Origin of the sequence: Petrimonas mucosa (genome assembly GCF_900095795.1) — a bacterium.
Lineage (GTDB): Bacteria > Bacteroidota > Bacteroidia > Bacteroidales > Dysgonomonadaceae > Petrimonas > Petrimonas mucosa.
The window spans coordinates 3,384,753-3,442,423 of the sequence record NZ_LT608328.1 but is presented as its reverse complement, the minus strand read 5'-3'; the positions used below and the strand labels follow the sequence as shown (position 1 = coordinate 3,442,423).

Here is a 57,671-nt window from a genome sequence, read left to right as displayed (position 1 = left end):
CGAAAGGATATAATCCGCTTTATTTTCTATGATTTTTTCAGCAATCTTCGTTTGGGTACCAATGGCATCTATGGTAATAATGCTTCCTTCTATGTCAAGCAGGTCCAGCAATAACGGGATGGCCGTGATCTCATTGCTTTTCTCATCCACCTTGAGTTGGCCCAGGACCAATTGGTTTTCTGATGCCCAGGCGCTGACCATGTAGATGGGGTTCTTTTCATGAAAGCTGTCTTTGGACCCTTTTATACACTTGCCGTCCAAGCTGATAACCTCTTTTGTGATATGCTCATCCTTTAAAGAATCAACCCATTTGATGAAAGCTTCTTCAAAAAGACGTGGACGTAAACTGGAAAACACCCTGTTAATCGTATCGTGTGAGGGGATACCGTTGGGCAGTTTGAGGAACGTTTTCAGGAATGAAAGTTTTGTCTTGCCGAAAAGTTCAATTGAATCCCACGATTCCGCCCCACAAATAACGGCGAGTATCGACAGGATTATGATGTCGGATAGCAGGTGTTTCTTGTTCCTGTTGATTCGGTGGTCGGGAATGCACTCAAAATACCGGTGCAAAGAAGTGGCTGGACTTGTCATGTCTTTTTTGAGGCAAAGATACGCATTTACATTGCCTCAAAACAACACAAGTTATTAACAACCAGACGGATAAATTGTTGATAACACTGTCTTTTCTGATTTTTTTATGCGTTGACCCTGAATACAAATCAGTCATTATAGAATAATAAATAGTAAATTAAATAAAGAATGAGTTTTTCTATTTTCTCAGGATATTAACCAGCAGTCCCGCCAGCGATATCAATATTGATGTACCTGAAATCCAAAGGCTTGTAGCACTTCCAATCTCCGAACTCTTCGCTTTTGTCTTGTTAGGCTCCACATACACCACATCGTTCTGCTGCAGAAAATAGTAGGGAGAGTGAATAATAGAAGGATCATTCAGGTTCAGCACAATCACACTCTGGTTGCCATCAGCATCCTCCCTGATAACCTTAACGTTATCACGCTTACCATAGATAGTCATATCACCCGCCATGGCCAATGCTTCGAAGATGTTAACCTTCTCATTCACAATAGTAAAAGTGTTCGGACGAGCCACCTCACCCAGTACCGAGATCTTGTAATTCACAAAACTCACAGTCACCACCGGAGGCTCCTTCAGATACTTTTGAAGCAGTCCCGTAATCTTCGTCTCCGCTTCCCTTTTAGTCAATCCGCTAAGAGTAACCATACCCAATACCGGGAAATTTATCTGTCCGTTATTATCCACCAGATATTTCTGCAGCGCAGGTTGAGAGTAGGTACTTGAACCGGTAGTCAAACTAGGCACAGTAAGGTTAAAAGGTTTCACGGCCTCCGGATCGGTTGCCGACACTGTAATCGTCAGCAGATCCTTAGGCAAAATGCGTGCATCATACATAGGGCCGGTCTGCACATAGCCCGCCATATCATTTTCACCGGCACCCTGTATATATGCCACATTCTTGGCACTATTACAGGAAATTACACCTAAAATTATTATTATAGATGAAATTAAATAAAACAATTTGTTCATGAAACTGAGTTCTTTGATAGTCAACTACAAAATTAATACATTTTATGCAAACAACAAGATTATATAATTCCCCCCAAATCTTAGACAACAAGTATCATTAAAAAAAGTATTAAATTTGTTGTTGAGATGAAGAAAAGAAAAAGTTACAGTGCCGGCTTTAAAACGAAGATCGTTTTAGAAGTCTTACAGGAAAGGGAGACTGTCCAGCAGATCGGTCGCAAGTATGGTTTGCACCCGAGCCAGATCTCCACGTGGAAGAGCCAGTTTTTATCGAATGCGGATGCCGTTTTCGAACGTGGCACCACCAAAACGGAGGATGACAAGGAGAAAGATGCCCTTTTCAAGAAAGTGGGGCAACTTCAACTGGAGGTTGACTTCTTAAAAAAAGTATTGGGGAAATAGGTAAAAAAGAGCGGATGGCAAAAATCGACAAGACGCATTCTATAAGTGTTTCACTGCAGTGCGATTTGTTGGATGTTCCCCGCAGCAGCTTCTACTATTCTCCCCTGAAAGATGGTTCCTACAATGAAGAACTGATGAAGCAGATCGACAAGCAATATACGTCCACCCCGTTTTACGGTGTTCCCCGGATGACGCAGCACTTGCGTGGCCTGGGTTACAAGGTGAACCCCAAGCGTGTGCAGCGTTTGTACCTTTGTGGAAGTCGTGCCTAATGATGTATATTATTTGAATGAAAGATATATCGCGTGGGAGAGTAAGATGTTTGATGAGTTTGTAAATCAATTTCCGCACGAAAATATTGGTTTTAAAACGGATGATGCCCTTGTCGGTTAGTGAATATTGACTTTGAGCTAAAGGGACTTCATTTTGATTTGATTTGTAGCTCATCCATAAATAGCATAATCATTGAAGAGACAAATTTAGAAATATCAAGTTCTGTAAGTTCAGATACTATCCAAGACATCGCCATTTCAACCAATAACAATCATCACTTTCGTAACAATCCCATAGATGGACCATTAAAATGATTGGTATATTCGAAAAAACAGGAGAATCGGTAATCGATCTTGAAAATTTTGGAAACGTAAACGGTGCTGCTGTTATATAGGCGGGCGCATACTATCCAGCATATCCTGACGACGCATGATTCTTTTATTTTTGCATGTGCCGGCAGATAAACTTCAATCGGCAGAAACATGCAAGCTGAGGTTTAACAAGGAAGATTTCCACTCATCCGGGTCATAAGGACCACCCAGCCAATAGAGATACTCCTCCCGTTCCGGATCATCCGGGTCGTTCAGTATCTGCAGCATCTGCTGATATCCGTGTACACCGCCACAATCCTCCGGGGGACATCTTCGCGCTCCCTCCGTGCAGACCCTATATTCACGCCCCACCTGCGGGATCGTCATTTCTTCCAGTTCGATGTCATGCTGCCAGTTATCACCGAAGTCGTACCGGTAGATCATCTTGTCGCCGATCTCTTTCAGCAGGTCCGCAATCCTTATGCCACCATATTGCACCGAAGGCAGCTCCTCGTTCACCTCATCGGTGTAGCAAACCTCCTCTTTTTCAAACTCATGCAGGTGCGCGTCCTCCCATCCCATGATGTACTGGATCAGGTAATGCAGATCGCTCAGCAGCATGGATGAAGGCACCTGTATGCGTCTCCACACCGGGGGATTGGTACCTCTCAAGGTGATCTTCAACCTGCAGATCTTCAGCTCGGGGCTCATCCTCACACCAATCCGGTCATAGTCGTCCCTGATGGAAATCATCCTGTCGAAGAGCGGGGTCGGTTGGATTGTCATGACCATCCGATTCTCCTCCCTGTTCCATTTCTGGTCGGTGGTTACCAGGCCAAACAGCTCCATGAAGTTCCGGTACGTCCTGAACAGGTAACAGTCGATGCTCCGCATGCCCTCATAGGCATCGGGGCGCATGTCGAAATACCCCTTCGCGTAATCCATGTCCGAGGGCGATTCCCCGGGCATCTGCCTGCGCACCCTGTCGAACACCAGGAGCGAAAGGCCGGCATCCCGAAATCCCAATCCCGGTGTAAACTCATAGCCATCATATCGGCTCAGGTCGAACAGGTGCACGAAGTCGCGGATCAGCGTCTCCAGCAGCAACTGCCGGTCTGCGAGCAGCTTCTCCCCCTTCCTTGTCAATAAAAGCGCATTATTCCGTTTTCGGATGATCCCCGACACCGTTGCCAGGTCGCGTGCAATCATCACAAACCGCGCGTCGGTCTCCTTGATTCTCTTTTCGGGATACTTCGTGTAGTACCAGTCGCGGACACCCGTCAGATACATCTCCCTGACCACTTTCAGCGGCAGGTTACCCGTGTTTGTCAGCTTCAAGGTACCGTTCTCCTCCCTGATAAAATGGCAGAGGCAGACAACCTGCCTGAGGATGGGGATCTGTTCGAGGTCATCCTCATCCAGCCTGTTTAACCCGATCACCCCTTTCGTATAAAAGGCGGTAACCATGATCTGTTCAATAATGTGTGGTAAAATCATCGTGGTAAGTCTCTAATCGGTGAATAATTACAAAGATAGGAAATCTATTCCACATATTATTTGGACAAATCAGCGTTATTTCATAGTTTTGTGAACTGGACATTGAAATTAATCCAATGAATAGTTCTCGAAATAAGGACTTGATTTTGTCTGTTTTCAGCGATACACGAACTGTGTTCTCGCTGAACGATGTTGCCATGCTCATCGGAGAGAGCGAATTCAAGAAGCTGAATGAGCGATTGAATTATTATGTCCGCAAAGGGAAGCTGCTTCGTCCGCGAAAGGGCATTTACGCCAAACCCGGATATAAACCCGAAGAGTTGGCCTGTACACTTTATACTCCATCTTATATCTCGCTTGAATATGTATTGCAAAAGGCCGGCGTTATCTTTCAATACGATGAACGGATAACCGTCGTCAGCTATTTGAGCCGGAGTGTAGATATCGAAGGCCGCATCTATGCCTATCGAAAAATCAAGGGTGAAATCCTGATTGTCACACAGGGTATCATCCAAACCGGTAATGTAAACATTGCCACACCTGAACGTGCTTTTCTGGACATTTTGTATTTGAATAAGGAATACTATTTCGACAACCTGAATCCCCTTGACAAAAATTTAATAACTAAACTTTTGCCGGAATATAATTCCAACACTCTTACGGCAAAAGTAAAAAAACTGTTTGCAAATGGTTAGTATCAACAAACACAAATTTTTTCTGATGCAGATACTCAAAGATATCTACTCCGATTATCGTATTGGATTATGGCACCGGCGAACGGAAATTGAAAGTGGAAATATCCAGCCGGCAGTGGAATAACCGGTACGAAATAAAAAACCTGCTGGGTATCAATATGCAGGTAATGGTCGCTTCGGACATGTTTGCCCATAAACTCTGCGCTATGCTTGACCGTGGAGAAGTGACGAATCGCGATATCTTTGACAGTTGGTTTTTCATGCAGAAACGAACGCCGATAAACAAAGATATTGTTGAAACTCGTATGGAAATGCCACTGGTTGACTACATACAGAAATGTATCGAGCATCTCGAAAGCATGAGTGACCGGGGTATGTTGAATGGCTTAGGGGAATTAATGGATGAGGATATAAAGAAATTCGTTCGTTCCAAACTACGGACAGAAACTATATCCCTGCTTCGATTCTATAAAGAATTTCCGATTCTCGCCTAGTGTGAATGAACATTCCTATAACAGGATGATATCTTCCGGCCCTAGCGGCATATATGGCCCATCCTTCACCTCGAAGATCACGGTGCCACTCTCCAGCACCTCCAGCGTGTGCCACTGCCCTGCCGGGATGTGAACACCATAACTCCCTTCCTGAGGGCTTACCATAAACTCATCGGTGAGCATCTTGTTTTCATCATAGAACAACACCTTGATGGCCCCCCGCAGCACGATATAGGTCTCCGCCGTATGGCGGTGTCGGTGTATCGGCAGCAGCGTGCCCGGCTCCAGCGCGTTCAGTAGCCGCTGCGCTTTCGCATCCAGCGAATCGTGCAGGTTGTAATTCATGCGGAGTCGGGGACTGGCTTTTGCCTGTTCCGTAACTTTATCGAGTAAATCATCGTCAATCAGCATACATCACACTTTTTTGCGTTCATCATCGGGAACTTGATCATGTAAAGTCCCATCAAAAGCAACAACAGGATTACAAAGATACCCCATCCCAGCACAGGATAAAAAAGGATGATAAGTGCCGAGCAGAGCAACTGAACCGTGAAATAGATCAGCGATACCAATCGATGAGGTATTTTCTTTTCATTCGCCAGTATCTGGTAGAAATGGAGCCGGTGCGCCTCCATGATATTTTGTTTCAAGTAGATACGATGCAGAATAGTTATTACTGTATCTATTCCGTAAACCATCAGAAAGCCAATCCATATCAGGTTCTCCGTTTTTATGATCAATATTAGCAGTAGAGTCACAATCCAGAAAGCGATGCCCACGCTTCCCACATCTCCGGCAAAGCACCGGGCTCTCTTCCGGAAATTGAAGAAAAGGAATACTAGAGAAGCAATCATCGGGTACCAGATCAGGTCCGGTGGCACAAAATTTCCGTACGACAGGTTAACATACTGCAGCGAAGCCAGTACTGCGATACTATAGAGTCCTGTGATCCCGTTGATGCCATCCATAAAGTTGTACGCGTTGACGATGCCAATAAACACTACGTAGCCGATAACTATAGCCCACCAAGGATAGCTCCCGAAGACACCTGCCAGGTAGAATGCACAGCTCATTGCCAGAAGGTGAAAGAGCAAGCGCATTTTCTGTCCCAGCCCTTTTACGTCATCCACAAAGCTTACACCTGCAATTAACGTAATTCCAGCCAAAAACCACCCGGCCGTTACGGATAGATTAAACAACAGGTAGAGTAGGGCGGCTACCCACCAGATGACCCCTCCACCTCGGATGGTGATATAGTTGTGCGAACTCCGCTCGTTCGGTTTGTCGATGATGTTAAATCGATCTGCTATCCGGAAATAAAAAAGTTCTGCCGCAAGCAGCAAAACTAAGACGATCAAATATATTATTATTGCACTCATTCTCCCTTGTTATCTGAAACTATCAAGCGTTTTTCGAATATCCTCCTTTGCCGATATCGACATTTTGTCGATGCCCAGTGCTTGCTTTATTTTCCCGTTGTTCACCACATGGTTCTCTGTCATATATATCTATTTTCAGCGAAAACACCAATTATTCAGTAGACCCGAATTAAAGAAGGGCATGTAGGTAGTCGGCAGTATCTTTCAGCCCGTTTTTTCTTAAACAGTCCAACACTTCATATTCATCTAATTCAGGATTTTTTTTGTTAAGCACCATCTCTTTGAAAGCCTCAACCGCAATTTCAGTATTCAAGTCAATGATATCCGTCAGAAAATCATCGGGTGTTTTAATTTTCAGGCCATATCTATCCAGAACATCTTCCGGAAAATCCTTTATGTTGTTTGAAACAATTACATGTGCATTCGTTTTGATAGCTGCGGCCAATACATGCCTATCTTTTTCATCCGGCAATTCAAGATGATCAATAAGGGTTTCGTAATGTGTCACCAAAGCATCGGGAAAGGCATTGTTCAGGTTGAGTGTACGTTTTTCTGATTCATCTGGTGAAACTCCTTTTCTATGCATCACGTCCTTCCATTCATCAAAAATATGATTACTCCATTTTGGAGTATACATATCATAATAGGCAAACCAGAGAAGAAGGTCTCTGATAATTACCGGATAAATCACATTGGTATCCAGGACTGCCGTAAATCGAACGCTATGAATCATAAAGCCCTAGATCTTCATCTGCATGCATCATCTCGATGAGCCGTTTCTTTTGCTCCTCTTTCATTTTCTTTTTGTAGTCGATCACATCCTCATATTTAATGCGACGATGTTTTCCTACTTTTGTATATTCAATTTTTCCCTCCTCTAGTAATTTCACGAGATAGGGTCTTGAACATCCCAAAATCTCTGAAGCTTTTTGGGTTGTCACTTCCGTTGCAATAGGTACTATTGAAATAGGTTTACCCTGACTCATTGCCTTTAATATTTCTCCTAATAAATTCAATGCTTTTACAGGAAGAATAATTCTCTCCCTGGTCTCTTCAATTTCAATTTCGGCCTGGTCCGATTTTAACTGTTCAATCGAGGAAATGAGAGAAGTGTAAGACTCCTGAGCTAATTTTCGCTCACGTTTATTAGGCCTTTTTATATCATTTGTCGTTACCATAACTGTATTTTTTTATGTTGTAACTGCAAATATAAACGAAATATTCGAATTATGTGTAATATTCGAAATATTTAACTCGCCTAATTTACTAACATATTCTGCAAACCTCATAAAAAGTCACAATGAGACTCGCTTTTTTACCTAAAACTCTCCAACGTTTTTCGCATCCCTTCTTTGGCAGATACCGGCATTTTTTCGATGCCCAGCGCCTGTTTAATTTTGACGTTGCTCACCACGTAGTTTTCTGTCAGCTTGCGCAGCCGTTCCTTATTCAGCGGCAACTTCAGTGTTCCACCTACCGAAGCAGCGGCATCCATCAGTCCCTTAGGGAGCTTCCAGATACGCGACTTTTTCCCGACCGATTTACTGATCAACCCAATCAGCTCATTTGTAGAGAGCGGTTCATCATCCCCCACGTGGTAAATGTCACTCGCAATGTTTTCTTTCACAATCAGCTGCTCCACCACGTAAGAGATGTTCTCGATGGAACAGAACGAGCGACGGTTCTCATAGGCTCCCAGCGGCCACGGGATTCCCTTCTTCACCACGCTATAGAGCAGGTTCAGGTTCCCCTTGTTCCCCGGCCCATGTATCATACAGGGCCTCAAAATATATACTCTTTTATCTAATAGCTGATCGCTAACAGCTGAAAGCTTGTTTAAGATATACTCCTCCGCCCTGATCTTCGATTCACCGTAGGGACCCACCGGCGCCGGTACAACCTCCTCCGTCAGCACATCACCCGGCACACTGTCCGCAGCCGCTTTCACCGAGCTGAAGAAGATAAACGTCCGAGTATCCGATTGCAGGAAGTAGTCGAATATCTTTTGCGTAAGGCCGGTGTTCACATCAAAGTAAACCTGCGCTTCGCTCCTGTTTTTCGTGTCATGAGCTTTACCTGCCAGATGCACAATCGCATCCACCGGAGGCACCTTACCCAGCTCATCCCAGCCGAATATGCGTTCCACACCCTCCTTTTCAGGCTGATGAATATCCAGTCCAACTATCTTATGGTTCCTGAACCAGCTATTTGTGAAGTTGGTACCCACAAAGCCGTTGATACCGGTGATAAGTATTTTCATTCTATTTTATTTTACGACCTCGACACCTGGAATCCTTTGTGGGAGAGTTGCATCTCCACGAAACGAGCTTTGTCGTTAGGACGGTTCTCCTCTAAAATCTTACGGATCCGCAATGCAGCGTCCGGATCTTTGGCAACCATGTAGAGATAGCCCCCACCTCCCGCACCGGGTAGCTTGTACCCAAGGGTATAATCTTTGACCAGATCAATGATCTGAGCCACTCCCGGGGGATTGGTCCCTCTGTCCAGCGCATTGTTCTGCTGCCAGCTCTTCAGCACCAGTTTTCCGTAACGGTTAAAATTGCCCCGCTGAATGCACTCAGCCATATCCTTGGCATGTGATTTCATTTCATGTAGGATGGAGAGATGCTGTCCTTCGTTCAGAAACATAGACCGGACAATCTCACCCAGGATATTCTTTGCCACACGGGTGATGCCTGTATAGTACAACAGGTGGCAGGGAGTCTGCAATGAATCCCTGAAGACGGATTCCGGCAACCAGCTTACCTGAGGTTTCTGCAGGAAGCCCTGTTCCGACTCGAGCAGCTTCACGCCATGCAAGATGCCGCCATACTGATCCTGCCAGCCACCACCACTGGTGAGCAACTGTTCCAACACCAACGTGATCGTTGCAATCTCCTGTTTGTTCCATTGCAGGCCACAGAAGTCGTTCAGTGCTCCCAATACCGTTGCTGCCAGAATTGAACTGGTGCCCAGTCCCGATCCGGCAGGGATGGCTGAAAGCAGGGTAACCTCTATCCCTGCACCAAAAGCTTTCAGTTGTTGCTCCAGTGAATCATACCGTTCACCCGCGAACTCAGGAAGAAAGCCACAAAGGGCCAATGCTGCTCTGGGAATGGAGAAGGGTGATCCCAGCCTGCGGTAATCACGCAACTCCTCAAATGTCTTCACCACCTCTGTAGCACCCATATCAATGGAGCGCAACACGATGTGATGCTCGGCACAAGGCTTCACATAAACCTGCAGTGGCGGCTGTCCATTCAGTTCAATGGCCATGTTCACCACACTCCCACCCGCGTAGAGCGAAAAAGGAGGCGTATCGGTCCACCCTCCCGCAAGATCAATTCTCACCGGACTCCTGCCCCAGACAATCTGATCGGGAAGCGCTGCCAACTTCGGCACACGTTTCTCACCCGTCACTGCTTTGATCAACCCGTTTCGCAGCAGCGAAAAAGCTTTCGACTCCTCCTTCTCCGCATTCAGGCTGTCGCCCTGCGACGAGAAAATGCGGGAGCGAAGCATCCTGTTGTGAATCTTTTGCATGCTATCCGCTTCTTCAGGAAGCGCCCCCGGCGCAGGCAACTGCAGCCGCGCATAATCTTCTGCTACATCAGAAAGATCGAGCTGATAAAACACACTCTTCTCGTAGTTCTGATCCAACATCGGATAGTTCTTCCGTCGGTATTCCGACCGTTGGGCATATAAGCGGGACAGTGATGCCCGATCCATCAACGCATCGGCTGAGTAGCGTATGGAGCGAAGCCAAATATCTTTGCCTTCAGCGGATAAGGATTCTGTTCCAATCATCCATTGAAGCACTTTCTCCATTTCTTCTTTTGATTCCAGACAGGGGAACAGCGGACATTGCTGGAGATCTATAACGTCCCCCCCAAGCACTTCGGATGTTAGTTCTTTTTCTGCCAGCCACTGACGGATCGGGCGACCCATCCAAATCGTCTCCCTGCTGCCAACGGTTCCTTTGAACGCATCATTGATTCCATAGGGACGAACCACATAACCTGTCTCATCCACCGGCACCATGTCAATGCAGATCCCCTCCGGCAGGTTCACCTGCCAGTCGTTCTCCGGCACCCCGGTAATCACATGATCGGCCGAAAGGTTCCAATGCTTACCCACGCAAGCATTCTCAATCCATATGTTGCGGTTGCTCTCCGTGAAGGAGACTTCCACCACCGCGTTCTGGGTGAAGATGGCAGGGTTGGGCTTAATCTTACGGTGCATGATCAGTCGCTGGTCATACACCTTGTTCTGCAACGCCAGTGTAGATGAGATCATCTCACGACTGGTCCCGTAATGGTAAAACTCACCTCCGTTCAGGGGTAGAATCTTTACCGAAAGGTTGTTAATCGCTTCGTCTTTGATGGCAGGACGATTTCCCAATGCCAGTCCAAACTCGCTGTAAAGGTCATAGAACTGCATCTTCTCCCCATCCCCATAGGATCGTTCCCGCAATAGCTGTACCGCCCGGTCGCTCAGCAACCAGAGGCCGATATCCATCAGGAAGAAGTGCGAATGCGAAAGATTCTCCAAATCCCGCAAGGAAGGCTTCTGAAGCATGCAATCCAGTTCTTCGGGTGTCTCCCTTCTTGCAGCGAACACCCCATGGCGTGTTGCCAGGGAAGCATCCACCCACAACCCATAACAGACCACATCCGCTTCCGGGATCTCCTGCAAGGGCTTCTCTGCATGGATGTATACGTCACCGCTCACCACCAGGGTACGCAGTGAAGCGGGCGACTGTTCCATGATCTTCTCATAAAGCGGGAGCTGCAGACTCAGCAGGTCCTGCGACAACCGTTGCCCCCTTGCCCAACGAAATACGGGCACAGGGAGACTAATCTTCCCCGTCACCGCATAGGCAGGAAGGCGACGACTCTGACCGCCGGCATGAATCACGATACGCTTCTCTGCAGAGAGCCAGTCGTTAAAATCTATTCCCGGATGCTCCTCCCGGTAACACTCTTCCAGCAACCAGGTAGTACCACTCCCCGATCCCAACCGTTTGTCCCGAGGGTCCGAGGTACAAAACCACTCCTTCTCGCTACGGTGGTGAAGTTGGGTATAATCCTTTACGGCATTGGGGGGAAGAGAAAGCAGTCGTCGCATTGCCAGTTCAGCCAAAATTATTGTAAATCCTCGTCAATCTCCGCTTTCAATTTCAACTTACGCACGAAACGCATGTCGTGTGCCACCATCTTCTGTACCAGATCGGGGAAGGATGTCTTTGTAGGGTTCCACCCCAACAACGTTCTTGCCTTGGTAGGATCACCCAGCAGCTGTTCCACCTCGGCCGGACGGAAGTACTTCTTGTCCACCTCTACCAGCACTTTGCCGGTGGCTACGTCAATTCCTTTTTCATTCACCCCTTCACCTTCCCATCGCAGGGTGATGCCCGCTTCAGCGAAGGCCAGGGTACAAAACTCCCTGACGGAATGCATCTCACCGGTCGCAATCACAAAGTCCTCCGGTTCCGGGTGCTGCAGGATCATCCACATGCACTCCACGTAATCCTTCGCATAACCCCAGTCACGCATGGCATCCAGGTTACCCAGGTAAAGCTTGTCCTGCATCCCCTGTGCAATTCTTGCAGCCGCGATGGAGATTTTACGGGTAACGAAAGTCTCCCCCCGTCGCTCGCTCTCGTGATTGAACAAGATACCATTCACAGCATACATGCCGTACGATTCTCGGTAGTTCTTCGTGATCCAGAACCCGTATAATTTGGCCACACCATAAGGACTGCGCGGGTAAAAAGGAGTGGTCTCCTTCTGCGGCACCTCCTGCACCAGTCCGAACAGTTCTGAAGTAGAAGCCTGGTAGATGCGGGTACTCTTCTCAAGACCCAGGATACGCACCGCCTCCAACAGACGCAATGTCCCCACCGCATCTGTCTCGGCCGTATATTCAGGCACATCAAAGCTCACCTTCACATGACTCTGAGCAGCCAGGTTGTAAATCTCGTCCGGTTGAATATTCTGAATCACCCTTATCAGCGAACTGGAATCCGTCATATCAGCATAATGCAAGTTCACCAACCTCTTCTGCTGCATATCACGCACCCACTCATCAAGATAAAGATGCTCAATACGCCCCGTATTAAACGAAGAAGACCGCCTAAGCAGTCCATGCACCTCGTAACCCTTCTCAATTAAAAACTCCGCTAAGTAAGAGCCATCCTGTCCGGTGATACCTGAGATCAATGCTTTTTTTGTCATTTATATTTGATTTATACTTTGCGATTGCTTTATTAAAAAGAATAAAATTATATTTCAATTATTCTTACACTTTTCCAGTCCACTTTAGTATCAGCCATCTCAATATTCACAAAATCAAAATCAGTAAGATATTTGTCGAATTTAGAAAATGAATTTTTAAGGCCCACATATGATTTGAATCTCCTTATACCTTTCTGACTCTCAAAAATGGGCTGATTCGCATCAAAATCTCTTGGGTGGAAATAAGTCATAAGATATGATGATTTCTTACTCCATTTTTTTATGAGCCAGTAAGGAAATAATCTAAAGAAACCACCACCAGAAAATACAATATTCTTACCAGACAGTTTATGAAAATTAATAGGAAATTCTTTTATTTCACCATTTTGCGTTTTAATGATCGTTGGACCAGTATCTCCATAGTCAGGATAACCACCATAATCGTGATTAGCCGGAAAAATCGAACAATCGTATTTAAACCCTAACTCAACTAATATATCAAGAGCCCATAGATTATTTTTGGTGATTGAAAAACCGGGTGCGCGAAAAGCGTTAATCTCCTTTCCAATCACATCCTCTATTCGTTTCTTGGCTTTTTCCGTATCCATCTTGAATTCTTCTTGGGTAAATCTGAAAGCCAGTTGATGCTGGTACGAGTGACAGCCGATGTGATGCCCCATATAATTTATACGCCTGATTACATCGGGATGCTTCTCAGCCAGCCAACCCAAGCAGAAAAAAGTCGCTTTAATATTGTCCTTCTCCAGTCGTTCAAGAATTCTATCTACCCCCTCGTGAATCCTTACCTCATACTTGTCCCAGTTGAAATCCTGTGTAATGAAATCAACATTATACCAGTCTTCAATGTCGAATGTTAGAATATTCACTTATTTGAAATATTTATCAAAACTCTTTTTTGCTCCTTTATAGAACTGTGCGTCTATAGTGTCCCAATTATCATTACCTTCTATTAATGTTATACCATCATCGGTCACAACCACGTCCCAACCTATTGAGTGTATTCCATAAAATAGAGAGTGAGCTTTTTTTACATATTGAACCATCTCCTCCCAATCAGGTAATTTGTATCCTTCGAATACTATTTCACTATTTGGGTGATATAAACTTTTAGTCCCATATCCTGGTTTAAAAAGCCCCCATTTCTCTAATTTTCCATCATTGATATCGATTCCACACAAGATGCCACCAGAAGACCAGTTGTCTGTATGTCTACCATTCACTCCCATTCTGAAAAAAGCACATAATACTTTAACTTCTCCTTTATGTTGAACTGTTACAATTCTTGTAGTATTTATAGAATGAGGATGAAACCGGGCATATGCTTCAGTTTGATTTTTAATACTATGCTGAATTATCCAGTGATCGTTACCAAAAATAGCAATTAAGTTTTTCAAATCAGATAACTCATTGTTTATGTAAATGCTGCCATCGTTAATCATCAGCTTAAATATGTTTCTATTCATTCCTCCTCCATAACTTATGTTTTTTTTGCAAAAAGCACTTATATTTAATTCTGTTATAGATTCAATGGTTTTATAGGATTTCTCAGATATAGAATAGAATTTCCCTTTGTTTACTAACCCTATATTCAGTGGGGTGTTAATACCAATACTTCTACAGTAGGCTTCAAAAACAAATTTATCTCTTACTAAGCACACATCATTATTAAAATCATAGACAGGTTTCTTTGGCAACTGATTGTTTTTGTTACGTGCATGAGTGAAGGTCAACCAAGGGACATATTCTTTAAAGTCATTTTTGGATTTTCTATCAAATCCAAAAATAAAATAGTTCTTATTTAGGGTCTGCTTATTAATTCCCAATCAGGCACACAATTTCATTTGTGGCCCGAGTGGATAAATGTTTATATTTCTCACTATCATTAACTTCTGTAGTAACGAGACAAAATAAGGTAAGGGAATATCCCTCATATGCCGGATCAGATTCATCACAAAAATGATAGCCCCTATCCAACTCCTTGACGTCGAGGAGAGTCTGGCCCGGATATCATTTAAACCATATCCACGCTTGCCCTGTCCAAACTTCCCTTCAACCTGGTTGCGTTCCGCCGTCTCTCGTCGCTCTTTACGTTTTTGGTATCTGCTCTTGATCTCTTTTGCCGGCTTTCGTCCCAGTGGCTCCCCGGTGAAGCGGATTCCTTTCTCTTTCAAAAACCGCCTGTTCTCCCGGGTAAGATATATCTTATCCACCTGAACCAGCTCCGGATATTTCCCAGTCAACTTCCTGAAGCGTTCAACCTGTGACTGAAGATCCTGCCCCTCGTTGAAGGCATCCCAGTCAAAATGATCCACCCTGGCATATCCATCCAGCAGGCTGATGTTGATCTTGGCGCCAAACTCCGTCTTGGCCTTGGCTTTACCACGGACGATGGGGCGAACATGTGGCTGATGAATGTTCACTATGCGATCTTCTACTTGATGGCTCTTCTTCTTATACATCGTCTCCTGTTGTTCCAGCAGATGCTGGATGACAAAAAAATACTTTAGTTGCCGCCGGTCGAGGGGAATCGGTTTATCCTTTATGGTGTCCAGTATCCCGTTGATAGTCCGCACATCCCGTTTCAGGTAGTTGATCTGCTTGCGTATCGCTTTTCGTAACACGTTGGCTGGTTTTCTCTTCATTTTCGACACATTCAAAAAATCCTTGCGTGCAACCCTTCTGTATGTACGGGGTTTATCTTTAATACCCAGTTTCAAACACAACTCATCGATCAGCTCTTCTGCCTTCTGGCGGCTCTCGTTCAGCAGATCCAGATCGGTGGGATACTTGATATCCGCATCACAGACCGTTGCATCCATTTGGAGCTTCCCCTTGTTCCCGGGATGCGGATCGGGATCGTCATCATTATCATCTTCTTCATCCTTCGCATCCTTGTCAACCACTTCTTGATTTGCCCCGGCTTTTAGCTTCAACCCTTTTCTTATCAAGTCGTCCGTCAATGATTCAAAGACATCAAGGTCGATTCGCTTTCTGATGGAGACCAGCAGTGACGGTGTCATCACCTGTTCATAGGTGAAAGCTTCGAGACCAAGAAAATACTGCATGTAGGGGTTCTCCTGTATCATCTCTATTACTCCACGGTCGTCACTCTTCATGATGTGCTTGATGATGATTACTCCCAGCACAAGCCTGGCATCTTTGGTGGGGGCACCCCGGTTGCTTTTGAAGTTCTTGTAATAAAGCCGGGCGAACTCTTCCCAGGGAACTATTTTTGAAAGAATAACCCACCGGTTATTCTCATCCAGTTTTGCCTCAAAGGGCATCTTGAACTCTGAAATTGAAAGCTGCCTGGAGCTCTTGTATCGTATCATAAAATGCAAGGTTTATGAAGTAAAAATACTCAATTTCTTGCAGTTATGCAAATTTTTTACCAACTAATTTACTGATATACAACACAAATGCCAATTATTCAGCAAACCCTATTTATTTCACCTTTTTGTAATATATATATAAACTGTTCCCAGAAAATTCTTAGTGGACTTTTGAGCTCACACTCTGAATAATATGAGATATGTTTAATATGTTGTTTAAAGTTCAGAATGATTACAAATGGAAAAATAAACCGTCCAATAATCTTGCCACCGTAAAACAATAAACTATCTTGAAAGATAGTGCAATAGTATCCTAAACTAGCAATAGTTCTTTTCAAATATCCTATATTCATAATTTTATAGATTAATTTCTTTTTTTTATCACCTTAGCCGGAATGCCTCCCACTATACAATTCGAAGGAACATCTTTTGTAACCACAGAACCGGCTGCGACAATAGCACCATCTCCTATGTTTACTCCCGATGTTATTACACTATTTGCACCTATCCACACATCATTACCTATTGTAATATCTTTTTCGGTTCGTTCCTGATATACCATGGGCACACCATTTAACTTTGCGCCATGGTTGCCGCAAAACATTTTAGCTCCTGGTCCAACCAAGACATTATCTCCGAAAATAATTTTAGAGTTTTGCTCTGCCCAGATACAACAATCCATTGTGATACGCACGTTGTTACCTAAATATATGTTTTGAGCATTTCTGATAGAGGCACGAGAGTGTATTCTGTAGTCACCCTGATATTTTATTTTCTTTCTCCATATTACATGTTCATGAATGTAGTATGCAATACTTGCCATAATAGCTTTTAAAAAAGATAATGAAAAAAAACCAGATAAAACCTCATTTATCATTTCCTTAGTTTTACCTTCACGCCATGATTGTTCTTTTATATTCATATCTATTTATGATGTCGTTTAATATATTGGATTGTTTTTATTGAAAAATGATTGGAAGAGATTGACACTTATCCACATGAATGGTTTTATAAATCGAATCATTTTTACTGGTTGTTGTAATAATCTATGTAACCACTCTAAACCCAATTTTTGGATTATGACTGGAGCTCTGCTAACAGTACCAGCAAAATATTCAAAAACTAAACCAACACCAACACAAATTGTAGACTCAAGTTTTGGTTGTAGTAATGCCATTAATTGCTCTTGCTTTGGAGCTCCCAATCCACACCAAAAAAATGTAGGCTTTAATCGATTAATTTCTACAGCTAATGCGTCAATATCAAAATCAGCTATAGGTTGAAATGGTGGTGATACTGCTCCCTTGACCTCTAGCGAAGGATAGTTCCTTTTCATTTTTTCTTCAATCTTAGCTATAGTATTGGGGGTACTTCCATAGAAATAATGTGAATATTTTTTTGATTTAGATAACTCAAGAACTGCTGGAAACAAATCAGGTCCCGAAACTCTATCCACACTTTTGTAACCTAAATTTCTTGCAATCCAAACCAAAGGAACTCCATCAGGAACTGTCAATAATGCCTTATTCTGTATTTTTAAATAGTCGTCATCATGATTCGCCAAATGTACAGTCCTACTATTTGTTACACATATATATCCAAACTTCTTATTATCTATAAAATATATGATCTTTTCGAGTGCATCCTGTAGGTTGGTGATATCAATACCTATTTTATCTATATAAAATTTACTCATATAATTTATTCCTATTTCATTCGCTATATCAATTCGTTATAAACATTATTCAATTTCTTTATATAGGTTACTAATGAAAAATTATCTTTCACTGTTTTGTATGCCTCTTTACCCAGATTGTATCGTAATTTACTGTTCCCTAGCAGTGTATTTATCGAGTGAGCCAGTTGTTTATAATTATTCTTTTCAATCAATAAACCATTATTTGTATTAAACACCACTTCTGGAATCGCCCCTACAGGGGTACATATTGGTACAGCACCATATGCCATAGCTTCGAGTAATCCATTTGGGAGCCCCTCAAAATAAGAAGGTAAGATGAAAATATCTGTTTCCATAAATAGTTTTTGTTTTTCTAAATAATCCACTACTCCCATATACTGAAATTTTTCGCCTAATGTTTTTTTACACCTTTCTATGAACCATTTCTTATCTGGACCTGTACCAGCTAAGATAAACCGAAATGAAAAATATTTTTTTTTGATATCTTCAAAAGCTTCAACAATCTCATTCAGTCCTTTATTCTGGTCAATCCTACCAATAAATAGAATATTAATAATATCCTCTTCTCCCGAACGAGTGGATATTTTGTTATTTATTAATTCTTCTTTTGGCACAACAACTGCATTTGGTAGCACCTGCAATTTTGCTTGTGAAATTTTATAATAGCTTGCTGTAAAGTTTCGCTCTTTCTCGCCTAAAAGTATTACTGTATCCGCTAATTTGAGACTATGCTTGATTATAAACTTCTGAAAAAACTTAATATTATTATTTAAACTCAACTTACCACCCCTAAGATGAACAACAATTTTTTTACGATTCAGGGTAGCTATAATAATCAATGTGTAGTTAATAATTATCGAAAACTTACCCAATGGTATATTGATATGAACAACTTCTATTTTTTCTTTTCGCAGTGTTTTGTGAAAGTCAACCCACTTCCTGAACTGCGATATAAACCACTTATGATTCCTTTCTTGAGTGTCCTCTTTTCCTACAACGAAGTGTGTATAGTCTACCTCTTTGTTATTATCTATAAGCAACCTAGTCAGATTAGAAATCCCACCAATATTTTTCTCTGTATTGAGAGATGGAGATGTGATAAGAATTTTATGTTTAAACATTAATATGGAAATTGTATTTGCTGTGATAAATTTTAATACTAGTATAGAGTGTATTATCCTGTAAACTATCTATACAAGATATCATTTTTTTTATTCAACATTTTTTTTAAAATATCCAAGTTTCCTCCAGATAAAAGTTTCAAATAAATATAAGGTATACTCCCTCCTTCAAAACCACTTCTTGGAATACGGTATAAATCGTCATCATTTTTAAAGGTTCTTTCAATAGTTGAAAAGGCTAATTTAATACCATTTTTCTTTAAAATGTCTATCTCACGTCCACCAAAATCAAATCCAGGTTTGCCATTTGGGTATGCAAAGGAATGAATAGGTGCATCAAGTAGATAGCTTAGTCCTGTTATTGATGTGCTAATTTCATATTCAACAGTATCTACACTCTCATTTTTTAATATAGGATGATTCATGGTATGAGCTCCAATATGTACTAACCCTGATTGATACACTTCTTTGATTTGGTTTAAATTCATATTCACACATGACTTTGACTGAGTACTGGTTTGCTTCTGATACTCATAAATTACATTCCAAATTTCATTTATCTTCAAGCGTTTTAATTTGGTTTTTACTGGAATGGCTTCAAAACTCTTAAACTCGAAACGATTATTAATAATACTATTTAAGATGTCAAAATCATAATCACTTATTTCTTGAAACCAAAAATTGATTCTCTCCGAAATTACTTTGGGTGATACAAATATAGATGCAGATATGTTATACTTTTTCAGTAATGGAAATACTGTTTTATAAAAACTAATATGTCCATCGTCAAAGGTAATATGACAAGCATGGTTTATTTTTTTACCTTGCAAGTAGTAATTTTCTATATCTTCATAACTTATAGGATTATAAAAACGTTTGATGATTTTAAGGATATCTTCGAACCAATGTGGATCTTTAATTGCATGAAAGTTGAGGATAATATTAGGAAGTAACTTCATATTCTAATGTTTAGTGTATTGCAGATTGTGCAAAGTCCCAGTTAGCAGAATCACGAATATCTATATGGTTATCTATTAAGAAATTATTGTCGGTTGGATATAGGCTTATAGGACGTACTAAAAATGGTAGCCTAATCTTTCCTATTGTAGTCATTAGTTTTAACGGTTCGAAAATGAACCCGATACTTTTAAATTTTTGTTTTTCATTTTGAGAGAAAACATGACTCCGTATTATTGAGATTCTAAAATACCGGGAACTAAAACACATTAATCTTTTGAAAATATTTCTGGTCGGGGCAATGTATTCTTCAATCATGAATTGAAATTTTGATCTTTTGCTAAAGATTATATAACCAATTAATTTTTCTTCTTCATAATAATATGCGAAATAGTTGTTTTGATTAGGATAAGCATATCGCCAATTATAGAATGATTGATCTCGATAATGAGTTATTACATTGATATTTCTGTTTTTACGATTCAAAGTTACAATATCATTAATTCGTAATTGTGTTGTAAAAATCAATTTATTGTCTTTATACTTTCTAATAATCTCTTCAAATTGATTATTATGCTTCCTGGAAATACCAAATAGATTTTTGAAAGTTAATAAGAGATTTATTTTGAAACCATATCTGTTACAATAATTTATTGATTGCCATCCTTGTTTCAAATTACCCGGTGTAGATAAATTATTAGATGATGTGTTTAATACAATGGCATTTGTTTCATGTTGCAAATCAGTTAGAAAAGCTTCGTTTAATTTAGAGAATATTCCCATTCTTCTGAAATCAGGATGTACAATAGCATCAGCAGGATTAAAGACTTTATAAAGAACATTTCTTAACATAAAATGCTGGATTACGAAAGCTCTGAAACCAACAACTTGTTCACCATTAAGAGCTACATAAATAAATGGATTGTTTTTATTATATGGATTCTGTTCGTAACGCCATTCGAATTTATTTTTTAATTCCCTGGTCTTTAGGTGTTTCCACTTAAACGCCAAAAGTTCTAACAAAGAAAATTTGTTATTAAACTCATATTTTTTAAATACTAGTTTATTCATTATTTTTACTTTATAAGTATTTTATGTATAGTCCCAATAAAACTTATAATTAGTCCAATCAGTATCTCCTAGACGGCTATCTGCAATAATAGCAAAAAATATATACGAAATTGCTATTAAAAACACAAAAATATATACCAAATTAATTCCTCTAATTTTTGAATGCTTCAAATAATAAAGAAGATATGCTGTAGTAGGAATTAAAAAAATCGTAAAGTATCCTATTGGTCGCAAGAAAACAGTAGCAGTATTTGCAAAAAGATTATGAAACAATATGCCTACTAGACCAAGATTAAAGTAAGCTTGGTAGTTGGTGTTAGCATACAGTTTTTTTAAATGCGGATGATACCATATAATCAAAGCTCCGAGGAGGATCCTTGATATACGACGAGGACCCAAGTTCATTTCTCTTTGCCTTTCGAACATATAATAGTCTAGTTTATCAGCATATCTTTCATATCCAATAAATTGCAACAATCCTTCTGTGTTGTCCATAATACCAATCCAGAAAGGATTTGAACCAATAATAATTGCACATAATAATAGTAATAGATTTATGTATCTATTTTTGAGGTAGTCTCTTTGAGGTATAAAATAAAAAATGAATAATAATGCTGCAGACCTATGGAAGAGGGTAGCTATGAAAATAGTTAGAAAATAATGTAACGGTTTTCGACTATTAATAAATTGAATGCTAAAGACAAACATACATGCTGCAATAGTTTGTCTTATGCCGTTCATCCAGCCTAAGTAATAACCCCCTAATACTATGACTATACCAATAAATGGAAGTAAATACCTTTCATTTTTAAATGCCAAATAGAGAAAGATAATCTGGACAAATGCCCAAAAACCAAACCAAATGGAAAAATGTATATTTAGATTTGCAAATACTTTAGAAATATACAAAAATAGACCTTCAATTTCTCTTTTTGGCTCAAATCCGTTAAGTAAAACTCTGTAACCTTCTAAATAACTTTGATGGTCTGTTCCGACTTTCCATCTTACCCCAGAGATAAAAGCAAAAAATAACAAAGGAATAATTATTTCCCAAGTCAGAAATGGCGTTTTACGTCCTGCACGTAAATTAATTCGCTCTCGTCTCGCTGCAATAGTACCAAACCACCACATCGAAAAACCTAAAAAACCATATACTATAAAACTTTGCAACATATTATTATTGCGTGTAGAAATATCAAATAATTAAAACTTTTTATTCCTGTTTTTCTAATTCTTCAATGATTCTCGCAGCCATTTTTTCATAGCTTCTGTTTTGAATAACATACTGATATCCTTTATCTCCCATATTTTTTAAATTAAATTTCCCATCCAAAATTTGAAAAATTGTATCAACATACTCCTCTTTATTATAATTAAGTAAGACTCCTCCTTCTGATTGTGTGATAGCTTCATTTTGCTCAATAATTTCTTTATTTGCCAACACAGGACATTTCAAGGCCATACTCTCGAATACCTTTGTAGGTGAGGAAATTATAAATCTCTCTATGGGTGGAATAGCTGATATGGAAAAGTCTGCTATTTGCAATAATTTAAATAATTTCTCTCTTGGGACTGTTCCTGTAAAATGGAGATTAAGCTCTTTGTTCTGTGTGTAGCTTGATAATCTTTCTATATCATCTTCATTTCCACCAACAATTAAGAAATCTAAATTATTGGCTCTTTTATTTACTTCATGTAGTATGTCGATAACAAAATCCACCTTTCTACCCTTGCTCATAGCTCCAAAGTAGATACCAGTGAAAGGTTTTTTCAAGGTATATTCTTCTCTCAGTTTCTCCTTTTCATCACGGTCAATTTCTTCAATCATGGAAGTGTTTATTCCCATTGGTACAATTATACTTTCTCTATTTACATTAAATTTTTCTAATAAATACTCTTTATATTTTTCACTCCTCACAATCAAAACGTGTGTTCTTCTCATTATGCATACTTCCCATTTCAATGAGAGTTGTAAGAAAAGACGTTTGATAGTGTTTTTTGTTCTTAATAGATAGCTTTCTATCACCGGAAATGCTTTTATATAAATAAATCTAAATTTATAAACTTTCGATAAAAGAAAAACGAAGGTAGATAAATCAACTCGATTTCTTACAACAATAAAATATGGATTCAATTTTCTAATTAATTTGATAAGATTGAAAACAAAAATAATGTAAGATAAAACAAATGAACGATATCTTCGTGTTATAGTTGTATTATTGCTTTTGTCTTTAGCTATTTTGCTTTTTCGATCATTCATCAGTAGATAATAAACATTGTAATCCTGTTTAGGTATTTCATCTACCCAAATGCTTTTTTCAGCAATTCGAATATTATCAATTGAATTCGTACAATCAACATATATAATGTTACGACTGATTTTTACTGACATTGTTTTAATTTTCTCTTTATCTTAAAATTAGTTCGTATAACTTTCTATTCCCTTGATGAGTTGATTCAAAATAAATTTTATTACCACTTGTATCCCATTTAGGATGTAAGTCACATCTTATTTCTTTATTATAGCGCAGCGATTGATAAAAGTCACCTACCTTTTTTATCTCCTCCTTTTCTATATTAAATAAGTATAAAGAAGAAAACCTGGATAAATTAGGATATGTATCGGTAATAATATATTTGCCATCGGGCGATATAGAGGGGTGACCATCTACTCTGGGCAGCAGCTTTGAATATAACATTGCTGTCTCCGTATTCAAATCAAATTTATAATATCCCACATCTCCTTTGTAGTTGCAAAAAGCAAGAATTTCACTACTGTTTAACCAGCAACAATGTGATACCATAGTATCTCCATTTAATATTTTCAGGTTACTTCCATTTTTATTACATACCACTAATCGCGTAAATCTTCCTTTTGGACCAATCCAGCGATGTAAAAACATAAATTTACTTCCATCAGGAGCAATGTCAATGTGATTTACCTTATGCTTGGCATCATACATCGTTTTGACATATGAAAAAGCTTTTAATTGCTCCAAAGTAAGCAGCAGACTTGTTGTACCAGTTTTTAAATCTACATACCAAATACCATCTTCGTTATCAGGAGGTAAATTATTAAAAGGTAAATTGAAATAACCATAATCTGGACGCATAGCTGCCAAACGAGAGAAATTTAACGAAAGGGCATATTTACCTGTCTTACTTACACTATATATTGGTATAGTATACATTTTTATAATCCTGCCGCTTTTGTCAATCACTTTTGATATATAGTTATCTGAAGAGTTATCTAGATCATTAAATATAATGTGTTTGTTATCTTTTGGTAACCACTGTAGCATGCAGCCTTGTTGCCAATTCCAGACCTTTGTCTTAGCTATTTTAGTGATTTTCCCTTCTTTATCTTTCAGCATAATCTGAGAAGGTTCTACGAGGCTACCTCTCACATCCTCATTTGTTACTTTCAGATATAAAATGTCACCTTCTTCATTTTCAGGAGATATATTATAATAGCCAAAAAAGTTGATTCTATCCTTATCAACAGAGTTCAATACATTTTTGTCAAAAACAAAATGACTGCTAATTTGTCTGTTTTTTACATAACGATATAATAAATATCTAATTTTTATTAAAGGTGTGCCGAGATAAGAGTTTTTGAATAAGAGTTTTGCCTTATCTAATATCATAACTAAATAGTTTATTTTTCAAGTTCGTTAGTTAAAACTATGCACTTTTAGTGCAAGGCTTTAGCTTCTACAAATATTCATTACTTTTGTAAGAAAGTCAAGTTATATGGAACACCGCAAAAGTAGTCACAGTGTATACAATCTACAAGTTCACCTGGTTTGGATAACGAAATATCGTTACAAGGTTCTGACCGGTGATGTTCAATTGCGCTGTCGTGACATACTACGTCAGGTGAGTAATTCGTTGGACATTGCTATGCTGAAAGGCGTTGTTAGCAAGGATCATATCCACTTGCACATAAGTTATCCCCCGAAGTTAAGTGTTAGCGATATCGTTAAGCGTCTTAAAGGTCGCAGTTCACGTATGTTGCTTCAGGAGTTTCCCGAGCTACAGCGTCGCTACTGGGGGAATCATTTTTGGGCAATCGGTTATGGTTGCTGGAGTGTGGGTAACATCACTGACGAGATGTTGTCCACGTACCTGGATCACCATGGGGATCATCCCAATTCCAACGAAAACTTTATCCTGGAATGAAACGGTATTTCAAAGAACGTAACTTTAGTTGTTCACTTTTAATCGACCTTGGTCGAAACTCAAACGACTTATAGTCGAAAACAAACCTATGGATTTCCAATCCATAGTGGTTCAGTTTTTTTGAAAGTCGATTATAATTGATTTTATGATAAGTATAATTTCTTTCTCAAAAAATAGAATAAGTAATATATAAATAAATGAATAGAGTAAACCTAAAATAAATAAAGATAGAATAGGGATTACATTCAAATACTCAAGATATCTATTCACAAAATAGATTGCTATGGCAGAAAAGAAACCTATTAAAAATATTTTGAAACAATCTGTCAATTGCTCTTTCATTTTGTAGCTAATCTCTCGCCCGCTATAATGCATACTAGGTATAATCATCACATAATAAGCGATTGTATAAGAACATACTAAAGCAGTTATACCAAAAGGCATAGATATAACAATAGCAATTATACCAATTATCTTTTTTAGGACTTCTAGTTTTAAGAATAATTCACTTTTATTTTTTACTTTCAGTATGTTTAAATTGTAAGAGTGTAAAGGACGTATAATTGAAGCAACTGCAAGTATCTGAAAGTATGGCACTGCAGGCAGCCATTTTTCCCCAAATAAAACAAAAAATAAGTCTTTTGCGACAACAATTAAATACATCATTAATGGAACTGAAATAAAAAAAGAAAGTCTCATTACTTTTTTGTAAGCGCTTTTCAATTGCTCTCTTTTGCTAATATTTGAGAAGAAAGGATATGTAACTTTCTCTAAAACAGAAGCCATCTGTGTCACTGGTAGGTTTCTTATATGGTCAGCTTGATTATAAAATCCAGCTATAGTTGGGCTGAAGAATTTTCCAATTATAATATTATATATATTTTTATATATCGTATCTATTAAACTTGAAAGAGTCATTTTATATCCAAAATTAAAATGATGTCTGAATTTCTCTTTATCAAACTTCAGTGAAGGTTTCCATGGTATGAAGATCCAACTCTGTATCGTAAAAATGATAGTCTGCGTAAGGTTAAGCCATACTAAACTCCACACTCCAAAACCTTTGTAAGCCATAGTAACTCCTACAATAGCTGCTATAATAGTGGAAGGTATTTGCAACTTCATTTGAGTTTTGAATTTCATCTCTTTCGTGAGCTTTGCTACATGTACCGCTACAAATGAACGGATTACGAAACTGAGAGCATATACCCTTAGAATGTCCTTGAGTATAGATTGGTTATAAAATGCAGCAATATTAGATGCTATCAAAAAGACAAGCAAATAGACTGCTACACTTATGAGCATGTTTGTCATAAATACAGTTGAATAATCCAACTGATCAGGGTCTTTAGTACGGATAAGTGAACTAGTCATACCACTATCCATCAATGTCTGTCCAATGGCGATAAATACCGATAGCATGGCTATAAGTCCAAACATCTCAGGCATTAAAAGTCGTGCAAGAATAATCTGTACAACAAAGTTTATTATTTGCACACTAAATTGTTGGGCAAAAGTCCAAAAAACACCACTAACAGCTTGTTTTTTTAAGCTACTACTCATTACTATCGTTGATCACAAATTGAATGTTGAGACCAATGGATTATATTATTTACGTTTCAATTAATAATAGTAATGCGAATCAGTAGTTGAAACTGCTCGCAAGTTTATATAGTTAAAGTATTTAAAATCAATAAAATAAAGGTGTTGAATGCTTGTTCAATCCGCTGAAAATCATTAACTTAGAAGAATGATTCCATTATTTTTCAAGTATGACTCCCAGCGAGAAAGAGTTTAAACTGATACAGATTTATATGTATATATGTGATTTATAACGACCAGGAATTGAAATATTACTGTCAAAGATACAGCAATAATTCGAATCCAGCTCTCACCGACCAGGAAATAATGACTATCTACCTGTTTGCAGGACATTGTCAAAAATATTTCCAGATCAGGGAGATATACAACTTTGCATCGGAATATCTTCCCTCCTGGTTTCCCAAATTACCTCCTTATCAGACTTTTAATCTCAGATTAAACCGTCTTGACGAAGCCTTCAAGGTATTATCCCGGAGATTGATATCTTCATTCATGCCGGATGATTGTGACAGGGGTATATCCCTTGTCGATTCCATGCCCGTGATAACTTGTACGGGAAGGAACAGTAGCCCATGAAATAACCTCCAAAGGGTGCTGTTCAACAAAGAATTAGTACTATTCTATGCACTGACTTTGCATAGGGAAGGTACAATCCCCTTTCCCGAATCTCTGATGTTTACTGCTGCCGAAGATAACGATCTGACTGTTTTTTAACAGGCTTGGGGTGATTATATATCCGATATCATAATTTTTGGAGACAAAATATACTCCGATTTTGAATACTTCAATTATGACAGGAAACAAAAACAGCATATCGAAATGTTCACTTCCATCAAGGCAATCAAGGGGTAATCCGAACAGTAGAGACAATACCAAAAAGCTTATAATGACTTGTTTTCTACGGTAGTTTCAAAAGTTAGGTAACCCATAGAATCATTCTTCAACTGGCTAAATGAAAAAACAACTATTCAAAGAGCGCAAAAAGTAAGATACAAGAAAGGATTACTTATACATACGATGGGAAGAATTGCCATCACTTTTATTTATCTAATTTTTTAAATACTGAATCACATTAGTAATAAAATTATAACTTTCCATCTGCATTTTTATCAAGAACCCCTTTTACGTCATACACTACACAATTGTGCTTGGTAAATTTTGCAGTATCCAACCTTTGAAATTCGTCATGGGCAACAGCAAGAATGATTGCGTCATAGGAGCCTACGGGCAATTCGTTATGTATCTCTACGCCATATTCATGTTTTGCAATGGCTGGATTGGCCCAGGGATCATAGATGGTTACGTTGGCATTGTACTCTTCCAGCGTTTTGATGATGTCAATCACCTTGGTGTTGCGCACGTCGGGACAGTTTTCCTTGAAGGTAAAGCCTAAAACCAATACATTTGAGCCAAGCACCTGTATCCCTTTTTTGAGCATCAGCTTCATCACCTGATCGGCCACATACTCTCCCATCCCGTCGTTCATGCGTCTTCCGGAAAGAATGATCTCCGGATTGTAACCCAATCGTTGTGCTGCCTGTGCAAGGTAGTATGGGTCTACTCCAATACAGTGACCTCCCACTAAACCCGGTTTAAACGGAAGGAAGTTCCATTTTGTGCCTGCTGCTGTAAGTACATCTTGCGTGTTGATGTTCATTCTGTTGAATATTTTGGCAAGCTCATTCACAAAGGCAATATTGATGTCGCGCTGTGCATTCTCAATAACCTTAGCTGCTTCAGCAACTTTTATGCTTGGTGCAAGGTGTGTGCCTGCAGTTATTACAGATGCATAAACCTTGTCAACTATTTTACCTACTTCGGGAGTACTGCCTGAAGTAACTTTTAATATTTTCTCAACCGTATGCTCTTTATCGCCCGGATTTATACGCTCTGGGCTATATCCGGCATAAAAATCTTGGTTATAGATCAAACCGCTTACTTTTTCTACAACCGGTATACATTCATCTTCGGTAACTCCCGGATAAACGGTAGATTCATATACTACAATGTCCCCTTTTGAGATCACCTTGCCCACTGTTTCACTGGCTCCATAAAGGGGTCGCAAATCGGGATTGTTGTTTTTATCCACTGGAGTGGGTACAGCCACAATATAGAAGTTGCAGTCACGGATGGCTTCTATGTCTGTAGTGCAGACAAATCCGTTTTTAATGGCTTCTTGCAACAATTGATCGTCAACCTCAAGGGTACTGTCACGACCACTCATCAACTCATCCACACGAGCTTGACTCAGATCGAATCCTACTGTTTTGAATTTGGTGCTCATCAGTCGAGCCAAGGGTAAACCTACATATCCGAGGCCTATAACGCAAATGCGTGGATTGAAATATAATTCTTTATCTTCCATTGAGTTTTATATTGCTTTGTTCTTATGCTATGCTTAACTATTTGATTTTAATTTGTTTTCTATAATTTCGATATTGATTTTCGAAGTCTCAGCTATTCTCTCAGGATCCACTCTGTGAAGTGAACGTTAAGTTTAATTTGCTGTTCGAACGGAGTGAGTTTCAAATCATATAGTGAATGAATAGTTGTGGATAAAGGAGTGTAAATAAAATCTAAAGATTCTCCCAGTACCACTTTACAGCCTCTTTCAATCCTTGCTTCATAGAAAACTCAGGATCGTAACCCAACAATCTACGAGCTTTGTCGATATTAGCCAGTGAGTGAGGTATATCGCCCGCACGGTTGGGACCATGTTTAATCTCAACATTAGCTATTGCTGGGTCTAACTCCGAGAGGTACTCTTTGAGATATCCAACCAATTGATTGAGTGTTGTGCGCTCGCCATACGCCGTATTATATACTGTATTTACTGCTTCTGGATTGGTCGTCTCCATTGCCCTGATGTTCATCTGAATTACATTATCGATATAGGTGAAATCGCGACTGTACTCCCCATCGCCATTAATTACAGGTGACTCGTGATTCATGAGTTTCTTCACAAACAGAGGTATCACTGCAGCATAGGCTCCGTTTGGATCTTGTCTTCTGCCAAACACATTGAAGTAGCGTAAGCCGATGGTTTCAATTCCGTAGGTTTTGGAGAAGACATCGGCATAGAGTTCGTTCACATATTTTGTGATGGCATAAGGGGACAAGGGCTTGCCAATTACATCTTCTACCTTGGGGAGCGATTTGCTGTCGCCATAGGTAGAGGAACTGGCAGCGTAGATAAATCGTTTTACTCCTGCATCGCGACTTGCTACCAACATATTGAGAAAACCCGAGACATTGACTTCATTAGATGTTATCGGGTCCTTAATGGAACGGGGTACTGATCCGAGGGCTGCCTCGTGAAAAACAAAGTCGATTCCTTCTGTGGCTACTCGGCAATCGTCCAAATTCCGAATATCACCTACTTGTAAGGAGAATCTATTTTTGTATTTTTCCAGAAGTGGAAGTAAATTTTCTATCTTACCGGTTGCGAAGTTATCGAGTACTTTTACTTCGTGTCCAAGCTCTAATAAAGCTTCTGTAAGGTTGGAACCAATAAATCCGGCTCCTCCGGTCACCAATATTTTACTCATATTTTTATTTTACAAATTCTATAATCCGTTTACAGGCCAAACCATCTCCATACGGGTTGTTGGCTTGTGCCATGGAGTTGTAATAGGTTTCGCTGTCCAACAAACGGGAGACCTCCGAGACAATCAGGTGGTAGTTGGTACCGACTAACTTCACGGTGCCGGCATCGACTGCTTCGGGTCGTTCGGTGGTGTCGCGCATCACCAACACGGGTTTACCCAATCCGGGGGCTTCTTCCTGAATACCGCCGCTGTCGGTCAGCACAAGCGTGCTTTGCTCCATCAGGTAGACAAAGGGGAGATAATCGAGGGGTTCGATAAAGAAGATGTTTTGGTTATCGTTCTTTGTTCCTGAGACTGCCGCTTCACCAAAGATCTCCAAAATGGGTTTGCGCACATTGGGGTTGAGGTGCATGGGGTAGACAAAATCGACTTCGGGATATTTCTCCGTCAACGTTTTGATGGCGTTGCACATATTGATAAATCCTTCTCCAAAGTTCTCTCGTCGGTGGCCGGTGATCAGGACCAGTTTCTTGCCTCCATTCAGTTGTTGGGTATCGTAACCGGCTGTTTTCAATTGTTGTTGCAGTTCTCCGGCCAGTGAGGCGTCTTGTTTGATCTTGTCGACCACCAGATACAGGGCATCGATTACGGTGTTGCCGGTGACGGTGATGCTCTCCTCTTGGATGCCTTCTTTCAACAGGTTCTGCTTGCTGAGGGGCGTGGGTGCCAAATTGTAGGTGGCTATGCGACTGGTGATCTGCCCCCTGTTGATGGTTTCCACTACCTGTGGATTGATATCCACACCAATTACGTCGATGCCGCTATCGGCTGCTAATCAGTTCCCCTTAATATTACTGAATATCTCTTCTACATACGGTATTCCTAGTACCCATGCGAAAGCAGTAATAATACCCAACATAAAGAATCCTAAAATAATGATACTTCTACGTGGAGCACTTTTCTCATGTGGCACTACCGTAGGATTAACCAATGTAAGAATGGTCTGATTCTCTTTAACTGCAATTCGAGCTTGTTCACGTTGCTTGGCAAGTTCGCTGTACACGGAGAAAGAAATGTTAAATTCACTTTGCAATCTCATCTCCGTTGACCGGGCTGTTGCAGTTGCTAAACCACGATTGGCATCCTGAAAGGCGGCTAACCGTGCTTGGGCTTGCAGAAAATCTTTTCTTGCAGATTCAAAACTCTCCTCCACAAACTGCAAGTTATCCTCCAACTTTTCAGACTTAAAGGTAGCGACATATTTCTCTAATGTACGGTAGAGATTATCGGTAATTACAGCAGCCGGTTTAGCTTCCGGAAAACTGTAACTTAACGATACATATCCCTCTTTTGGATTAAGATAGACCTGTAGAGCATTCTGAATTACTTTGTAAACCTCTTTTTCCTCTTCGTTAAGGACATATATAGTACCAGAGTCAGTAGTGAATGCAGTCTCTTCGGGGGACGAATTTCTTAGACTACCAAGGATAACAAATGGTAAACCAAAAGTATATTTCTTGATATTCCCAAGAATGTTTTTATCTTGGTACTCCTTATTTGTATAATACTCATACAGTGTTATCTCCTTGCCGTTAGACCGCTTTGTTACAATTGGGGTTTGCATTATCTCCAGAGTGAAGGGTGCACTTTTAACGATTTCAGGATATATATGCGGAGATAATGTGCCTTCTGTCATTGCAGATGACCCTAGATTTACGCCCATCATCGCAGCCACACCACTTAATCCTCCAGATTTGCCTTCGCCGCTCTGAGGTACTACGGTACAACTGGCCGTATAACTTACTGGTGATATGAGAGCAATAAAGAGACCGAGTAGCAGAAAGATTGTTGTAACTGATATGATGAACCTCCTTTTAACCCACAGTTTGCGAATAAGATCCATTTCCTCACTAGATTGAACCGGTTGGGTAACAGGGGGAATTATATTCTGTTCCATAAATATCTGTTCTATTTTAGCAGATTGGTTATAACCAAAGCAATAGTCGCAAGCGAAGAGGACAGACCCAATATCCCTTGGAGTGACATAGGCTCACGTTCAGGACGTTCAGGTACGATAATTTCACAACCAGGCTCGATCCGTGCCCAACGGCCGGACGCTACCTGACCGTTCATATAGACCACATAGGGATTCCGTTTCTGCGCCAGCCTGGAATATCCTCCAGCCTGTTTGATATAGTAGTCTAGCTTCTTGTTTTTCTTGAAAGTTACGGTGTTTGGATAAAGTACTCCGCCTGAAATCCGTACTGTAGATTCAAACTCAGGTATCCTCAGTATATCCCCATCACGCAACACAATATCGTCCGGTCCGCCGGGATTCTTCAATGCTTTTTCAAGATCAATCCCAACTGGGCGACTACTTAAATCCACCTGCGCCAGTTGCTCTTGAAGCGATGCTGTATCCTCTTTCTTTGTTATATCTGCTTCCAGTTTAAGTTTTAATGCTTCTCTGGCCTGTTGTTGTTCTGTTTCTGTCAGTCTACGGGTAAGTCGCGCTCCCTTAATATATGCATAGGGTGTGAGTCCTCCTGCCCGTTCTACTAAAGAAGATAACCGCTCATCTTTTTGAAGTTTGGCATACTGTCCACCGAAAAGCACCTCGCCTGTGATGGTCACATTCTGCTGTTCCTCATAACCCGGTGAGCGGCGAACCACAATCTGATCGAAAGGCTCAAGCAGGAAATCGGAGTCGGCAATGCTCAAACCCTCATTCAACGAAAAGCTGTATGCCAGACTGCTCTTTTCAGATACCGTTGTACTTTGTGGATCCTTGATTCTCCGGTAAACATCGATACGTGCCGTGGAGGAGCCCTCCTTGAACCCACCTGCCCGCAGAATCACATCCTGCAGTTTCATGCTCTCTGCATAGGGATAGCTGCCTGGGGATTTCACCTCACCGCCGATATAGACTGAGGCATCGGTATCTAAATGAAGAACCGAGGGGACAACCAGTCTGTCGTTATTGACAAGCTCAATATCGGGAATGCTCCCTTCGAGGATTGCAGCCAGATCTACTGCTATCAGCGAGTAGGTGAGGTCCGGGTTTAAGCGGTAGAGAAGCGCCCGCTGAAGGAATGCATCACCTGTAGTGCCCTGGGCAATGGACACAAGGTCGCGCACCGTCTTCAACCGGTCGCTGATGGCATACTCTCCCGGCCGAAATACCGCACCTTCAATTTCTACTACATTGGTAAATAGGGAAAGGATCGGTTCAACCCGTACCTGATCGCCATTTTTCAGGTGGAAGTAGGGATACTGCGTAAAATTCACCGTAAAGGCCACATTGGCATTGTCATCCTTGCGGTGGAGAGTCAGGTTCTCGGTATAGGCTTTGCTTGAGAAGTTACCGGCATATCTGATCAGGTCGTCCAGTGTTTCATGCTCCAGCATTTCGTACCACATGGGGCGCTTCACCTCGCCCGTAATTTGCGCAAGGATTCCATAGGGATCTACCTTTACGATATCGCCGTCGCGCAGGGAGATGTCGGCACTGTTGTCCCCCTTCATCAGGTAGTCGTAAACGTCGATGGTGGCAACAGTTTTGCCATCCCTGAACACCCGGATATTTCTTAAGCTTCCAATCCTGTTGATCCCGCCGGCGGCGTAAAGTGCATGAAATGCCGATGCAAATGAGGAGAGGGTATAGGTGCCCGGTCTTGCCACCTCGCCCATCACGTTGACCTTGATGGTACGCACGTTTCCTACCGATATCGCCAGAAAGGTTCCCGGTTGGGGGGTATCGAGGTCGGAATAGATGGAGGCAAACTCCTTCCGGATGCGCGACTCAGCCTGCTCCACGGTCAGCCCGCTTAACTGCAACCGTCCGAGTCCCGGCACGGTAATATGTCCGTCGGGAACGATCTTGTAGCGTAGGTTCAGTTCTGAGTTGCCCCAGATATCGATCAATATCTCGTCACCCGGTCCCAATACATAATTTCGCGGTGTCGGCATGTTCATATTGGGTGCGAAGGTGAGGTTTCCCCGTGCAAAGAGATCCTGTCCGTAGATTCGTTCATACTGAGGTAGCCGTTCGCCCCGTGCCAAGTTCTCGTCGATACTGCTTGTCTCCTCTGCGTCGGGAACTTCCCTCTCTGTTGCCTCCTCGGGATCGTAGTTCGATTCTACCGGGGAGCTTTTGCCACTCTCTAGCTGGTTCTGGTACTGTTGCTGCAACTGTTGGATCTGTTGCGGCGTATAGCCCCGCTTCTGCAGCTCCTGTATCGCTCTCTCTTGCGTCATGCCGGAGCCTTGTACTCCTTCTGCTCCCTGTGTTCCCTGCTGGGTATTGGTCTGTGCAGCCAGGTAACTGTTGCTTAGAAGAAACAATAGGCCGATCAGGATAAGTCTGAGTGATTGATGGATCATATAGCTTACTATTTGTAATGTGTTTGCTGTTAAATGTTTAAAAGTTATATTCGTAGATGTGGCGGTAAGGTTCGGGCACACTTCGTGACTGCCAGTCCCATTTGTAGGGAGGCAGTTCCTTGGCTTTAAGCTTACAAAATTACAACAAAAAACCTGCACATTCCGTGATTTGTACAAGAAATGCACAAAAAACGGCGTCAGGTCTCCAGCATCGAGATGCTGACTTCTACAGTTGCGCAACCCAGTTGACTGATGCGGACAACCACCGAAGATTTGCCGTCGATGGTAACCAGTTCTCCTTCCAGTCCGGCCAGCGGTCCCCTCACTACCTTCACCTTCTTGCCCGGTTGTAACGTTTCCGGGTTGAACGATACCGGCTGGTTGGAATAATTGAGTATAAACCGGAACCGGTTCATCTGTTCTTCGGGGATTTCAGTAGGGGCATGGTCGCCCCGCAACACCAGGTAGCGGAGCACGGAGGGGTGGGTGAGGACGGTACGTTGTTCAACGCTATCCACGTGCACGAAGATCATCATGGGGATCAGTACCCGCTCCACCCGCTTCTTGCGGTCGCTCCACTGACGAACCTCGTTCTGTACCGGGAGGAAGTTCTCGATCCCCAATGCGGTCAACTTATCCCGTACCCGCTTCTCGTGGTGCATCTTCACGTAGGCCGCCAACCATCGCTTACCTCTCATACCTCGCTACTCTCCGTACATTTTTCGGTAATAGTGTTGATAATCTCCGCTGGTCACCTCGTCGAGCCACTCCTGATTGTCGAGGTACCACCGCACTGTCTTCTCGATCCCCTCCTCGAACTGGAGCGACGGCTCCCAGCCAAGCTCATTCTTCAGCTTGGTGGAGTCGATGGCGTATCGCAGGTCGTGCCCTGCCCGGTCGGTAACGTAGGTGATCAGCTTCTCCGATTCGCCCTCCTTGCGCCCCAACAGCCGGTCCACCGTCCGGATCAGCACCTTGATCAGGTCGATATTTTTCCACTCGTTGAATCCGCCGATATTGTAGGTGTCGCCCCTCTTTCCCTTATGGAAGATCAGGTCGATGGCGCGGGCATGGTCCTCCACGTAGAGCCAGTCGCGCACGTTCTCGCCCTTTCCGTAGACCGGGAGCGGCTTGTTGTGGCGGATATTGTTGATGAACAGTGGAATCAGCTTCTCGGGAAACTGATAGGGCCCGTAGTTGTTGGAACAGTTGGAGATAACGATGGGCAATCCGTAGGTGTCGTGATAGGCCCGCACGAAATGGTCGGAAGCCGCCTTGGATGCGGAGTAGGGCGAGTGCGGGTCGTACCGGGTCTCCTCGGTGAAGAGGATGTCGCCGAATGGGAGAGATCCGTACACCTCGTCGGTGGAGATATGGTAGAAGAGGTGCTCCTCGCCCGGTTTCCACGTGCGGCGGGCAGCCTCCAGCAGGTTGAGCGTCCCCATCACGTTTGTCCGGGCAAACGAGAAGGGATCGGTGATGGATCGGTCCACATGGCTCTCTGCCGCCAGGTGGATGACGCTGTCGATCGCATACGTCTCGAATACCCGCTGCATCGCTTCGAAATCGCAGATATCTTCCCTGACAAACAGGTAGTTGGGACTCTTCTCGATATCCCGCAGGTTGGCCAGGTTGCCGGCATAGGTGAGCTTGTCGAGATTCACGATCCGGTAGTGGGGATAGCGGTTCACCATCAGCCTCACTACGTGAGACCCGATAAATCCGGCGCCGCCGGTGATCAGGATATTTTTCTTGATTTGACTCTCCATCAGTATAGGTTTAATTCGTTAAGTAGCGCATTATTCTTGTCCTTTTCCGACAGTACCACATCCGTTTCGGGCAGTTGCCAGTCGATCCCCAAGGCGGGGTCGTTCCAGAGGATGCCCCCTTCGGCCTCCCGAACGTAGTAGTTGTCGCACTTGTACTGAAAGATGACCTCGTCGCTCAACACCGCGAATCCGTGGGCGAATCCCCTCGGGATAAAGAGCTGCCGCCTGTTTTCATCCGACAGTTCAGTGGCGACGTGCCGGCCAAATGTGGGTGACCCCTTACGGATATCGAGGGCAATGTCGAGCACCCTTCCCTTCACCACACGTACCAGTTTTGCCTGGGCATGGGGTGGCCATTGGAAATGGAGACCGCGGAGGACGCCGTAGACGGAACGCGATTCGTTGTCCTGTACAAATTGGGTTTTGCAGACCTTCTCTTCAAACTCCCGTTGCGAGAACGATTCGAAAAAATAGCCCCGCTCATCGCTAAATACCTCCGGCTCGAGAATAACAACACCCTCGATAGATGTAGAGGTGACTTTTACCATGTTGTATCGATAAGTCTTAAAAGGTATTGCCCATACTCATTTTTCTTCATCGGTTCGGCCAGTATCCGTAGCCTCTCGTCGTCGATCCAGCCGTTGCGCAGGGCGATCTCCTCGAGACAGGCGATCTTCAGTCCCTGCCGCTTCTCCAGCACCTCGATAAAGGTGGAGGCTTCGGACAACGAGCCGAAAGTGCCGGTGTCGAGCCAGGCAAAGCCGCGCCCGAAAAGCTGTACTTTCAGTTGCCGCTCCTCCAGGAAATGCTGGTTTACTGTGGTGATCTCCAATTCGCCCCGGGCAGAGGGACGGATACTCTTGGCCACCTCCACCACCTTGTTGGGGTAGAAGTAGAGCCCCACGATGGCGTAGTTTGATTTGGGCTGTTGTGGTTTCTCTTCGATGCTCAGTACGTTGCCTTCCCGGTCGAACTCCGCCACGCCATACCGTTGCGGGTCGTTCACCCAGTAGCCGAAGACGGTGGCGCTGTTGTTCTCTTCCGCATCCTTGACTGCCTGTCTCAGCAGACCCGGGAAGCCCTGGCCGTAGAAGATGTTGTCGCCCAGCACCAGACAGGCACAATCGTTGCCGATAAACTCCTCGCCGATGATAAAGGCCTGGGCCAGTCCGTCGGGACTGGGCTGCTCGGCATAGGAGAAGCTCACTCCATAGTCCGACCCGTCTCCCAACAACCGCTTGAACCCGGGCAGGTCGTGCGGTGTGGAGATGATGAGGATCTCCCTGATCCCCGCGAGCATCAGTGCGGAGATGGGATAGTAGACCATCGGCTTGTCGTAGACCGGGATAAGCTGTTTGGAGATCCCTTTGGTAATCGGGTAGAGCCGCGTGCCGGATCCTCCTGCAAGGACGATTCCTTTCATACAGTATTTTCTTTAAATTCTTTTTGTTATTACAACAGTTGTTCTATTTTTATTTCAGCAGTTAAAACAGGTCGCAACAGATTGTCAGTCGAAGATTTAACTGCTATCATGATGCATTAGCATTATGAGCAAATACAACAATTACAAAAATAACAAAATAAAACGACAATTGTTGTAATTTTTTCAAATTAGACCGTTACAACTTTTCTGTTTGAACGGTTATTCAACAATTATTTTTATCTTTGCTCCTAAAACCGGAAAAAATGTTGAAGACTACAATTATGAGACAGATTGGTTTGTTTCTCATTTTTTTAATAGCTCCGCTATCCATACCCAAAACCGCTGCCCAGGAAATCGACAGCCTTAAGATTTTTGAAAATATAACAGATATAGAGAAACTGATTCGGCAAAGACAGGTGCAGGAAGCACCGCCTCCACAGGTGGTGCCGGGTACCGTAACACCATTGCCGCAGTTACAGGATACCTCCAAATACAATCCGGCGATCAGGGTTACCGTGCCGCTGGACTACCTCTACACCCGGAAGGAGAACGGGACGCTTCAGTTGCCCGACAACCTCTTCTTCACCACATCGCTTGAGGGGTTGACCTTCCTCGACACCATCTTTTACAACCCGCTCTTCCTGCCGATGATCTTCACGGGGAAGATGTTGCCTTCCGATCTTAACTTTTATCCGAAGAAGGAGCGAAATATCTACAGGGGGTTGCTGATTTCGCCCGACAAGACCTTTGCACCCAAGCTGATGCACTCTGCATTTGTCGACTCTGTCCGCAGGGATTTCTACAAGAGCTATCCCGACCGGGTGAAGCTTTCGGTGTTCGACCTCGAGGGGCTTCCCTCCTCCAGCAAGGATACCGAGGTGCTGGAGACGTTCAACCCCTTTAAAGAGTTGATCTCTACGGAGACGAGCTACTCGCTGAACGCTCCGCAGGTGGAGAAGACGGAGATCAGGCGAAGGTACTGGGTCTACAACGGCGACCACTCGTTCCAGCTCTCCCAGAGCTACTTCTCGCCGAACTGGCACAAGGGGGGGACAAGCAACTTCACCTTTGTCAACACCCATGTGTTGAGGATGAACTACCGGAAAGAGAAGGTGCGCTTCAACAACACTTTCGAGTGGAGGCTCTCCGTCTTTACCGCCCCCGACGACACCATCCGCAAGTACCGGATCGGTGACGACCTGATCCGCTATTACGGGGACTTCGGACTCGACGCCTTTGCCAAGAAGTGGTCATACTCGACCAACCTCGATGTGAGGTCGCAGCTCTTCAACAACTATCCCACCAACTCGAACGAGATACGGTCGGCCTTCCTGGCACCGCTCTATGTGAACGGCGGTGTCGGGTTGAAGTACAACCTCGACAAGCGGTTCGAAAAGGTGAGGCACCGCAGGGTGCGGCTGGACCTGCACCTGGCGCCCTTAAGCTTTAACTTCAGGTACATCGGCAACGAGAAGGTGAGCGTGACCCGTTACGGGATCGAGGAGGGAAAGAAACACACCATGGACCTGGGTTCCACGGTTACGGCCAACCTGATCTACGACTTCAACCGGTACATCACCTGGAACTCGCGGCTGAAGTACTTCACCAGCTACGAGAAGGTGGAGGCGGAGTTCGAGAATACGTTGAACATGGCGCTGACCAATGCTTTCTCCACCCGGTTCTTCCTGAACCTGCGGTTCGACGACAGCGTCCCGCCCGATCCGAAGTTCAAGTACCTGCAGATCACGCAGCTGCTCAGCTTCGGGCTGAACTACAAGTGGTAGGCGGGTTGCGGGTTCAGAAAGAGAACCCGTTGAGGAAGTCGCCGGTCTTCATCCGCTTTTTTCCAGACAGCTGGAGATCCAGAATCTCGATAAAGCCATCCTGCGCGGCGACCCGCAGGGTGGTTTTATTGTCTGTGACCACCTGACCCGGTGTTAATCCGTGTGCCTCCCTGATCGCTCTTGTCTCAAATATCCTGAAGTTCAGCTTCTCTCCCCGTACCTCGAACTCGGTCCATGCGGCGGGGTAGGGTGCCAGTCCCCGGACAAGGTTGCGGATCTCCTCCACCGGGCTCTCCCAGTTGATCCGGCAGCTCTCCCGGTGGATCTTGGGTGCCGGCTTCAGTTCAGTGATGGTTGCCTCCAGCTCACTCTGCGGCAGCGACCTGACCGTCCCGTCGATCACTGCATCTACGGTCTTCAGCACCAGCTTGGCTCCCAACGTCATCAGGCTGTCGTGCAGGGTGCCGGCATCCATATCCTCCCCGATGGGCACCCTCTCCTGGAATATGATCTCTCCGGTGTCGATCTCATGACTGAGGAAGAAGGTGGTTACACCGGTCTCCTTCTCGCCGTTGATCAGGGCCCAGTTGATGGGGGCGGCGCCCCGGTATTGCGGCAGCAGCGAGGCGTGCAGGTTGAAGGTTCCGCGGGGCGGCATGTTCCAGACAACCTCGGGCAGCATCCGGAAGGCAACCACCACCTGGAGGTCGGCCTTCAACTGCCTCAGTTCGTTCAGGAACCCCTCATCCTTCAGCTTTTCAGGCTGGAGGATAGGCACTCCTGCCGACAGGGCATACGATTTCACCGCCGACGGCTGCAGCTTGTAGCCCCGACCGGCCGGCTTGTCGGGTGCAGTGATGACCCCGACCACGTTATAGCCGTTTTCGACCAGTGCCTGAAGCGACTCCACGGCAAAGGCGGGTGTCCCCATAAATACGATGCGTAACTCTTCTCTCTTCATTTCGGTATCTTTTTGCCTCTTTTCACTGCAAAAATAACGGAAAAAGATCGAATTCGCCTATTTTTGCAGGATGTTTACCTCCTGCAACGATGTAAGAGAACGTATGGATGCGGCTGGACAAGCCGGAACGCCCTTCCTGTTCGGCTTCGATTTTGAGCTGAGCGAGGGCTTCTTTCTGGAGAATCCCTTGCAGCAGTCGGAAATTCTTTTCGACATGGCGGGGATCGGGAACGGGGGAACTGCTTGGACGACTGGCTCCACTTTCTCGTTCGAGGCCTTCCCGGAGGAGTATGATCTGTATGCCGGGCGCTTCTCGCAGGTGATGGAGGGGTTGCGCTATGGCAACTCGTTCTTGACCAACCTGACGATCCGGACACCGGTCGCCACCGGATTGTCGCTCCGGGAGATCTTTCACCGCAGCCGGGCGGCGTACCGGCTCTATCTGCCCGGCAGGTTTGTCTGCTTCTCGCCCGAGCGGTTTGTGCGGATCGAGAAGGGGAGAATCTCCTCCAACCCGATGAAGGGGACGATAGATGCGGCAGCGATGCATGCGGAGGAGACGATCCTGAACGATTACAAGGAGAAGGCGGAGCACGCTACCATCGTTGACCTGATCCGCAACGATATCAGCCGGGTTGCTGCCGGGGTGCGGGTGAACCGCTTCAGGTATCTCGACCGGGTGGAGACCAACCATGGGGCCATCCTGCAGGTGAGCTCCGAGATCGAAGGCGAGTTGCCGGGGAACTATGCCGGCAAGATAGGGTCGCTCCTTGTCGAACTGCTGCCGGCGGGTTCGGTCTCCGGTGCGCCCAAGAAGGCGACGGTCGACCTGATCCGGCGGGCTGAAGAGCAGCCGCGTGGCTTCTATACCGGCGTGGCGGGCTATTTCGACGGTGAGGATCTCGACTCCTGCGTGCTGATAAGGTTTATCGAGGCGACGGAGGATGGACTCTTCTTCCGGAGCGGGGGCGGCATTACGGTGAACAGCGATTGCAGGAAGGAGTATGCAGAGGCGCTCCGGAAAATTTACCTCCCCTTTAACTGAGATGAGGATGTTTCTCGAATCGATATGCATATTGGATGGCCGGGCAGTGAACCTGGAGGCTCATCGGGAGCGGATGGGGCTGACTGGCAACCGTTTCGGTTTTACTGCTCCGCAGCTGCCCGACCTGGAGCAGTTGTTGCCGGAATCGCTCCGCAAGGGGAAGGTGAAGTGCCGGATAGAGTATGACGGGAAGATCCGCTCCATCGGTTTTGATCCCTACCGGCCGAAGCCGGTCTGTGTGTTGCGGCTGGTGGAGGCGGAGGGACTGGACTACTCGTTCAAATATTCCGACAGGTCACGGCTGGATGCGCTGAACGATGCGGAGCCCGGCCATGAGGTGCTGATCGTGCAGGGGGGAGAGATCACCGATACCACATACAGCAACGTGGTCTTACGGAAAGCGGGGGAGCTTTTTACTCCTTCCGCCTCTCTGCTGAACGGCACCAAGCGGCAGAAGCTGTTGCGGGAGTCGATTGTAAGAGAGATGAAGATTACAGTGGATAACCTGGGCCGGTTCGATCATCTTTACCTGATCAATGCCATGCTCGATATTGAAGATGGAGTAGGGGTTCCGGTGAAGGAGATCCTTCCCGGCTATCTCTAAACTGTTTGAATGTTTGAGATGGGTTTATCTCCTTGTCTCAGTAGATTCCTGAAAACGCGGGCGTAGCTTTGTTCAAAGCTGTATAGTCCTGTTGGCCAGAAGAGATAAATCAGTACATTGGCATCATTTTATGGCCATAATTCGTAACGTTTAAAACATTATTTTTCTGCAGAATGGTCTCTATTTGAGGATCTAGATGACTAAAACGGATATCATTGAGATTGCTCGCAAGTTTATCCAATATTGCACCTAAGACGGCACTCATATTGGCAGCAAAAAAATTGAGCAATTCAAGTTCAATCACTGAAAACCACTCATTCCTGTTTTTTCAAAAAATGTAATAAGGTTTTGATAACCCCGAAAGTCGTTCTCTATGTTGTCCAGCCTAGGCATCTTTTTTGCCTTAAACCCTTAATTACAAGGCAAAGATACTTATTTTATTTACTTTGGCCAACTTGGTCGGAAGAAAGGTGCGAAGAAATGGTATAACTGCAAGGATAAAAAACCGTCAGGCCGTTTGTGACGACCCGACGGATAATCATGCAATATTCAATCAGTTGTTTTCGGGGCGCAACTTCCTCACCACGGCGCCGGTCTGCCACATCTCGCTTTCGCGGAGGGCCGTCAGTTCAGCCTCCAGCTTCTCGCGGTAGTCGGGCTGCGAGTTGCTGTCGATGGAGCGTTGGGCTTCGTTGCCGTTGGCCACCTCCTTGTAGAGCTTCTCGAACACCGGCTTGGTGGCGTCGTGGAACGGACCCATCCAGTCGAGCGCACCACGTTGTGCCGTGGTGGAGCAGTTGGCGTACATCCAGTCCATCCCCTTCTCGGCAAAGAGCGGCATTAGCGACTGGGTCAACTCTTCCACCGTCTCGTTGAACGCTTCCGACGGGGTGTGCCCATTCTCGCGCAGCACCTCGTACTGGGCCAGCAGGAGTCCCTGGATGGCACCCATCAATGTTCCCCGCTCGCCGGTCAAGTCGGAGTAGACCTCCCGCTTGAAATCGGTCTCGAACAGGTAGCCCGAGCCGACACCGATACCGAGGGCGACCACCCGGTCGTACGCCTTGCCGGTGGCATCCTGGAAGATGGCATAGGAGGAGTTGAGTCCCCTTCCCTCGAGGAACATCTTCCGCAGGCTGGTTCCCGATCCCTTGGGGGCGACCAGGATCACGTCGACATCGGCCGGGGGGATGATGCCGGTACGCTCCTTGTAGGTGATGCCGAAGCCGTGGGAGAAGTAGAGTGCCTTGCCTGGGGTGAGGTGTCTCTTCACCGTGGGCCATAGTGCGATCTGGGCGGCATCCGAGAGGAGGTACTGGATGATGGTACCGCGCTGGCACGCCTCTTCGATCTCGAACAGGGTCTCGCCGGGAACCCAGCCGTCGGCTACCGCCTTGTCCCACGATTTGCTCTCCTTCCGCTGGCCGACAATCACGTTGAAGCCGTTGTCGCGCAGGTTGAGCGACTGTCCAGGTCCCTGCACGCCGTATCCGATGACGGCGATGGTTTCGTTCTTCAATGTCTCCAGAGCCTTGCTCAATGGAAATTCGTCGCGGGTGACTACATTCTCTTCTACCCCGCCAAAATTCATTTTTGCCATACTGTTTATCTTGTTAAGTTAGTTGTTTGTTAATGCTTGTTTCCGTTTCTCCTCCCGCTCTGCCAGCATGTCGCTGAGACGTTCCACCCGCGACTTGGTGATGGCGATGCGGCCGGAGCGGATGAACTGGAGTACGCCGATCTTCTCGGCCAGCTCGTCGAACAGCCCCTGCGTCTCGGCATAGTGGCCTGCCTTGAGGAAGACCACGCAGTCGTTGGTCACCTCCAGCACCCGGATGTTGTACTTGCGGATCAGGTATTCGATCGACCCGTGCTCCAGTACCTTGTCGGTGGACAGCTTGTAGAGGGCCAGCTCCTGGTGGATCAGCTCGTCGTCGACATTGAAGTAGGCCTTCAACACGTCGATCCGCTTGTCGATCTGCCGGACCAACTTCTTCATCACCTCGTCCGACTCGGCAAAGACGGTGATGGTGAACTTGTGTATCCCTGCCAGTGCCGAGGGGGAGACCGAGAGGGTCTCGATATTGAGCTGCCGGCGGGTGAAGATGGTGGTGATCTGGTTGAGCACACCTACCGTATTTTCCGAAAAGATGGTGACGGTATATAACGTTTTTCCTTCCATAGTGCGTTCAGTTTAAATTTTGTTTCCGTTTCCAATCAGTATGTCGGTAACGCTGCCGCCGGCGGGTACCATCGGATATACCATCCCCTTGGTCTCCACCACCGCTTCGAGCAGGTAGGGTCCACGGTGCTCCAGCATCTCCCTGATGGCGCCGTCAAGCTCACTGCGGTCGGTCACCTTCCTGCCCCGGATACCGTAGGCTTCGGCTACCTTTACAAAGTCGGGATTCTTCAGGTGGGTCTCGGAGTAGCGCTCGTCGAAGAAGAGCTCCTGCCACTGCCGCACCATCCCCAGGTAGTTGTTGTTCAGGAGGATGATCTTCACGTCGACCTGGTACTCCAGGATGGTGCCCAGCTCCTGGATCGACATCTGGAAGCCGCCGTCGCCCACGAAGATGCAGACGGTACGGTCGGGCGCCCCATACTTCGCTCCGATCCCTGCAGGGAGGCCGAAACCCATGGTGCCCAGTCCCCCCGAAGTGACCATGCTGCGGGGGAGGGTCGACTTGAAGTAGCGGGTGGCCATCATCTGGTGCTGACCCACGTCGGTGACGCAGATCGCCTTGTGGCCTGTAGCTTCCGACACTTTGTTGATCACCTCGCCCATCTTCAGCTCACCGCCGTTCTCGGGATAGAGCTCTGCCTTGATGACACAGTCGAACTCTCTCTTCCTGTATTGGTTGAATGTCTCGAGCCAGGCCGAATGGTCGCGCTTCCCGATCAGCTCCGTGACGAGCGGGAGGGTAGCCTTGGCATCGCCCAGCACCTTGACGGTGGTCTTCACGTTCTTGTCCATCTCCGCCAGGTCGATGTCGAAGTGGATGATCTTGGCCTGCCGGGCGTAGGTTTTGAGGTTGCCGGTGACACGGTCGTCGAACCGCATGCCGATGGCGATCAGCACGTCGCAGGCGTTGGTGTTCATGTTGGGGGCGATGTTGCCGTGCATCCCCAGCATGCCGGTATTGAGCGGATGGTCGGTGGGGATGGCGGAGAGCCCGAGGATGGTGGACCCGAAGGGAATTCCCCCCTTCTCGAGGAAGGCGAGCAGCTCCTGTTCCGCATTGCCGAGAATCACACCCTGTCCTACCAGCGCGAAGGGGCGTTCTGCCTGGTTGATCAGCTCCGCCGCTGCCCTGATGTTCTCCATCTCCGGTTCGGGGAAGGGGAGGTAGCTCCTCAGGAAGGTGGTCTTGCTGTAGCTGTAGTCGAACTTGTTGATCTGCGCATCTTTGGTGATGTCGAGGACAACCGGTCCGGGACGGCCGCTCCGGGCGATGTAGAAGGCACGGGAGACCGCCCAGGGGATCTCTTCGGCACGTCTCACCTGGTAGGCCCACTTGGTGATGGGTTGGGTGATGCCGATCACGTCGGCCTCCTGGAAGGCGTCGGTGCCCAGCAGGCCGGAGACCACCTGGCCGGAGATCACCACCAGCGGGGTGCTGTCCATCATGGCGTCGGTGATTCCGGTGATGGCGTTGGTGGCGCCGGGACCGGAGGTGACCAGTGCCACGCCGGTCTTCCGCGAGACGCGGGCGTAACCCTGTGCGGCATGGACCGCCCCCTGTTCGTGACGGACCAGGATATGGCGGATGTCGTTCTTATAATCGTAGAGGGCGTCGAAGACGGGCATGATGGCACCGCCGGGATATCCGAACATGGTATCCACGCCTTCGGCAAGCAGGGAGCGGATCAGCGCCTCGCTCCCCGAAATGTTCTCCTTTGTCTGATTACTCATAATGTATGGTCGTTATGAATTGATAATTCTTACACCGCCCTTGTCGGCCGAACTGACGAAGTGGGCGTACAACTTCAGTGCGTTGGAAATCTCCCGTTCCCGCACCGGTTTGAAGGCATCCTTTCCTTTGGTCTCTTCCTCTCTCCGCCGCTCTGCCAGCTCTCCGTCGGTGAGCCGTACCTGGATGGAGCGGTTGGGAATATCGATCTCGATGATGTCGCCGTCCCTCACCAGCGCTATCTCGCCGCCGGCAGCCGCCTCGGGCGAGATGTGTCCGATGGAGAGGCCGGAGGTGCCTCCGGAGAAACGGCCGTCGGTGATCAGGGCACACTCCTTGCCCAGGTGCCGGGCCTTGATATAGGAGGTGGGGTAGAGCATCTCCTGCATGCCCGGTCCCCCTTTCGGTCCCTCGTAGACGATGACCACCACGTCGCCGGCAACCACCTCGCCGTTAAGGATGCCGGCGCAGGCGTCATCCTGCGAGTGGTAGACCCTGGCCCTGCCCGAGAAGCTCCAGATCTTCTCGTCCACTCCGGCGGTCTTCACCACACAGCCGTTCCGGGCGATGTTCCCCTTCAGGATGGCCAGTCCGCCGTCGCGGGTATAGGCGTTGTCGATGCTGCGGATACAGCCGCCGGTCCGGTCGCTGTCGAGCGTTTTGTACCGGGCATCCTGCGATCCCATCACCAGGTTGAACCGGTTGCCGGGAGCCGAGCTGTAGATCGCCACAGCTTCCGGATCGGGCGAGGAGACGGTAATGTCGTAACGGGCGATCGTTTCGCCGAGCGTCAACCCGTCGGCACGGTGTACCGAGGTGTCGATCAGTCCCCCCTTGGCTAGCTCGTTCAAGATGCCCAGGATGCCGCCGGCCCGGTTCACATCCTGGATATGGTATTTCTTGGTATTGGGCGCCACCTTGCAGACACAGGGAACTCTGCGAGAGAGTGCATCGATGTCGTCCATCGTGAAATCGACCTCCGCTTCATGGGCAATGGCCAGCAAATGGAGGATGGTGTTGGTGGATCCGCCCATGGCGATGTCGAGCGACATGGCATTGAGGAAGGCTGCCCGGGTGGCTATGCTTCTCGGCAGCACGCTCTCGTCGCCCTCGAAGTAGTAGCGGTGGGCGTTCTCCACAATCTGTTTCGCCGCCTTGCGGAAGAGGTTGATCCGGTTGGCATGGGTGGCGACGATGGTTCCGTTGCCGGGCAGGGCCAGTCCGATCGCTTCGTTGAGGCAGTTCATCGAGTTGGCGGTGAACATGCCGGAGCAGGAGCCGCAGGTGGGGCAGGCCAGCTTTTCGAGCTGCGAGATGCGCTGGTCGGAGACATTGTCGTCGGCCGATTCGATCATCGCGTCGATCAGGTCGATCGACTCGTCGCCGATCTTCCCTGCCTCCATCGGTCCCCCCGAAACGAAGATGGCGGGGATGTTCAGCCGCATGGCGGCCATCAGCATGCCCGGGGTGATCTTGTCGCAGTTGCTGATGCAGACCATCGCATCCACCTTGTGGGCATTGATCATGTACTCGATGGAGTCGGCAATCATGTCGCGCGACGGCAGCGAGTAGAGCATCCCGTCGTGCCCCATGGCGATGCCGTCGTCCACGGCGATGGTGTTGAACTCGGCGGCGAAGCAGCCCAGCTGCTCGATCTCCGCCTTTACCAGCTGGCCGATCTCGTGCAGGTGCGCATGCCCCGGCACAAACTGGGTGAAGGAGTTCACCACGGCGATGATCGGTTTGCCCATCTGCTCCTCCTTCATGCCGTTGGCCCGCCAGAGGGCACGTGCCCCGGCCATCAATCGCCCCTGAGTAGAGCTGTTGCTCCGAAGGGTTCTCTTCTCGTTTCGCTTCATGATTATTTTCTATAAATTATTTTTTTTTACTATCAATATACTCAGATACCCAGTCCCCCACTTCGCTGGTGGTGTAGGCTTTACCCCCCTCGGCAATCTCTTCGGTGACGATGCCGGCTTCAAGGCTGGCGTTGACCGCCTGGCGGATGGCGGCTCCCTCTTCATGCAGGTTGAACGCATATTCGAACATCAGTGCGGCGGAGAGGATCATGGCGACCGGGTTGGCGATATTCTTCCCTGCGGCCTGCGGGTAGGAGCCGTGGATCGGCTCGAAGAGCGAGGTGTGGATGCCGATCGAGGCGGAGGGGAGCATCCCCAGCGAGCCGGTGATGACCGATGCTTCATCGGTAAGGATATCGCCGAAGAGGTTCTCGGTGACCAGCACGTCGAAGCTCCTGGGCCACTGGATGATCCGCATGGCGGCGTTGTCCACGAAGAGGTAGTCGGTCTCGATGTCGGGATATTGCGGTGCCATCTCCTGGGCGATCTGGCGCCAGAGGCGGGAGGTGGCGATCACGTTGGCCTTGTCCACCACGGTCAGCTTCTTGCGACGCTGTCTGGCGAACCGGTAGGCCAGGTGCAGGATCCGTTCGATCTCCTCGCGGGTGTAGACGCAGGTGTCGTAGGCGGTGTTGCCATCTTCGCTCCGTCCCTGCGGCCGGCCGAAGTACATGCCGCCTGTCAGTTCCCGGATGCAGACGAAATCTGCCCCCTCCACCAGGTCGGCCCTGAGGGGGGACTTGTGGATCAGCGAGGGGAAGGTCATCACGGGACGGATATTGCCGTAGAGTCCCAGCTGCTTCCGCATCCGGAGCAGTCCCTGTTCGGGACGGATCGGGGCGTTGGGGTTGTTGTCGTACTTGGGGTGTCCGATGGCACCGAACAGCACCGCATCGGCCGCCATGCAGACTTGATGCGTTTCGGGAGGATAGGGGTCGCCCACGGCATCGATGGCACAGGCGCCGGTGATGGCTTCCGTAAAGGTTGCCTCATGGTTGAATCGTTTACAGACGGCGCGCGTCACCTTCAATGCCTGGTCCATGATCTCGGGACCGATGCCGTCGCCGGCCAATACAGCTATTTTCAAATTCATAGGTCAATTTTTTGTTACGGCAACTCCATGTGGCGGATTACCGGTATATTTCCTTTTTCTATCATGTTTAACATCTTTATTGTCGCCTTGATGGCGGCAGCGGTCTGGTCCATGTCGAGTCCCCTGGTCTTGAATATCTTGCCGTCGAACTTCCAGGTAATGATGGTCTGCACGTAGGCGTTGGTCTTGCCGCCGGGCGGGATCACCACCACGTAGTCGAGCAGTTCGGGGGTGGGTTTGTTGAGGCTCTTGTAGATCTTGTACATCGCCTTGGAGAAGGCGTGGTACTGGCCGTCGCCGGCGGCCGACTGCTGGTAGACCTCTCCCCGGATGGAGACCTTGACGGTGGCCGTGGGGCGCATGCCGTCGGTGAGGTTCAGCGAGTAGTTCAGTATCTGTATCTCCTGGTTGTCGACGCCATTCTTCAGGATATCGGAGACGATATAGGGAAGCTCGTCGGGGGTGACCAGCTCCTTCTTGTCGCCCAGCTCGATGATGCGGGCGGTCACCTTCTTGGCCGCCTCGTCGTCCACCTCGATACCGAGTGCCTCGAGGTTCTTCAGGATGTTGGCCTTGCCGGAGTTCTTGCCGAGGGCATACTCCCGTAAGCGGCCGAACCGTTCCGGTATCAGGTCGTTGTGGTAGAGGTTCTTTTTCTTGTCGCCGTCGGCATGGACGCCGGCCACCTGGGTGAAGACGTTGTCGCCGATAATCGGCTTGTTGGCGGGGATCCGTACGCCGGAGTAGCTCTCCACGATCTTGCTGACGCTGTAGAGCTTGCTCTCATCCACATTGGTGCTGAGCTTCAGCTGGTCGTGGATCAGGGCGACGATGCTGGTGACGGGTGCGTTCCCGGCCCGTTCTCCCAGTCCGTTGACAGTGACGTGAACCCCCTTCACTCCCGCCTTCACCGCCTCGAAGACGTTGGCCACCGCCAGGTCGTAGTCGTTATGCGCATGGAAGTCGAAATGGAGGTGGGGATACCGGCTGATCATCTGCTGGCAGAAGGTGCGGGTCTCCCAGGGGTTGAGGATGCCGAGCGTGTCGGGTAGCATGTACCGGGTGATCGGCTGGTGCTGCAGCTCGTCCATCATCTCGAAGACATAGGATTGTGAGTCGCGCATGCCATTGGACCAGTCCTCTAGGTAGATATTTACCTCCATGCCGCGCCTTTTCGCTTCGGCGATCACCGCCTTGATATCGGCAAGGTGCTCCTTGGCCGTCTTCCGGAGCTGGTGGGTGCAGTGGTTCTCCGAACCCTTGCAGAGGAGGTTGACCACCCGGCAGCCGGCCGTGGTGATCCAGTCGAGCGAGGCGTTGCCGTCGACAAAGCCCAGGATCTCGATCTTGTTGATATGTCCGTGGGCCGTGGCCCACTGCGCGATCTTCTGGACCGACTTGAACTCGCCTTCCGAGACCCGTGCCGAGGCGATCTCCACCCGGTCGACATTTAGCTCTTCGATGAGCAGGCGGACAATACTTACCTTCTCTTCCACCGCGAATGAGACGCCCGAGGTCTGCTCGCCGTCGCGCAGCGTGGTGTCCATTATCTCGATTTTCCTCTTTATCATGGGCTGATGATGTGATTCGGGTGATACATTAGTAGACAAACGGCCGGCTCTTTTCGTAGGCCTCGATCTTGTCGCGGTTGGAGAGGAGATAGTCGATATCGTCGAGTCCTTTCAGCAGACACTCCTTCTTGTAGGGATTGATCTCGAACGACTCCTGCTCGCCGGTCTCGTTGTTGCGGATGAACTGCGCTTCGAGGTCGACCGTGACGGTGGCCTTGGGGTTGCGCTGGACCGATGCGAAGAGGCTGCCGAGGAACTGCTCGCTCACCACCACCGGGAGGATTCCGTTGTTGAGGGCGTTGTTGCGGAAGATATCGGCAAAGAAGCTCGATACCACCACCTTGAAGCCGTAACCGGCAATGGCCCAGGCGGCATGCTCGCGGCTGGAGCCGCTGCCGAAGTTTTTCCCCGCCACCAGGACCGAACCGCCGTAGGTGGGGTTGTTGAGGACGAAGTCGGCTTTCGGCTCGCCCGATTTCTCATAGCGCCAGTCGGCAAACAGGTTGTCGCCGAACCCCTCGCGGGTGGTCGCCTTCAGGAAGCGGGCGGGGATGATCTGGTCGGTGTCCACGTTCTCTATCGGAAGGGGGACATATGTGGATGTAATTGTATTGAACTTTTCCATATTTTATTGATATGCTAATCGTTAGATTTCAGGGGTAGTGATTCTGCCCGACACGGCCGCGGCGGCTGCTACCAGCGGACTGGCCAGGATGGTGCGTGCACCGGGACCCTGACGCCCTTCGAAGTTACGGTTGGAGGTGGAGACGGCATACTTCCCTGCCGGTACCTTGTCGTCGTTCATCGCCAGACAGGCGGAGCATCCCGGCTGTCGCAGCTCGAAACCGGCCTCCTCCAGGATCCGGTCGAGCCCCTCGGCCTCGATCTGCCTGCGGACCTGCCAGCTGCCGGGTACCAGCCATGCGGTGATGTTGTCGGCCCTCCTCTTCCCTTTCACGTAGTTGGCGAAGGTGCGGAAATCCTCGATGCGGCCGTTGGTGCAGCTGCCCAGGAAGACGTAGTCGACCGGATGCCCCTCCAGTTTCTGTCCCGGCTTGAAGCCCATGTAGTTGAGCGACTTCTCGAACGAGATCTTGCCTGTCTCGTCAATCTCGTCGATCTGGGGAATGGTACCGTCGATCGGCATCCCCATGCCGGGGTTGGTGCCGTAGGTGATCATCGGCTTGATCTGCGAGGCGTCGAAGGTGACCTCCTTGTCGAAAACCGCCCCTTCGTCGCTCTTCAACGTTTTCCAGTAGGCGAGCGCCTCCTCCCACCGTTCTCCCTTGGGAGCGAACTCGCGCCCCTTGAGGTAGGCGAAGGTGGTCTCGTCGGGTGCGATCAGTCCCCCCCGGGCACCCATCTCGATGCTCAGGTTGCAGAGGGTCATCCGCTGCTCCATGTTGAGGTTGCGGACCGCCTCGCCGGCATACTCCACGAAGTAGCCGGTGGCTCCGCCCGTGGTGAGCTGCCAGATCATGTAGAGGGCCATATCCTTGGCACTTACGCCCTCTCGGAGCTTTCCCTCGAAGTTGATCCGCATGGTTTTGGGCCTCGTCTGCAGGATGCATTGCGAGGAGAGTACCATCTCCACTTCGCTGGTGCCGATGCCGAAGGCGATGGCGCCGAACGCCCCGTGGGTGGAGGTGTGGCTGTCGCCACAGACGATGGTCATCCCCGGTTGTGTAAAGCCATTCTCCGGTCCGATCACGTGAACGATCCCGTTCTTGGAGTGGCGCAGGCCGTAGTAGGTGAGCCCGAACTCCCGGGCGTTCCTGGCGAGGGTGTCGACCTGGTAACGGGAGACCTCGTCCCGGATGGGGCGCTCCTGCTCCATGGTGGGGATGTTGTGGTCGGCCGTAAGCAGCGTCTGCTCCGGACGGAATACCTTCAATCCCCTTGCCCGAAGTCCCGCAAAGGCCTGGGGACTGGTTACTTCATGGCAGAGGTGGCGGTCGATATAGAGTTGCGAGGGACCCTCCTTTACTGTGGTAACCACGTGTGCGTCCCAGATCTTGTCAAAAAGCGTCTTCATATCTGTTTTTTTCTCTTGAATTTATTTATTCCACAAACTTGTTAACCGCATCGATAAATGCCTCCACCGAAGCGGAGACGATATCGGTATTGGCCGAGAAGCCGTAGTAGAGCAGTCCGTTGTGCTCCACCTGCATGTGGACCTTGCCCACATCGTCGCTTCCGCGGTTGATGGCCTGGATCAGGAACTCCTGGATCACCATTTCGCGGCTGATGATCTTCTTCACCGCCTTGATAGCGGCGTCGACGGGACCGTTTCCGGTGGCCGATGCCTCGAAGTGCTCGCCGGCGATGTTGAGTCCGATACTGGCTACGTGACGCAGACCGATTCCGCAGGTGACCTGCAGGTAGTCGATCTGGATGCGGTGCAGTTTCGACTCCTTGCCTACCAGCGAGAGGATGTCGTCATCCTTGATATCCTTCTTCTTGTCGGCCAGTGCGAGGAACTTCTGGTACACTTCATCCAGCTCGCCGTTGTCGATATCGACGCCCAGCAGGTTGAGGCGGTTCTTCAGTGCGGCGCGGCCACTCCGTGCCGTCAGCACGATGGAGTTCTCGTCGATTCCCACATCTTTCGGGTCGATGATCTCGTAGGTCTGCACATTTTTCAGTACTCCGTCCTGGTGGATGCCCGAGGAGTGGGCAAAAGCGTTCCTGCCCACGATCGCCTTGTTGGGCTGTACCGGCATGTTCATCAGCGTGGAGACCAGCCGGCTGGTGGAGTAGATCTTGGTGGTGTTGATATTGGTATCGAACCCGAGGTCCTTGTGGCTCTTCAGTGCCATCACCACCTCCTCGAGCGAGGTGTTTCCGGCCCGCTCGCCGATTCCGTTGATGGTCACCTCCACCTGTCGCGCGCCGTTGAGCACCCCGGCGAGGGTGTTGGCGGTAGCCATGCCCAGATCCTGATGGCAGTGCGTGGAGAGGATGGCCTTCTTCATGTCAACATGGTCGATGAGGTACTTGATCTTTGCACCATAAACGTGGGGAAAGCAGTAGCCGGTGGTGTCGGGGATGTTGACCACGGTGGCACCGGCATCCACTACCGCCTGCACCACACGGGCGAGATATTCGTTGTCGGTGCGGCCGGCATCCTCGGCGTAGAACTCCACGTCGTCGACAAACCGGCGGGCATGCTTCACCGCCTTCACTGCCCGTTCGATGATCTCTTCGCGGTTGGAGTTGAATTTGTGCCGGATATGGATATCGGATGTGCCGATCCCGGTGTGGATCCGTTTCCGTTTGGCATATTTCAACGACTCGGCTGCCACCTCGATATCCTTTTCAACTGCACGGGTGAGGGCGCAGATAACGGGCCAGGTGACCGCCTTGGAGATCTCCACCACCGAGTTGAAGTCGCCCGGACTGGAGACCGGGAAACCGGCTTCGATCACATCCACACCCAGCAGTTCGAGTGCCTTGGCCACCTGAATCTTCTCGATGGTGTTCAGTTGACAGCCGGGAACCTGCTCCCCGTCGCGCAACGTCGTATCAAAAACATAAACTCGTTCCATATCTATTTTCTACTTGGTTTGATCTGTTCCATTATAAGAAGAAACCTTTCCCACGCGGTGAGAAAGGTTTCTTTATCAAGTTATTTGCTATTCAATATCGATATACCGGTCTCACCCTCCGAAATGCTCCAGAAGTAGAATGGAAATGACTAGAATAGCGATAGAATGTTGACTCATCATTGAAATGAAAAAGTTTTTTCTTGTAATTGAGTGCAAAGAAAAAGCAAAAAATCGGAATGGCAAAATATTTTCCATATTTTTTTCAAAAAAAATTACGAATTGAAATAAAAAGCGAGATGTTGGTTACAAAGTTTAGGTATCTCTTCCTTGTGCGGCCGATTATCACTATTTTTGTCGACCCGACCAATAGGGAGAGGAGTGGAGAGGATGAAAGAGAACAGCAAAGCCCTTCTATATACCGCAATAGCCATCGCCAGCTGGTCGACGGTTGCTTCTGCCTTCAAAATCGGCTTGCGACACTACGGTGCCTTCGAACTGATACTGGTGTCGGCCATTACCGCTACGCTCCTCTTTGCCGGGGTGCTCACCTTTCAGCGCAAGTGGCACCTGTTGAAGGGTTTGAACCGGAGAGAGCTGGGGAGCTACGCCTTTACCGGCCTGTTGAACCCTGCCCTCTACTACCTGATCCTTTTCCGGTCGTACGACCTGCTGCCGGCACAGGTTGCACAGCCGATCAACTACTTCTGGCCCATTCTTCTGGCCCTGCTGCTGGCGGTGATCGAGAAGCGGCCTGTTCCCCTCTTCAAGTTTGCCGGGATGATCATTTCGTTTGGCGGTGTGGTGCTGATCTCGGTGGGTGCCGAGGGTATCGCAGGGGTTGAGCTGTCGAAAGCCGGAATCCTGCTCGCCTTTTTCAGCGCCTTCCTGTGGGCCACCTTCTGGATCGTGAACCGGCGTAACAGAGCGGTGGACGGTATTGCGGGACTCTTTCTCAGCTTCCTCTCCGGCTCCATCTACCTGTTGCTCGCCGCCCCGTTCCTCTCGTCCCGCCTCGCTTCGCTGCCTGGATTGTTGTCGGCCCTATACGTGGGGATGTTCGAAATGGCCGTCCCCTTCATCTTCTTCGGAATGGCCCTGCAGAAAAGCAGCAATCCGGCGCTGACCAACCAGCTCTGCTACCTCTCTCCCTTTATCTCCCTCTTTCTGATCCATGCAGTGGTGGGAGAGACCATCTACCTTACCACCTACCTCGGACTGCTCCTGATTGTTTCGGGCATCCTGCTGAACGAGTATCTGAAACCCGTCGGGCGCTTGCTTGCGAAAGTTGTACAATTAACAAAAAATAACAAGATTCCATGCAAGGAAAGGGACAAGGGTGGATTTAAAGGGTAACATGTAGAACCAAATGATGAAAAAAATGAAAACGATGAAAAAATCTACTTTACTGTTGACAGCGGGGTTGCTCTTTGGCTCCCTCTTCCTCCCCTCATGTCTGAACGACGACGATGATGTGAACCGCTTATATCCGAATGCGCTGGTGACCGTTAAGCATGCGGGGGATAAAACTGTTTTTCTGCAGTTGGACGACAAGACGACACTGCTTCCCGTGAACCTGACCACTTCACCCTTTGGAGAGAAAGAAGTTCGGGCGCTGGTAAACTATAAGGAGGTGGACATACCCAGCAGTGGATACGATCAGGCGGTACACGTGAGCTGGATCGACAGTATCCGCACGAAGGGGATGGTACCCAACCTGGGTGATGAGAACGATCAGAAATATGGCAACGACCCGGTGGAGATCGTACGCGACTGGGTGACGATTGCCGAGGATGGATATCTTACACTCCGTTTCCGTACCGAGTGGGGTTATCCGCGTGTGGTGCATTATGTGAACCTCTTCTCTACCAACAATCCGGAGAACCCGTATGAGGTGGAGTTCCGCCACAATGCGAACGGCGATATCGGCGGACGACTGGGTGACGGACTGGTGGCGTTCCGGCTCGACAGCCTGCCTGATACGCAAGGGGAGACCGTGAAACTGAAGCTGAAATGGAGATCGTTCAGCGGCGAGAAATCGGCTGAGTTCGACTACAAGACGCGTGCGGCCACACCGGCCAGTCCTGCCATTGCTGCCGAACGCAGCGTAATACCGTTGCAATAACCGATTATTTCACCGTTGCTTCGAGCAAAATCTGTAAATGACCAGAGACGTAGACAGGGAGGAGACACTGCTTCGGCAGATCATACGGGGTAACAGAGCGGCCATGAAGAGGTTCTACGACACCTATTCGGGGTATCTTACCGCCGTATGCTCCCGTTACGTCCCGGACAAGGAGGATGTGAAGGATATCCTGCAGGAGAGCTTTATCAAGATCTTCAAGGCAGTGGATACGTTCGAATACAAGGGAGAGGGATCGTTAAAGGCGTGGGCGTCGCGTATTGTGGTCAACGAAGCGTTGAAGCATATCCGCACGGGCAGCAGATTGAAGGTGACGAACATGCCGGAGGGGGAGCTCCCCGATCTGGCGGACGACCGGGAGCCCGACTTCCACGAGATCCCTACACCGGTGATCATGGAGATGATCAGAAAGTTGCCCATGGGTTACCGGACTGTATTCAACCTCTATGTGTTTGAGGAGAAAAGTCACAAGGAGATTGCTTCGCTTCTCAATATTTCGGAGAGCACCTCTGCGTCGCAGTTGCACAGGGCCAAGGCCCAGCTGATGCAGGAGATCGATTCTTACCGGTTTAAAAAGATGGCACTATGAGTAATCAATGGCAGGATGAGTTGCGCAGCCGGATGGAGCATTATGAAGAGCCTGCTCCTGAAGGATTGTGGGAAAGAGTTGAGCAGATGATGAATGCCGGTAGTGGAACCATTGCACGGCCGGTAGGAAAAGGTGTGGGGATGTGGTACAGGCGTGCCGGAGCAGTAGCCGCAGTCGGCATCGTGCTGTTTTTTACCGGACTGTATCTCTTCAGGGAAAATCAAAAAAATGTTCAGTCCGTCGCACTACAAGACAGTAACGAACGGCACGCTCCGGCAACGCTTTCCATCCGGAAACCGCAGTTGGCGCAACAGCTCGGGCCGGTAGCCCCGGTAGCCCCGGTTCGCCCTGTTGCCGTTGTCCGTCCGCTTCCCGTGATTGACGAAGTGTCTGCCGAACAGCCTGAAACGTCTGCCGAACAGCCCGAAACGTCTGTCGAACAGCCCGAAGCGGTGGATGAATCTCCACTTCCCGCCCCAAAAATCGAGAGGAGCAACACTCCCGCCAGCAGCGGCAAGGAGGAGTTCCGTCTGCCGGCAAGGCGGCGCAACAGCCAACCGGCCAGGTGGCAGACCGACCTGTATGCGAACAATATACCGTC

The 57,671-nt window shown here is 47.1% G+C and carries 52 protein-coding genes and 2 pseudogenes (2 of these 54 cut by a window edge); 12 read left to right on the top strand and 42 right to left on the bottom strand.

Annotated elements, in window-relative coordinates; all coding sequences use genetic code 11:
• Together ING2E5A_RS13755 and ING2E5A_RS13750 are read right to left on the bottom strand one after the other, a co-directional pair.
• Nucleotides 1-591, bottom strand: the 5' portion of a protein-coding gene (locus ING2E5A_RS13755) for an ISAs1 family transposase (RefSeq protein WP_071136433.1). Its footprint begins 513 nt before the window's first position; 591 of the gene's 1,104 nt are visible here — the first part of the coding sequence; the start codon lies at nt 589-591; the stop codon falls past the left edge of the window.
• A gap of 178 nt (nt 592-769) precedes the next feature.
• The gene (locus tag ING2E5A_RS13750) at nt 770-1,567 is read right to left on the bottom strand and encodes a polysaccharide biosynthesis/export family protein (RefSeq protein ID WP_071137899.1); all 798 of its coding nucleotides are present in this window, start codon (nt 1,565-1,567) and stop codon (nt 770-772) included.
• A 126-nt stretch (nt 1,568-1,693) separates the two neighbouring features.
• On the opposite strand from ING2E5A_RS13750, the gene ING2E5A_RS13745 reads away from it, so the two are divergent.
• Together ING2E5A_RS13745 and ING2E5A_RS13740 are read left to right on the top strand one after the other, a co-directional pair.
• A complete protein-coding gene (locus ING2E5A_RS13745; RefSeq protein WP_071137898.1) occupies nt 1,694-1,969 on the top strand; it encodes a transposase in 276 nt (91 codons plus the stop codon).
• 14 nt (nt 1,970-1,983) lie between these two features.
• Nucleotides 1,984-2,241 carry an IS3 family transposase gene (locus ING2E5A_RS13740; RefSeq protein ID WP_083373363.1) on the top strand — a complete coding sequence of 86 codons (258 nt, stop codon included), beginning with the start codon at nt 1,984-1,986 and terminating at the stop codon, nt 2,239-2,241.
• A gap of 468 nt (nt 2,242-2,709) precedes the next feature.
• Here the strand turns inward: ING2E5A_RS13740 and ING2E5A_RS15135 are convergent, their stop codons facing one another.
• Entirely contained in the window at nt 2,710-4,050 is a 1,341-nt protein-coding gene (locus ING2E5A_RS15135; RefSeq protein ID WP_083373362.1) for a plasmid pRiA4b ORF-3 family protein, read from the bottom strand.
• Between the two features lie 116 nt (nt 4,051-4,166).
• Here ING2E5A_RS15135 and ING2E5A_RS13730 point away from each other — a divergent pair, with 116 nt between their 5' ends.
• Both ING2E5A_RS13730 and ING2E5A_RS13725 read left to right on the top strand, forming a co-directional pair.
• On the top strand, nt 4,167-4,745 hold the full coding sequence (locus ING2E5A_RS13730) for a type IV toxin-antitoxin system AbiEi family antitoxin domain-containing protein (protein ID WP_071137896.1): 579 nt from the start codon (nt 4,167-4,169) through the stop codon (nt 4,743-4,745).
• A 62-nt stretch (nt 4,746-4,807) separates the two neighbouring features.
• The gene (locus tag ING2E5A_RS13725) at nt 4,808-5,239 is read left to right on the top strand and encodes a nucleotidyl transferase AbiEii/AbiGii toxin family protein (RefSeq protein WP_071137895.1); all 432 of its coding nucleotides are present in this window, start codon (nt 4,808-4,810) and stop codon (nt 5,237-5,239) included.
• Between the two features lie 15 nt (nt 5,240-5,254).
• Here the strand turns inward: ING2E5A_RS13725 and ING2E5A_RS13720 are convergent, their stop codons facing one another.
• From ING2E5A_RS13720 to ING2E5A_RS13635, 19 genes and pseudogenes are all read right to left on the bottom strand, one after another.
• Nucleotides 5,255-5,650, bottom strand: coding sequence for a WbuC family cupin fold metalloprotein (locus ING2E5A_RS13720; protein WP_071137894.1), 396 nt, complete (start codon nt 5,648-5,650; stop codon nt 5,255-5,257).
• Complete coding sequence (locus tag ING2E5A_RS13715; RefSeq protein ID WP_071138380.1) at nt 5,644-6,606, bottom strand: MraY family glycosyltransferase; 963 nt, start codon at nt 6,604-6,606, stop codon at nt 5,644-5,646. The genes ING2E5A_RS13720 and ING2E5A_RS13715 overlap by 7 nt, the downstream gene beginning before the upstream one ends.
• A 21-nt stretch (nt 6,607-6,627) precedes the next feature.
• Nucleotides 6,628-6,741, bottom strand: a pseudogene (locus ING2E5A_RS15805) (NAD-dependent epimerase/dehydratase family protein); the annotation flags it as partial.
• Nucleotides 6,742-6,787: 46 nt separating this feature from the next.
• Nucleotides 6,788-7,351, bottom strand: a complete 564-nt coding sequence (locus ING2E5A_RS13710) for a PIN domain-containing protein (protein WP_071137893.1) — start codon at nt 7,349-7,351, stop codon at nt 6,788-6,790.
• Nucleotides 7,341-7,796: a helix-turn-helix domain-containing protein gene (locus ING2E5A_RS13705; protein ID WP_071137892.1), complete on the bottom strand. Its 456-nt coding sequence runs from the start codon at nt 7,794-7,796 to the stop codon at nt 7,341-7,343. The genes ING2E5A_RS13710 and ING2E5A_RS13705 overlap by 11 nt, the downstream gene beginning before the upstream one ends.
• Nucleotides 7,797-7,933: 137 nt before the next feature.
• A complete protein-coding gene (locus ING2E5A_RS13700; protein WP_071137891.1) occupies nt 7,934-8,878 on the bottom strand; it encodes an NAD-dependent epimerase/dehydratase family protein in 945 nt (314 codons plus the stop codon).
• Between the two features lie 11 nt (nt 8,879-8,889).
• Nucleotides 8,890-11,745, bottom strand: a complete 2,856-nt coding sequence (locus ING2E5A_RS13695; protein ID WP_071138379.1) for a bifunctional fucokinase/fucose-1-phosphate guanylyltransferase — start codon at nt 11,743-11,745, stop codon at nt 8,890-8,892.
• A gap of 17 nt (nt 11,746-11,762) precedes the next feature.
• Nucleotides 11,763-12,854, bottom strand: coding sequence for a GDP-mannose 4,6-dehydratase (gmd, locus tag ING2E5A_RS13690; protein ID WP_071137890.1), 1,092 nt, complete (start codon nt 12,852-12,854; stop codon nt 11,763-11,765).
• Nucleotides 12,855-12,901: 47 nt separating this feature from the next.
• Nucleotides 12,902-13,741 carry a polysaccharide deacetylase family protein gene (locus ING2E5A_RS13685; protein ID WP_071137889.1) on the bottom strand — a complete coding sequence of 280 codons (840 nt, stop codon included), beginning with the start codon at nt 13,739-13,741 and terminating at the stop codon, nt 12,902-12,904.
• The gene (locus ING2E5A_RS13680; RefSeq protein ID WP_071137888.1) at nt 13,742-14,698 is read right to left on the bottom strand and encodes a sugar-transfer associated ATP-grasp domain-containing protein; all 957 of its coding nucleotides are present in this window, start codon (nt 14,696-14,698) and stop codon (nt 13,742-13,744) included.
• Nucleotides 14,699-16,207: an IS5 family transposase gene (locus ING2E5A_RS13675; RefSeq protein ID WP_071136623.1), complete on the bottom strand. Its 1,509-nt coding sequence runs from the start codon at nt 16,205-16,207 to the stop codon at nt 14,699-14,701.
• A 364-nt stretch (nt 16,208-16,571) separates the two neighbouring features.
• Entirely contained in the window at nt 16,572-17,129 is a 558-nt protein-coding gene (locus ING2E5A_RS15870; protein WP_071137887.1) for an acyltransferase, read from the bottom strand.
• Between the two features lie 18 nt (nt 17,130-17,147).
• Nucleotides 17,148-17,903 (bottom strand): WecB/TagA/CpsF family glycosyltransferase, encoded by a 756-nt coding sequence (locus tag ING2E5A_RS13665; protein WP_071137886.1) that lies wholly within the window; start codon nt 17,901-17,903, stop codon nt 17,148-17,150.
• 23 nt (nt 17,904-17,926) lie between these two features.
• Nucleotides 17,927-19,027, bottom strand: coding sequence for a glycosyltransferase family 4 protein (locus tag ING2E5A_RS13660; RefSeq protein WP_071137885.1), 1,101 nt, complete (start codon nt 19,025-19,027; stop codon nt 17,927-17,929).
• Between the two features lie 65 nt (nt 19,028-19,092).
• A complete protein-coding gene (locus ING2E5A_RS13655; RefSeq protein WP_083373360.1) occupies nt 19,093-19,986 on the bottom strand; it encodes a polysaccharide deacetylase family protein in 894 nt (297 codons plus the stop codon).
• A 10-nt stretch (nt 19,987-19,996) separates the two neighbouring features.
• Nucleotides 19,997-21,055 (bottom strand): GNAT family N-acetyltransferase, encoded by a 1,059-nt coding sequence (locus ING2E5A_RS13650; protein WP_071137884.1) that lies wholly within the window; start codon nt 21,053-21,055, stop codon nt 19,997-19,999.
• A gap of 21 nt (nt 21,056-21,076) precedes the next feature.
• Nucleotides 21,077-22,228 (bottom strand): EpsG family protein, encoded by a 1,152-nt coding sequence (locus tag ING2E5A_RS13645; RefSeq protein WP_071137883.1) that lies wholly within the window; start codon nt 22,226-22,228, stop codon nt 21,077-21,079.
• Between the two features lie 40 nt (nt 22,229-22,268).
• A complete protein-coding gene (locus tag ING2E5A_RS15475) occupies nt 22,269-22,997 on the bottom strand; it encodes a glycosyltransferase (protein WP_161942035.1) in 729 nt (242 codons plus the stop codon).
• A gap of 466 nt (nt 22,998-23,463) precedes the next feature.
• Nucleotides 23,464-24,702 carry a TolB family protein gene (locus tag ING2E5A_RS13635; RefSeq protein ID WP_071137881.1) on the bottom strand — a complete coding sequence of 413 codons (1,239 nt, stop codon included), beginning with the start codon at nt 24,700-24,702 and terminating at the stop codon, nt 23,464-23,466.
• 106 nt (nt 24,703-24,808) lie between these two features.
• On the opposite strand from ING2E5A_RS13635, the gene tnpA reads away from it, so the two are divergent.
• Nucleotides 24,809-25,237 carry an IS200/IS605 family transposase gene (gene tnpA / locus ING2E5A_RS13630; protein WP_071137880.1) on the top strand — a complete coding sequence of 143 codons (429 nt, stop codon included), beginning with the start codon at nt 24,809-24,811 and terminating at the stop codon, nt 25,235-25,237.
• Between the two features lie 111 nt (nt 25,238-25,348).
• Here the strand turns inward: tnpA and ING2E5A_RS13625 are convergent, their stop codons facing one another.
• From ING2E5A_RS13625 to rfbA, 10 genes and pseudogenes are all read right to left on the bottom strand, one after another.
• The gene (locus tag ING2E5A_RS13625) at nt 25,349-26,800 is read right to left on the bottom strand and encodes a lipopolysaccharide biosynthesis protein (RefSeq protein ID WP_071137879.1); all 1,452 of its coding nucleotides are present in this window, start codon (nt 26,798-26,800) and stop codon (nt 25,349-25,351) included.
• A gap of 1,123 nt (nt 26,801-27,923) precedes the next feature.
• A complete protein-coding gene (locus ING2E5A_RS13615; RefSeq protein ID WP_071137877.1) occupies nt 27,924-29,204 on the bottom strand; it encodes a nucleotide sugar dehydrogenase in 1,281 nt (426 codons plus the stop codon).
• 211 nt (nt 29,205-29,415) lie between these two features.
• Nucleotides 29,416-30,387: an SDR family oxidoreductase gene (locus ING2E5A_RS13610; protein ID WP_071137876.1), complete on the bottom strand. Its 972-nt coding sequence runs from the start codon at nt 30,385-30,387 to the stop codon at nt 29,416-29,418.
• A gap of 4 nt (nt 30,388-30,391) precedes the next feature.
• Nucleotides 30,392-31,186: pseudogene (wecB, locus tag ING2E5A_RS13605) on the bottom strand (non-hydrolyzing UDP-N-acetylglucosamine 2-epimerase); the annotation flags it as partial.
• A gap of 36 nt (nt 31,187-31,222) precedes the next feature.
• Complete coding sequence (locus ING2E5A_RS13600) at nt 31,223-32,344, bottom strand: Wzz/FepE/Etk N-terminal domain-containing protein (protein WP_071137874.1); 1,122 nt, start codon at nt 32,342-32,344, stop codon at nt 31,223-31,225.
• A gap of 11 nt (nt 32,345-32,355) precedes the next feature.
• Nucleotides 32,356-34,770, bottom strand: a complete 2,415-nt coding sequence (locus ING2E5A_RS13595) for an SLBB domain-containing protein (RefSeq protein WP_071137873.1) — start codon at nt 34,768-34,770, stop codon at nt 32,356-32,358.
• Between the two features lie 197 nt (nt 34,771-34,967).
• Complete coding sequence (locus ING2E5A_RS13590) at nt 34,968-35,468, bottom strand: UpxY family transcription antiterminator (RefSeq protein WP_071137872.1); 501 nt, start codon at nt 35,466-35,468, stop codon at nt 34,968-34,970.
• Between the two features lie 6 nt (nt 35,469-35,474).
• Nucleotides 35,475-36,539 (bottom strand): dTDP-glucose 4,6-dehydratase, encoded by a 1,065-nt coding sequence (gene rfbB / locus ING2E5A_RS13585; RefSeq protein WP_071137871.1) that lies wholly within the window; start codon nt 36,537-36,539, stop codon nt 35,475-35,477.
• Nucleotides 36,539-37,087 (bottom strand): dTDP-4-dehydrorhamnose 3,5-epimerase, encoded by a 549-nt coding sequence (gene rfbC, locus ING2E5A_RS13580; RefSeq protein ID WP_071137870.1) that lies wholly within the window; start codon nt 37,085-37,087, stop codon nt 36,539-36,541. Before rfbC ends, rfbB begins: the two co-directional genes overlap by 1 nt.
• Nucleotides 37,081-37,962 (bottom strand): glucose-1-phosphate thymidylyltransferase RfbA, encoded by an 882-nt coding sequence (gene rfbA, locus ING2E5A_RS13575; RefSeq protein WP_071137869.1) that lies wholly within the window; start codon nt 37,960-37,962, stop codon nt 37,081-37,083. Before rfbA ends, rfbC begins: the two co-directional genes overlap by 7 nt.
• Before the next feature lie 281 nt (nt 37,963-38,243).
• Between rfbA and ING2E5A_RS13570 the strand changes: the two genes are divergently transcribed.
• Entirely contained in the window at nt 38,244-39,746 is a 1,503-nt protein-coding gene (locus tag ING2E5A_RS13570; protein WP_161942033.1) for a DUF3078 domain-containing protein, read from the top strand.
• A 13-nt stretch (nt 39,747-39,759) separates the two neighbouring features.
• On the opposite strand, the gene fmt is transcribed toward ING2E5A_RS13570, so the two are convergent.
• Nucleotides 39,760-40,707, bottom strand: a complete 948-nt coding sequence (gene fmt / locus ING2E5A_RS13565; protein ID WP_071137867.1) for a methionyl-tRNA formyltransferase — start codon at nt 40,705-40,707, stop codon at nt 39,760-39,762.
• Between the two features lie 70 nt (nt 40,708-40,777).
• Between fmt and ING2E5A_RS13560 the strand changes: the two genes are divergently transcribed.
• On the top strand, nt 40,778-41,752 hold the full coding sequence (locus tag ING2E5A_RS13560) for an aminodeoxychorismate synthase component I (RefSeq protein ID WP_071137866.1): 975 nt from the start codon (nt 40,778-40,780) through the stop codon (nt 41,750-41,752).
• Between the two features lie 7 nt (nt 41,753-41,759).
• A complete protein-coding gene (locus ING2E5A_RS13555; RefSeq protein WP_161942031.1) occupies nt 41,760-42,356 on the top strand; it encodes an aminotransferase class IV in 597 nt (198 codons plus the stop codon).
• Nucleotides 42,357-42,909: 553 nt separating this feature from the next.
• Here the strand turns inward: ING2E5A_RS13555 and ilvC are convergent.
• The 9 genes from ilvC to ING2E5A_RS13505 are packed head-to-tail and all read right to left on the bottom strand — an operon-like array spanning nt 42,910 to nt 54,341.
• The gene (ilvC, locus tag ING2E5A_RS13545; RefSeq protein ID WP_071137863.1) at nt 42,910-43,956 is read right to left on the bottom strand and encodes a ketol-acid reductoisomerase; all 1,047 of its coding nucleotides are present in this window, start codon (nt 43,954-43,956) and stop codon (nt 42,910-42,912) included.
• Between the two features lie 18 nt (nt 43,957-43,974).
• Nucleotides 43,975-44,538: an acetolactate synthase small subunit gene (gene ilvN, locus ING2E5A_RS13540; RefSeq protein ID WP_071137862.1), complete on the bottom strand. Its 564-nt coding sequence runs from the start codon at nt 44,536-44,538 to the stop codon at nt 43,975-43,977.
• 12 nt (nt 44,539-44,550) lie between these two features.
• Nucleotides 44,551-46,272 (bottom strand): biosynthetic-type acetolactate synthase large subunit, encoded by a 1,722-nt coding sequence (gene ilvB, locus ING2E5A_RS13535; protein WP_071137861.1) that lies wholly within the window; start codon nt 46,270-46,272, stop codon nt 44,551-44,553.
• A 12-nt stretch (nt 46,273-46,284) separates the two neighbouring features.
• On the bottom strand, nt 46,285-48,129 hold the full coding sequence (gene ilvD / locus ING2E5A_RS13530) for a dihydroxy-acid dehydratase (RefSeq protein ID WP_083373357.1): 1,845 nt from the start codon (nt 48,127-48,129) through the stop codon (nt 46,285-46,287).
• A 16-nt stretch (nt 48,130-48,145) separates the two neighbouring features.
• Complete coding sequence (gene leuB, locus ING2E5A_RS13525) at nt 48,146-49,222, bottom strand: 3-isopropylmalate dehydrogenase (protein WP_071137860.1); 1,077 nt, start codon at nt 49,220-49,222, stop codon at nt 48,146-48,148.
• A gap of 14 nt (nt 49,223-49,236) precedes the next feature.
• Nucleotides 49,237-50,793 (bottom strand): alpha-isopropylmalate synthase regulatory domain-containing protein, encoded by a 1,557-nt coding sequence (locus ING2E5A_RS13520; RefSeq protein ID WP_231960394.1) that lies wholly within the window; start codon nt 50,791-50,793, stop codon nt 49,237-49,239.
• A 28-nt stretch (nt 50,794-50,821) separates the two neighbouring features.
• The gene (leuD, locus tag ING2E5A_RS13515; protein WP_071137859.1) at nt 50,822-51,418 is read right to left on the bottom strand and encodes a 3-isopropylmalate dehydratase small subunit; all 597 of its coding nucleotides are present in this window, start codon (nt 51,416-51,418) and stop codon (nt 50,822-50,824) included.
• Nucleotides 51,419-51,439: 21 nt separating this feature from the next.
• On the bottom strand, nt 51,440-52,828 hold the full coding sequence (gene leuC, locus ING2E5A_RS13510; protein WP_071137858.1) for a 3-isopropylmalate dehydratase large subunit: 1,389 nt from the start codon (nt 52,826-52,828) through the stop codon (nt 51,440-51,442).
• A gap of 25 nt (nt 52,829-52,853) precedes the next feature.
• Nucleotides 52,854-54,341 (bottom strand): 2-isopropylmalate synthase, encoded by a 1,488-nt coding sequence (locus tag ING2E5A_RS13505; RefSeq protein WP_071137857.1) that lies wholly within the window; start codon nt 54,339-54,341, stop codon nt 52,854-52,856.
• 387 nt (nt 54,342-54,728) lie between these two features.
• Here ING2E5A_RS13505 and ING2E5A_RS13500 point away from each other — a divergent pair, with 387 nt between their 5' ends.
• The 4 genes in view from ING2E5A_RS13500 to ING2E5A_RS13485 are tightly spaced (at most 37 nt apart) and all read left to right on the top strand, a layout consistent with a single transcriptional unit that may run on beyond the window.
• A complete protein-coding gene (locus ING2E5A_RS13500) occupies nt 54,729-55,694 on the top strand; it encodes a DMT family transporter (RefSeq protein WP_071137856.1) in 966 nt (321 codons plus the stop codon).
• A gap of 25 nt (nt 55,695-55,719) precedes the next feature.
• The gene (locus ING2E5A_RS13495) at nt 55,720-56,463 is read left to right on the top strand and encodes a NigD1/NigD2 family lipoprotein (RefSeq protein ID WP_071138376.1); all 744 of its coding nucleotides are present in this window, start codon (nt 55,720-55,722) and stop codon (nt 56,461-56,463) included.
• 37 nt (nt 56,464-56,500) lie between these two features.
• The gene (locus ING2E5A_RS13490) at nt 56,501-57,070 is read left to right on the top strand and encodes an RNA polymerase sigma factor (RefSeq protein ID WP_071137855.1); all 570 of its coding nucleotides are present in this window, start codon (nt 56,501-56,503) and stop codon (nt 57,068-57,070) included.
• Nucleotides 57,067-57,671 carry the 5' end (the start) of a porin family protein gene (locus tag ING2E5A_RS13485; protein WP_083373356.1) on the top strand. 658 nt of this gene lie beyond the right edge of the window, so 605 of the gene's 1,263 nt are visible here — the first part of the coding sequence; it begins with the start codon at nt 57,067-57,069; its stop codon lies beyond the right edge, outside the window. The genes ING2E5A_RS13490 and ING2E5A_RS13485 overlap by 4 nt, the downstream gene beginning before the upstream one ends.

What these genes read in the sequence shown, in the direction of transcription:
- ING2E5A_RS13750 (WP_071137899.1), bottom strand. Translation starts at nt 1,567, where the DNA reads ATGAACAAATTGTTTTATTTAATTTCATCTATAATAATAATTTTAGGT.
- ING2E5A_RS13745 (WP_071137898.1), top strand. Translation starts at nt 1,694, where the DNA reads ATGAAGAAAAGAAAAAGTTACAGTGCCGGCTTTAAAACGAAGATCGTT.
- ING2E5A_RS13740 (WP_083373363.1), top strand. Translation starts at nt 1,984, where the DNA reads ATGGCAAAAATCGACAAGACGCATTCTATAAGTGTTTCACTGCAGTGC.
- ING2E5A_RS15135 (WP_083373362.1), bottom strand. Translation starts at nt 4,050, where the DNA reads ATGATTTTACCACACATTATTGAACAGATCATGGTTACCGCCTTTTAT.
- ING2E5A_RS13730 (WP_071137896.1), top strand. Translation starts at nt 4,167, where the DNA reads ATGAATAGTTCTCGAAATAAGGACTTGATTTTGTCTGTTTTCAGCGAT.
- ING2E5A_RS13720 (WP_071137894.1), bottom strand. Translation starts at nt 5,650, where the DNA reads ATGCTGATTGACGATGATTTACTCGATAAAGTTACGGAACAGGCAAAA.
- ING2E5A_RS13710 (WP_071137893.1), bottom strand. Translation starts at nt 7,351, where the DNA reads ATGATTCATAGCGTTCGATTTACGGCAGTCCTGGATACCAATGTGATT.
- ING2E5A_RS13705 (WP_071137892.1), bottom strand. Translation starts at nt 7,796, where the DNA reads ATGGTAACGACAAATGATATAAAAAGGCCTAATAAACGTGAGCGAAAA.
- ING2E5A_RS13700 (WP_071137891.1), bottom strand. Translation starts at nt 8,878, where the DNA reads ATGAAAATACTTATCACCGGTATCAACGGCTTTGTGGGTACCAACTTC.
- ING2E5A_RS13695 (WP_071138379.1), bottom strand. Translation starts at nt 11,745, where the DNA reads ATGCGACGACTGCTTTCTCTTCCCCCCAATGCCGTAAAGGATTATACC.
- gmd (WP_071137890.1), bottom strand. Translation starts at nt 12,854, where the DNA reads ATGACAAAAAAAGCATTGATCTCAGGTATCACCGGACAGGATGGCTCT.
- ING2E5A_RS13675 (WP_071136623.1), bottom strand. Translation starts at nt 16,207, where the DNA reads ATGATACGATACAAGAGCTCCAGGCAGCTTTCAATTTCAGAGTTCAAG.
- ING2E5A_RS15870 (WP_071137887.1), bottom strand. Translation starts at nt 17,129, where the DNA reads ATGAATATAAAAGAACAATCATGGCGTGAAGGTAAAACTAAGGAAATG.
- ING2E5A_RS13665 (WP_071137886.1), bottom strand. Translation starts at nt 17,903, where the DNA reads ATGAGTAAATTTTATATAGATAAAATAGGTATTGATATCACCAACCTA.
- ING2E5A_RS13660 (WP_071137885.1), bottom strand. Translation starts at nt 19,027, where the DNA reads ATGTTTAAACATAAAATTCTTATCACATCTCCATCTCTCAATACAGAG.
- ING2E5A_RS13655 (WP_083373360.1), bottom strand. Translation starts at nt 19,986, where the DNA reads ATGAAGTTACTTCCTAATATTATCCTCAACTTTCATGCAATTAAAGAT.
- ING2E5A_RS13650 (WP_071137884.1), bottom strand. Translation starts at nt 21,055, where the DNA reads ATGAATAAACTAGTATTTAAAAAATATGAGTTTAATAACAAATTTTCT.
- ING2E5A_RS13645 (WP_071137883.1), bottom strand. Translation starts at nt 22,228, where the DNA reads ATGTTGCAAAGTTTTATAGTATATGGTTTTTTAGGTTTTTCGATGTGG.
- ING2E5A_RS15475 (WP_161942035.1), bottom strand. Translation starts at nt 22,997, where the DNA reads ATGAGAAGAACACACGTTTTGATTGTGAGGAGTGAAAAATATAAAGAG.
- ING2E5A_RS13635 (WP_071137881.1), bottom strand. Translation starts at nt 24,702, where the DNA reads ATGATATTAGATAAGGCAAAACTCTTATTCAAAAACTCTTATCTCGGC.
- tnpA (WP_071137880.1), top strand. Translation starts at nt 24,809, where the DNA reads ATGGAACACCGCAAAAGTAGTCACAGTGTATACAATCTACAAGTTCAC.
- ING2E5A_RS13625 (WP_071137879.1), bottom strand. Translation starts at nt 26,800, where the DNA reads ATGAGTAGTAGCTTAAAAAAACAAGCTGTTAGTGGTGTTTTTTGGACT.
- ING2E5A_RS13615 (WP_071137877.1), bottom strand. Translation starts at nt 29,204, where the DNA reads ATGGAAGATAAAGAATTATATTTCAATCCACGCATTTGCGTTATAGGC.
- ING2E5A_RS13610 (WP_071137876.1), bottom strand. Translation starts at nt 30,387, where the DNA reads ATGAGTAAAATATTGGTGACCGGAGGAGCCGGATTTATTGGTTCCAAC.
- ING2E5A_RS13600 (WP_071137874.1), bottom strand. Translation starts at nt 32,344, where the DNA reads ATGGAACAGAATATAATTCCCCCTGTTACCCAACCGGTTCAATCTAGT.
- ING2E5A_RS13595 (WP_071137873.1), bottom strand. Translation starts at nt 34,770, where the DNA reads ATGATCCATCAATCACTCAGACTTATCCTGATCGGCCTATTGTTTCTT.
- ING2E5A_RS13590 (WP_071137872.1), bottom strand. Translation starts at nt 35,468, where the DNA reads ATGAGAGGTAAGCGATGGTTGGCGGCCTACGTGAAGATGCACCACGAG.
- rfbB (WP_071137871.1), bottom strand. Translation starts at nt 36,539, where the DNA reads ATGGAGAGTCAAATCAAGAAAAATATCCTGATCACCGGCGGCGCCGGA.
- rfbC (WP_071137870.1), bottom strand. Translation starts at nt 37,087, where the DNA reads ATGGTAAAAGTCACCTCTACATCTATCGAGGGTGTTGTTATTCTCGAG.
- rfbA (WP_071137869.1), bottom strand. Translation starts at nt 37,962, where the DNA reads ATGAAAGGAATCGTCCTTGCAGGAGGATCCGGCACGCGGCTCTACCCG.
- ING2E5A_RS13570 (WP_161942033.1), top strand. Translation starts at nt 38,244, where the DNA reads ATGAGACAGATTGGTTTGTTTCTCATTTTTTTAATAGCTCCGCTATCC.
- fmt (WP_071137867.1), bottom strand. Translation starts at nt 40,707, where the DNA reads ATGAAGAGAGAAGAGTTACGCATCGTATTTATGGGGACACCCGCCTTT.
- ING2E5A_RS13560 (WP_071137866.1), top strand. Translation starts at nt 40,778, where the DNA reads ATGTTTACCTCCTGCAACGATGTAAGAGAACGTATGGATGCGGCTGGA.
- ING2E5A_RS13555 (WP_161942031.1), top strand. Translation starts at nt 41,760, where the DNA reads ATGTTTCTCGAATCGATATGCATATTGGATGGCCGGGCAGTGAACCTG.
- ilvC (WP_071137863.1), bottom strand. Translation starts at nt 43,956, where the DNA reads ATGGCAAAAATGAATTTTGGCGGGGTAGAAGAGAATGTAGTCACCCGC.
- ilvN (WP_071137862.1), bottom strand. Translation starts at nt 44,538, where the DNA reads ATGGAAGGAAAAACGTTATATACCGTCACCATCTTTTCGGAAAATACG.
- ilvB (WP_071137861.1), bottom strand. Translation starts at nt 46,272, where the DNA reads ATGAGTAATCAGACAAAGGAGAACATTTCGGGGAGCGAGGCGCTGATC.
- ilvD (WP_083373357.1), bottom strand. Translation starts at nt 48,129, where the DNA reads ATGAAGCGAAACGAGAAGAGAACCCTTCGGAGCAACAGCTCTACTCAG.
- leuB (WP_071137860.1), bottom strand. Translation starts at nt 49,222, where the DNA reads ATGAATTTGAAAATAGCTGTATTGGCCGGCGACGGCATCGGTCCCGAG.
- ING2E5A_RS13520 (WP_231960394.1), bottom strand. Translation starts at nt 50,793, where the DNA reads ATGATAAAGAGGAAAATCGAGATAATGGACACCACGCTGCGCGACGGC.
- leuD (WP_071137859.1), bottom strand. Translation starts at nt 51,418, where the DNA reads ATGGAAAAGTTCAATACAATTACATCCACATATGTCCCCCTTCCGATA.
- leuC (WP_071137858.1), bottom strand. Translation starts at nt 52,828, where the DNA reads ATGAAGACGCTTTTTGACAAGATCTGGGACGCACACGTGGTTACCACA.
- ING2E5A_RS13505 (WP_071137857.1), bottom strand. Translation starts at nt 54,341, where the DNA reads ATGGAACGAGTTTATGTTTTTGATACGACGTTGCGCGACGGGGAGCAG.
- ING2E5A_RS13500 (WP_071137856.1), top strand. Translation starts at nt 54,729, where the DNA reads ATGAAAGAGAACAGCAAAGCCCTTCTATATACCGCAATAGCCATCGCC.
- ING2E5A_RS13495 (WP_071138376.1), top strand. Translation starts at nt 55,720, where the DNA reads ATGAAAACGATGAAAAAATCTACTTTACTGTTGACAGCGGGGTTGCTC.
- ING2E5A_RS13490 (WP_071137855.1), top strand. Translation starts at nt 56,501, where the DNA reads ATGACCAGAGACGTAGACAGGGAGGAGACACTGCTTCGGCAGATCATA.